Annotated in this window: 50 protein-coding genes (2 of these 50 only partly in view); 17 read left to right on the forward strand and 33 right to left on the reverse strand. The window is 71.3% G+C overall.

The genetic code is table 11. The annotated features are described in order from the left end of the window. From ACZ5L9_RS01910 to ACZ5L9_RS01925, 4 genes are all read right to left on the reverse strand, one after another. On the reverse strand, positions 1–708 hold the 5' portion of the coding sequence (locus tag ACZ5L9_RS01910; protein ID WP_464533062.1) for an ABC transporter ATP-binding protein. It extends 864 nt beyond the left edge of the window; the window shows 708 of its 1,572 coding nt (coding positions 1–708); the start codon lies at positions 706–708; its stop codon lies off the left edge, out of view. Between the two features lie 122 nt (positions 709–830). Then, the gene (locus ACZ5L9_RS01915) at positions 831–1,904 is read right to left on the reverse strand and encodes a BMP family lipoprotein (RefSeq protein WP_464533065.1); all 1,074 of its coding nucleotides are present in this window, start codon (positions 1,902–1,904) and stop codon (positions 831–833) included. 149 nt (positions 1,905–2,053) lie between these two features. Next, complete coding sequence (gene meaB, locus ACZ5L9_RS01920) at positions 2,054–3,079, reverse strand: methylmalonyl Co-A mutase-associated GTPase MeaB (protein ID WP_464533068.1); 1,026 nt, start codon at positions 3,077–3,079, stop codon at positions 2,054–2,056. A 129-nt stretch (positions 3,080–3,208) separates the two neighbouring features. After that, positions 3,209–4,714, reverse strand: a complete 1,506-nt coding sequence (locus tag ACZ5L9_RS01925) for an MFS transporter (RefSeq protein WP_464533070.1) — start codon at positions 4,712–4,714, stop codon at positions 3,209–3,211. 102 nt (positions 4,715–4,816) lie between these two features. On the opposite strand from ACZ5L9_RS01925, the gene ACZ5L9_RS01930 reads away from it, so the two are divergent. Next, complete coding sequence (locus tag ACZ5L9_RS01930) at positions 4,817–5,440, forward strand: TetR/AcrR family transcriptional regulator (RefSeq protein WP_464533073.1); 624 nt, start codon at positions 4,817–4,819, stop codon at positions 5,438–5,440. Positions 5,441–5,573: 133 nt separating this feature from the next. On the opposite strand, the gene scpA is transcribed toward ACZ5L9_RS01930, so the two are convergent. Continuing rightward, positions 5,574–7,769 (reverse strand): methylmalonyl-CoA mutase, encoded by a 2,196-nt coding sequence (gene scpA / locus ACZ5L9_RS01935; protein WP_464533077.1) that lies wholly within the window; start codon positions 7,767–7,769, stop codon positions 5,574–5,576. Continuing rightward, positions 7,766–9,502: a methylmalonyl-CoA mutase family protein gene (locus tag ACZ5L9_RS01940; protein WP_464533079.1), complete on the reverse strand. Its 1,737-nt coding sequence runs from the start codon at positions 9,500–9,502 to the stop codon at positions 7,766–7,768. Before ACZ5L9_RS01940 ends, scpA begins: the two co-directional genes overlap by 4 nt. 384 nt (positions 9,503–9,886) lie before the next feature. On the opposite strand from ACZ5L9_RS01940, the gene ACZ5L9_RS01945 reads away from it, so the two are divergent. The 4 genes from ACZ5L9_RS01945 to ACZ5L9_RS01960 all read left to right on the forward strand — a co-directional run bounded on the left by ACZ5L9_RS01945 (position 9,887) and on the right by ACZ5L9_RS01960 (position 14,542). Further along, positions 9,887–10,927, forward strand: a complete 1,041-nt coding sequence (locus tag ACZ5L9_RS01945; protein ID WP_464533081.1) for a glycosyltransferase — start codon at positions 9,887–9,889, stop codon at positions 10,925–10,927. Between the two features lie 93 nt (positions 10,928–11,020). Beyond that, positions 11,021–11,728, forward strand: coding sequence for a succinate dehydrogenase cytochrome b subunit (locus ACZ5L9_RS01950; protein ID WP_464533084.1), 708 nt, complete (start codon positions 11,021–11,023; stop codon positions 11,726–11,728). Positions 11,729–11,768: 40 nt separating this feature from the next. After that, positions 11,769–13,802: a fumarate reductase/succinate dehydrogenase flavoprotein subunit gene (locus tag ACZ5L9_RS01955; RefSeq protein WP_464536788.1), complete on the forward strand. Its 2,034-nt coding sequence runs from the start codon at positions 11,769–11,771 to the stop codon at positions 13,800–13,802. Beyond that, positions 13,799–14,542, forward strand: a complete 744-nt coding sequence (locus tag ACZ5L9_RS01960) for a succinate dehydrogenase/fumarate reductase iron-sulfur subunit (protein ID WP_464533087.1) — start codon at positions 13,799–13,801, stop codon at positions 14,540–14,542. Before ACZ5L9_RS01955 ends, ACZ5L9_RS01960 begins: the two co-directional genes overlap by 4 nt. Before the next feature lie 190 nt (positions 14,543–14,732). Here the strand turns inward: ACZ5L9_RS01960 and ACZ5L9_RS01965 are convergent, their stop codons facing one another. The 16 genes from ACZ5L9_RS01965 to ACZ5L9_RS02040 form a co-directional block, all read right to left on the reverse strand. Then, positions 14,733–14,951 (reverse strand): SCO4848 family membrane protein, encoded by a 219-nt coding sequence (locus ACZ5L9_RS01965; protein WP_464533089.1) that lies wholly within the window; start codon positions 14,949–14,951, stop codon positions 14,733–14,735. A gap of 245 nt (positions 14,952–15,196) precedes the next feature. After that, on the reverse strand, positions 15,197–16,900 hold the full coding sequence (locus tag ACZ5L9_RS01970; protein WP_464533092.1) for an amylo-alpha-1,6-glucosidase: 1,704 nt from the start codon (positions 16,898–16,900) through the stop codon (positions 15,197–15,199). 7 nt (positions 16,901–16,907) lie between these two features. Beyond that, complete coding sequence (locus ACZ5L9_RS01975; RefSeq protein ID WP_464533095.1) at positions 16,908–18,803, reverse strand: glycoside hydrolase family 127 protein; 1,896 nt, start codon at positions 18,801–18,803, stop codon at positions 16,908–16,910. 6 nt (positions 18,804–18,809) lie between these two features. Beyond that, the gene (locus tag ACZ5L9_RS01980; protein WP_464533098.1) at positions 18,810–19,637 is read right to left on the reverse strand and encodes a carbohydrate ABC transporter permease; all 828 of its coding nucleotides are present in this window, start codon (positions 19,635–19,637) and stop codon (positions 18,810–18,812) included. Between the two features lies 1 nt (position 19,638). After that, a complete protein-coding gene (locus ACZ5L9_RS01985) occupies positions 19,639–20,592 on the reverse strand; it encodes a carbohydrate ABC transporter permease (protein ID WP_464533100.1) in 954 nt (317 codons plus the stop codon). An 86-nt stretch (positions 20,593–20,678) separates the two neighbouring features. After that, a complete protein-coding gene (locus ACZ5L9_RS01990; RefSeq protein WP_464533103.1) occupies positions 20,679–21,935 on the reverse strand; it encodes a sugar ABC transporter substrate-binding protein in 1,257 nt (418 codons plus the stop codon). A 195-nt stretch (positions 21,936–22,130) separates the two neighbouring features. Further along, positions 22,131–23,165 carry a LacI family DNA-binding transcriptional regulator gene (locus ACZ5L9_RS01995; protein WP_464533107.1) on the reverse strand — a complete coding sequence of 345 codons (1,035 nt, stop codon included), beginning with the start codon at positions 23,163–23,165 and terminating at the stop codon, positions 22,131–22,133. Positions 23,166–23,405: 240 nt separating this feature from the next. Further along, positions 23,406–24,917: an L-arabinose isomerase gene (gene araA / locus ACZ5L9_RS02000; protein ID WP_464533111.1), complete on the reverse strand. Its 1,512-nt coding sequence runs from the start codon at positions 24,915–24,917 to the stop codon at positions 23,406–23,408. A 65-nt stretch (positions 24,918–24,982) separates the two neighbouring features. Next, complete coding sequence (locus ACZ5L9_RS02005; RefSeq protein ID WP_464533115.1) at positions 24,983–25,678, reverse strand: L-ribulose-5-phosphate 4-epimerase; 696 nt, start codon at positions 25,676–25,678, stop codon at positions 24,983–24,985. Between the two features lie 29 nt (positions 25,679–25,707). Next, positions 25,708–27,300, reverse strand: coding sequence for a xylulokinase (locus tag ACZ5L9_RS02010; protein WP_464533118.1), 1,593 nt, complete (start codon positions 27,298–27,300; stop codon positions 25,708–25,710). 115 nt (positions 27,301–27,415) lie between these two features. Then, positions 27,416–28,426 (reverse strand): LacI family DNA-binding transcriptional regulator, encoded by a 1,011-nt coding sequence (locus tag ACZ5L9_RS02015; protein ID WP_464533121.1) that lies wholly within the window; start codon positions 28,424–28,426, stop codon positions 27,416–27,418. A gap of 140 nt (positions 28,427–28,566) precedes the next feature. After that, the gene (locus ACZ5L9_RS02020; RefSeq protein WP_464533124.1) at positions 28,567–29,619 is read right to left on the reverse strand and encodes a YihY/virulence factor BrkB family protein; all 1,053 of its coding nucleotides are present in this window, start codon (positions 29,617–29,619) and stop codon (positions 28,567–28,569) included. 39 nt (positions 29,620–29,658) lie between these two features. After that, the gene (locus tag ACZ5L9_RS02025; RefSeq protein ID WP_464533128.1) at positions 29,659–30,183 is read right to left on the reverse strand and encodes a 2'-5' RNA ligase family protein; all 525 of its coding nucleotides are present in this window, start codon (positions 30,181–30,183) and stop codon (positions 29,659–29,661) included. Between the two features lie 10 nt (positions 30,184–30,193). After that, entirely contained in the window at positions 30,194–31,222 is a 1,029-nt protein-coding gene (gene trpS, locus ACZ5L9_RS02030) for a tryptophan--tRNA ligase (protein WP_464533130.1), read from the reverse strand. A gap of 59 nt (positions 31,223–31,281) precedes the next feature. Next, positions 31,282–32,514: an MFS transporter gene (locus tag ACZ5L9_RS02035; RefSeq protein WP_464533133.1), complete on the reverse strand. Its 1,233-nt coding sequence runs from the start codon at positions 32,512–32,514 to the stop codon at positions 31,282–31,284. A 170-nt stretch (positions 32,515–32,684) separates the two neighbouring features. Then, a complete protein-coding gene (locus tag ACZ5L9_RS02040) occupies positions 32,685–36,188 on the reverse strand; it encodes an ATP-binding cassette domain-containing protein (protein ID WP_464533135.1) in 3,504 nt (1,167 codons plus the stop codon). 130 nt (positions 36,189–36,318) lie between these two features. Between ACZ5L9_RS02040 and ACZ5L9_RS02045 the strand changes: the two genes are divergently transcribed. Further along, on the forward strand, positions 36,319–37,227 hold the full coding sequence (locus tag ACZ5L9_RS02045; RefSeq protein ID WP_464533137.1) for an acyl-CoA thioesterase: 909 nt from the start codon (positions 36,319–36,321) through the stop codon (positions 37,225–37,227). 65 nt (positions 37,228–37,292) lie between these two features. On the opposite strand, the gene ACZ5L9_RS02050 is transcribed toward ACZ5L9_RS02045, so the two are convergent. The 4 genes from ACZ5L9_RS02050 to ACZ5L9_RS02065 all read right to left on the reverse strand — a co-directional run bounded on the left by ACZ5L9_RS02050 (position 37,293) and on the right by ACZ5L9_RS02065 (position 41,506). Further along, positions 37,293–38,810 (reverse strand): class I adenylate-forming enzyme family protein, encoded by a 1,518-nt coding sequence (locus tag ACZ5L9_RS02050; RefSeq protein ID WP_464533141.1) that lies wholly within the window; start codon positions 38,808–38,810, stop codon positions 37,293–37,295. Next, positions 38,807–39,793, reverse strand: coding sequence for an acyl-CoA dehydrogenase family protein (locus ACZ5L9_RS02055; RefSeq protein ID WP_464533145.1), 987 nt, complete (start codon positions 39,791–39,793; stop codon positions 38,807–38,809). Before ACZ5L9_RS02055 ends, ACZ5L9_RS02050 begins: the two co-directional genes overlap by 4 nt. Next, positions 39,790–40,998, reverse strand: coding sequence for an acyl-CoA dehydrogenase family protein (locus tag ACZ5L9_RS02060; protein ID WP_464533148.1), 1,209 nt, complete (start codon positions 40,996–40,998; stop codon positions 39,790–39,792). Before ACZ5L9_RS02060 ends, ACZ5L9_RS02055 begins: the two co-directional genes overlap by 4 nt. 136 nt (positions 40,999–41,134) lie before the next feature. Then, positions 41,135–41,506: a DUF4406 domain-containing protein gene (locus ACZ5L9_RS02065; RefSeq protein ID WP_464533150.1), complete on the reverse strand. Its 372-nt coding sequence runs from the start codon at positions 41,504–41,506 to the stop codon at positions 41,135–41,137. Positions 41,507–41,555: 49 nt separating this feature from the next. Between ACZ5L9_RS02065 and ACZ5L9_RS02070 the strand changes: the two genes are divergently transcribed. Beyond that, positions 41,556–42,311, forward strand: a complete 756-nt coding sequence (locus ACZ5L9_RS02070) for a DeoR/GlpR family DNA-binding transcription regulator (RefSeq protein ID WP_464533152.1) — start codon at positions 41,556–41,558, stop codon at positions 42,309–42,311. An 81-nt stretch (positions 42,312–42,392) separates the two neighbouring features. Here ACZ5L9_RS02070 and ACZ5L9_RS02075 read toward each other — a convergent pair whose 3' ends face one another. The 3 genes from ACZ5L9_RS02075 to ACZ5L9_RS02085 form a co-directional block, all read right to left on the reverse strand. Then, entirely contained in the window at positions 42,393–43,046 is a 654-nt protein-coding gene (locus ACZ5L9_RS02075; RefSeq protein ID WP_464533154.1) for a TetR/AcrR family transcriptional regulator, read from the reverse strand. A gap of 82 nt (positions 43,047–43,128) precedes the next feature. Continuing rightward, positions 43,129–44,739: a succinic semialdehyde dehydrogenase gene (locus tag ACZ5L9_RS02080; RefSeq protein ID WP_464533156.1), complete on the reverse strand. Its 1,611-nt coding sequence runs from the start codon at positions 44,737–44,739 to the stop codon at positions 43,129–43,131. A gap of 9 nt (positions 44,740–44,748) precedes the next feature. Beyond that, positions 44,749–46,161, reverse strand: a complete 1,413-nt coding sequence (locus ACZ5L9_RS02085; protein ID WP_464533158.1) for a cytochrome P450 — start codon at positions 46,159–46,161, stop codon at positions 44,749–44,751. Between the two features lie 125 nt (positions 46,162–46,286). Here ACZ5L9_RS02085 and ACZ5L9_RS02090 point away from each other — a divergent pair, with 125 nt between their 5' ends. The 7 genes from ACZ5L9_RS02090 (at position 46,287) to ACZ5L9_RS02120 (ending at position 50,695) form a co-directional block, all read left to right on the forward strand. Beyond that, positions 46,287–46,898: a TetR/AcrR family transcriptional regulator gene (locus tag ACZ5L9_RS02090; RefSeq protein ID WP_464533161.1), complete on the forward strand. Its 612-nt coding sequence runs from the start codon at positions 46,287–46,289 to the stop codon at positions 46,896–46,898. Between the two features lie 56 nt (positions 46,899–46,954). Next, the gene (locus ACZ5L9_RS02095) at positions 46,955–47,761 is read left to right on the forward strand and encodes an ABC transporter ATP-binding protein (RefSeq protein ID WP_464533163.1); all 807 of its coding nucleotides are present in this window, start codon (positions 46,955–46,957) and stop codon (positions 47,759–47,761) included. Beyond that, entirely contained in the window at positions 47,758–48,540 is a 783-nt protein-coding gene (locus tag ACZ5L9_RS02100; protein WP_464533165.1) for an ABC transporter permease, read from the forward strand. The genes ACZ5L9_RS02095 and ACZ5L9_RS02100 overlap by 4 nt, the downstream gene beginning before the upstream one ends. A 13-nt stretch (positions 48,541–48,553) precedes the next feature. Then, the gene (locus ACZ5L9_RS02105) at positions 48,554–49,318 is read left to right on the forward strand and encodes a helix-turn-helix domain-containing protein (protein ID WP_464533169.1); all 765 of its coding nucleotides are present in this window, start codon (positions 48,554–48,556) and stop codon (positions 49,316–49,318) included. Positions 49,319–49,391: 73 nt separating this feature from the next. Then, positions 49,392–49,862 carry an SRPBCC domain-containing protein gene (locus ACZ5L9_RS02110; protein WP_464533173.1) on the forward strand — a complete coding sequence of 157 codons (471 nt, stop codon included), beginning with the start codon at positions 49,392–49,394 and terminating at the stop codon, positions 49,860–49,862. Beyond that, on the forward strand, positions 49,859–50,203 hold the full coding sequence (locus ACZ5L9_RS02115) for an ArsR/SmtB family transcription factor (RefSeq protein WP_464533176.1): 345 nt from the start codon (positions 49,859–49,861) through the stop codon (positions 50,201–50,203). The genes ACZ5L9_RS02110 and ACZ5L9_RS02115 overlap by 4 nt, the downstream gene beginning before the upstream one ends. A 45-nt stretch (positions 50,204–50,248) precedes the next feature. Then, positions 50,249–50,695 carry an SRPBCC family protein gene (locus tag ACZ5L9_RS02120; protein WP_464533178.1) on the forward strand — a complete coding sequence of 149 codons (447 nt, stop codon included), beginning with the start codon at positions 50,249–50,251 and terminating at the stop codon, positions 50,693–50,695. On the opposite strand, the gene ACZ5L9_RS02125 is transcribed toward ACZ5L9_RS02120, so the two are convergent. The 3 genes from ACZ5L9_RS02125 to ACZ5L9_RS02135 form a co-directional block, all read right to left on the reverse strand. After that, entirely contained in the window at positions 50,683–51,699 is a 1,017-nt protein-coding gene (locus ACZ5L9_RS02125) for a sigma-70 family RNA polymerase sigma factor (RefSeq protein WP_464533179.1), read from the reverse strand. The genes ACZ5L9_RS02120 and ACZ5L9_RS02125 overlap by 13 nt on opposite strands. Positions 51,700–51,710: 11 nt before the next feature. Then, a complete protein-coding gene (locus tag ACZ5L9_RS02130) occupies positions 51,711–52,142 on the reverse strand; it encodes an SgcJ/EcaC family oxidoreductase (protein ID WP_464533180.1) in 432 nt (143 codons plus the stop codon). A 118-nt stretch (positions 52,143–52,260) separates the two neighbouring features. After that, positions 52,261–52,659, reverse strand: a complete 399-nt coding sequence (locus ACZ5L9_RS02135; protein ID WP_464533184.1) for a hypothetical protein — start codon at positions 52,657–52,659, stop codon at positions 52,261–52,263. A 72-nt stretch (positions 52,660–52,731) separates the two neighbouring features. Between ACZ5L9_RS02135 and ACZ5L9_RS02140 the strand changes: the two genes are divergently transcribed. Both ACZ5L9_RS02140 and ACZ5L9_RS02145 read left to right on the forward strand, forming a co-directional pair. Continuing rightward, positions 52,732–53,154: a MarR family winged helix-turn-helix transcriptional regulator gene (locus ACZ5L9_RS02140; RefSeq protein WP_464533188.1), complete on the forward strand. Its 423-nt coding sequence runs from the start codon at positions 52,732–52,734 to the stop codon at positions 53,152–53,154. A 79-nt stretch (positions 53,155–53,233) separates the two neighbouring features. Next, entirely contained in the window at positions 53,234–54,223 is a 990-nt protein-coding gene (locus ACZ5L9_RS02145; protein ID WP_464533190.1) for an NAD-dependent epimerase/dehydratase family protein, read from the forward strand. A gap of 168 nt (positions 54,224–54,391) precedes the next feature. On the opposite strand, the gene ACZ5L9_RS02150 is transcribed toward ACZ5L9_RS02145, so the two are convergent. Next, entirely contained in the window at positions 54,392–56,593 is a 2,202-nt protein-coding gene (locus ACZ5L9_RS02150; protein ID WP_464533193.1) for an NADP-dependent isocitrate dehydrogenase, read from the reverse strand. Between the two features lie 139 nt (positions 56,594–56,732). On the opposite strand from ACZ5L9_RS02150, the gene ACZ5L9_RS02155 reads away from it, so the two are divergent. Continuing rightward, positions 56,733–57,017 carry the start of an MIP/aquaporin family protein gene (locus ACZ5L9_RS02155; RefSeq protein ID WP_464533198.1) on the forward strand. It continues 819 nt past the right edge of the window, so the window shows 285 of its 1,104 coding nt (coding positions 1–285); the start codon lies at positions 56,733–56,735; the stop codon falls past the right edge of the window.

The following is a 57,017-nucleotide window of genomic DNA, read 5'->3' on the forward strand; positions in this document are numbered from 1 at the left end:
GGCCAGCTCGGCGGGAGTGGACTCCGGCGAGGCCGTGCCGACGACCTTGCCGCGACGGATCACGGTGATCTTGTCGGCGACGGCGCGGACCTCACGCAGCTTGTGGGTGATGAAGACGATCGCGGTGCCGCTCTCCTTGAGCGCGACCATGATCTTCATCAGGTCGTCGGTCTCCTGGGGCGTGAGCACGGCGGTCGGCTCATCGAGGATGAGGACCTTGGCGTCACGGACGAGCGCCTTGAGGATCTCGACGCGCTGCTGGACCCCGACGGGCAGGTCCTGGACGAGCGCGTCCACGGGCACGGCCAGGCCGTACCGCTCGGAGATCTCCTGCACCTCGCGGCGCGCGCGCCGACGGTCCAGACGGCCGAGGATCCGGGGCAACAGGCCGTGGACCCGCTCGTGGCCGAGCTCGATGTTCTCCGCGACGGTGAAGACCGGGATCAGCATGAAGTGCTGGTGCACCATGCCGATGCCGGCGGCCATCGCATCGCCGGGACCGGCGAACGCCACCGGCTCGCCGTCGAGGACGATCTCGCCGTCGTCGGGCTGGTAGAGCCCGTAGAGCACGTTCATCAGCGTGCTCTTGCCGGCGCCGTTCTCGCCCAGCAGCGCATGGATCTCGCCCGGCTCGACGACCAGATCGATGTGGTCGTTCGCGGTCAGAGATCCGAAGCGCTTGGTGATTCCTCGAAGCTCGAGCTTCACCGCACCTCCTTGGTCGGCCCCACCCTAGTGGGGATCAAACGCGTCGCGGGGGAGCCCGGCCGGACTCCCCCGCGACGTTACTCGCGCTGGTGGATCAGATCAGTGAGACAGCCAGTGAACCGTCACTGGGGCTGGCTCGGCGAGGTGATCTTGATGGCACCGGACTCGATGTCCGAGGTGATCTTGCTCAGGGCGTCCTTGACGTCCTGCGGCACCTTGGAGTCGAAGTCGTGGAACGGCGCCAGGCCGGTGCCACCGTTCTGCAGCGTGCCGACGTAGTTGCCGGTCGGGAACTTCCCGGCGGACGGGTCGACCTGCTTCATGTAGTCCTGCACGGACTGCGAGAGGCCCTTGGTGACCGAGGTGATGAAGTACTTGCCGTACTGGGCGGCGCTCTCGTAGCCGTCGGTGTCGACCCAGATCAGGTTCAGCTTGCCACCCGAGGCCTCGGCCGCGGCACCCGCGCCGAGACCCGAGCCGCCGGCGACCGGGAAGACGATGTCAGCGCCCTGCTGGACCATCGCCTGGGTGATCGACTTGCCCTTGTTCTGGTCGGTGAAGGAGCCGGAGAACGTACCGGCCTTCTGGTTCTTCTCGTCCCAGCCCAGGACCTTGACGTTCTTGTTCTCCTGCTGGTTGTAGTACTGGACGCCCTCCCAGAAGCCGTCCATGTAGATCGTCACCGGCGGGATGTTGAGGCCGCCCCAGGTGCCCACGACGCCGCTCTTCGACATCGCCGCGGCGAGGTAGCCACCGAGGAAGCCGCCCTGAGCGGTGTTGAACTCGAGGCCGTAGACGTTGGCCCCGCTCGACGGGGCGTCGATCTCGGCGTAGTGCTGGTTCGGGTTGGCTGCCGCGATCTTCTTGATGTTGTCGGCCATGAGCCCGCCGACGCCGATGATCGTGTCGCAGCCGTTGGCCGTCTGCGCGGTCAGGTTCGGGGTGTAGTCGTTGCTCGAGTTCGAGGCGACGTACGAGTCGGTGATGCTCGGGTTGGCAGCCTTCGCGGCCTCCAGGCCGTCCCACGACGACTGGTTGAACGACTTGTCGTCGACGCCGCCGGTGTCGAGCACCATGCACGCCTTGATCTTGGCGCCGGCAGCAGCGGAGCTCGGCGAACCGGCCGAGCCGTTGTCGGCGGCGTTGTCATCCGCCTTGCTGGAACAGCCGGCCGCGATGAGCGCAACGGCACCCATCGCTGCAAGGGTCTTGGCAATGTGACGCACGGGTCCTCCTCAGAGTGGCGGCCGCCCCGCCGGGGCCGCACAGATAAGCGTCAGAGTAGGGCGTTCGCCAGGCGTACGACACCGCATTGCGGATGCGAAACGTGTTCGTTATCGAGTGGTTACTCGCCGGTCACGGGCGAGGCGTCGTAGGCGGCCAGAAGACGGTCCGCGGCGACCGTCGCCGGGAGGTCGCCGGCCAGCACGCTCGTACGGATTTCCTCGCGGATCGCCTTCACCCCGGGGCTGTGGCGCAGGCGCTGGTCGAGCTCGTCACGGACCAGCGCCCAGGTGAACTCCAGCTGCTGCTCGGCCCGCTTGCTGCGCAGGCCGGCGTCGCCGAGATGGCTCCGGTGGGCGAGCACCTGCTCCCACACCCCGGAGACGTCGTGGCCGGTCAGGCCCGAGGCGGTGACGACCGGGGGCACCCACTCCCCCTTGCCGCGGACCAGCCGCAGCGCGCCGGAGAGCTCCCGGGCGGCGGCACGGGCCTGCTGCGCCCGACCCTCGTCCTCGGGATCGGCCTTGTTGACGGTGACCACGTCGGTGATCTCGAGGATGCCCTTCTTGATGCCCTGCAGCTGGTCGCCGGTGTTCGCGATGGTCAGGAATAGGAAGGTGTCGACCATCCCGGCGACCGTGACCTCGGACTGCCCGACGCCGACGGTCTCGACCAGGATGACGTCGTAGCCGGCCGCCTCCAGCACGGTCATCGCCTGTACGGTCGCACGGGCCACTCCGCCGAGCGTGCCGGCGCTCGGGCTGGGGCGGATGAAGGCACGGGGGTCGGTGCTGAGCTGGGCCATCCGGGTCTTGTCGCCGAGCACCGAGCCGCCCGTACGGACGCTGGAGGGGTCGACCGCGAGCACGCCGACCCGGTGGCCCTGGCCGGTCAGCAGGGTGCCGAGCGCCTCGATGAAGGTGGACTTGCCGACCCCGGGCACCCCGGAGATGCCGACCCGGACGGCGTCGAGGGGGCGCTCGTCGCGGGTCGAGTGGTCACTTTCCGCGAGTCGAGTCAGCAGCGAGCGCGCCAGGTCGCGGTGCGCCGGTTTCGTCGACTCGACGAGGGTGATCGCCCGGGCCACCGCGGCCCGCTTCCCCTCGCGGATGCCGGCAACGAGCTGGGTCACGAGGTCGTCAGGCACGCCGGCCACCCTAGCGGCGACGCGATCCGAGCTGCCGAGGAACGAGACGCGGAGAACGAGACGCGGAGAACGAGACGTGGAGGACGCGGCGCGGCCGGGCGATCGCCCGGCCGCGTCCCACCCCGCCGACTACGTGGCGGGAACCGCCTCGCGCTCCTCGTCCGTCGTGCCGCCCGCCGTCGCGACCGACTCGGCCTGGTCCGCGCCCGGACGGTGTCCGGCCAGGAGGGACAGCCCCGCCGCCGCGGCGAAGGCGATGGCGCCGAGCCCGAACGCGATCCGGTAGGCGTCCTCGGTGGCCAGGCTGACCGGGCCCACCGGGGTCGCGTGGACGGTGACCTCGCTGGTGAGGATGGTGACGACCAGGGCGCTGCCGATGGCACCGCCGACCGTACGCATGATCGAGTTGATCGAGTTGGCGATGCCGGTCTCGTGCGGGGCGACGTTGCTCACCAGCAGCGCGGGCATCGACGCGTACGCCATCGCGATGGCGGCGTTGGCGATGATCAGGGCGACGATCACCTCGGCCTGGTTGGCGTGCAGCACGGTGAGCAGCGACAGACCGACCACGCCGACGACGCTGGCGAGCAGGAGCACCGCGCGCGGCCCGAACCGGTGCACGAGGCGACCGGCGACCGGGCCCATCAGCATCGAGACGACGGCGCCCGGGAGCATGAAGACGACGCTGGTGCGCAGCACACTCGCGCCGAACCCGAAGCCGGCGAGCTGGTCGGGGGTCTGCACGAAGTAGGTCGCGCCGAGGAAGACGGCGAACATCGCGAAGCCGACGCAGAGGCTGGCCAGGTTGGTCGCGAGGACCGGGCGGTGCGCCAGGAGCCGGGTGGCGACCAGCGGCTCGGCCATCCGGTCCTGGAGCAGGATGAAGCCGACGAGCACGACCGCTGCCACCACGAAGAGCGTGATCACCCGAGCCGAGCCCCAGCCCCACTCGTGGCCCTGGGAGATCGGGAGGAGCAGGGCCACCAGGCCGACGGCGAGGACGCTCGCGCCGATGTAGTCGACCCGGCCGCCCTGGCCCGCCCGGCGCGGAAGGGCGAAGAGGGTCCCGACGAGGACGACGGCGGTGAGCGCGACGCAGAGCCAGAAGATCCGGCGGTAGTCGGCGTCACCGCGGGTGAGCAGACCGGTCGCGACCAGGGCGACGCCCGATCCCACGCCCAGCGCGGAGGCGGTGATGGCCATGGCGCCCATCAGGCGCTCGCGGGGCAGCTCGTGGCGGAGCACGCTGATGGCGAGCGGGAAGAGCCCGAAGCTGGCGCCCTGCAGCACCCGGGCGATGATCAGCCACTCGATCGAGTGCGTGGTGGCAGCGACCACGCTGCCCACCAGGGTGATCGCCAGCGCCGCGACGACGAGCGGCTTGTGGCCGTAGACGTCGCCGAGGCGGCCGACCAGCGGGGTGAGGGCCGACGCGGTCAGCATCGTGGCCGTCGTGACCCACCCGACCGCCGTCGCGGACGTGTTGAGCTGCTCCGCGATCTGCGGCAGCACCGGCACCACCAGGGTCTGGATCATCGAGAGCAGGAAGACGGCGGACGCCAGGGTGGCCAGCACCAGGGTCGGCGAGACGGAGCGCGTGTGGACCGTCGAGCGATGCGCTTGGGACGAGGACATGCCTCCAGCCTAGAACGATTCTCGACACTGTGTCGATTTTGATCGACGCTGTGTCAGTAACAATGATCGGGGGCGTGCAGAGGCAGCCCCTAGGGTGGTGACATGACGCAGACGGCCAGCGCTCCGCGGAGACGCACCGGGCGGAGCAAGGGCGACCAGCGCGAGCAGCAGATCCTCGACGCCGTCCGGGCCCTGCTCGCGGAGAAGTCGATGGCCGCCGTCACGATCGACGACATCACCACCGCGGCCGGCATCTCGCGTACGGCCTTCTACTTCTACTTCCCCTCGAAGCAGGCCGTGCTGGCCCGGCTGATGGAGGAGGTCGGCGAGCGCTTCACCGAGACGCACGGCTGGCTGGCGACCGACGGCCCCAGCCCCGATGCGCTGCGCGCCCAGCTGGCAGGGGCGGCCGCGATCTGGCGGGACAACGGCCCGATCCTGGCGTGCACCCTGCAGGGCGGGTACGCCGCCGGGTATGCGCCGTTGGAGGAGTTCATCGCCCTCACCCGCGAGCGGTTCGTGACCGGCCTGGCGAGCAAGGTGGCGCGCGACCAGGCCGCGGGTGTGGCTCCTGGGGGCGTTTCACCCGAGACACTCGCCGAGATGGTCGAGCTGGTGCGTGAGGGGCGGCTGTCGCAGCTCGCCTCCGCGTCCGGAGCCGAGATCGAGGCCGGCCTCGACCAGCTCGCCGAGACGATCCTGCGGATGGTCTACGGGCGGCTCTGAGGCCTCGCGTCGGGCCGTGGCCGAGGTGTCACGGTGATAGTTCGCGACACGAGTGACCGTTTCAACTGTCACTTCAGGCGCGAAGTGTCACGGTGACAGTTCCGAACTACCACCGTGACACTTTCGCAACGCCTCAGCCGTCGAGCTGGGCCCGCAGCCGCTGGAGCAGGTCGTGCGCCGATTCGGCGATGACCGTGCCGGGGAGGAAGACCTCCGCGGCGCCCATCTCCTTGAGGGTGGGAACGTCGTCGGGCGGGATGACGCCGCCGATGACGATCATGATGTCCGGCCGGCCCTGCTCCTCCAGCGCCTGCTTCAGCGCAGGCAGGAGGGTGAGGTGCCCGGCGGCGAGGGAGGAGACACCCACGATGTGGACGTCGGCGTCGACGGCCTGCAGGGCGACCTCCTCCGGGGTGGAGAACAGCGGACCCACGTCGACGTCGAAGCCGAGGTCGGCGAAGGCGGAGACGACGACCTTCTGGCCGCGGTCGTGGCCGTCCTGGCCCATCTTCGCCACGAGGATGCGCGGGCGCCGACCCTCGGCCTCCTCGAACTCCTCGGTCGCGGCGAGCACGGCCTGGACCCTGTTGTCGCCGCCGGACTCACGACTGGCTTCCTCGCGGTACACGCCGGAGATCGTACGGATGACCGCCTGGTGGCGGCCCCACACCTTCTCCATCGCGTCGCTGATCTCGCCGACGGTCGCCTTGGCACGCGCCGCGTTGACGGCCAGCTCCAGCAGGTTGCCGGTGCCCTTCTCGGCCGCGCCGCTGATGTCGGCGAGCGTGGCCTCGACCGCGCGCGGATCGCGCTCGGCGCGCAGCCGCTCGAGCTTGGCGATCTGCTGGCGGTAGACCGAGTCGTTGTCGACCTTGAGCACCTCGAGCGGGTCCTCGGCGGGCAGCCGGTACGTGTTGACGCCGATGACCTTCTGCTGGCCCGAGTCGATCCGGGCCTGGGTACGGGCGGCGGCCTCCTCGATGCGCATCTTCGGGATGCCCTGCTCGATCGCCTTGGCCATGCCACCGGCGGCCTCGGCCTCCTGGATGTGCGCCCAGGCCCGCTCGGCGAGGTCGTGGGTGAGCCGCTCCACGTAGTAGGAGCCGCCCCACGGGTCGATCGTGCCGGTGGTGCCCGATTCCTGCTGCAGCAGCAGCTGGGTGTTGCGAGCGATGCGCGCCGAGAAGTCGGTCGGCAGCGCGATCGCCTCGTCGAGGGCGTTGGTGTGCAGCGACTGGGTGTGGCCCTGCGTCGCCGCCATCGCCTCGATGGCCGTACGCCCGACGTTGTTGAAGACGTCCTGGGCCGTCAGGGACCAGCCCGAGGTCTGGGAGTGCGTCCGCAGCGAGAGCGACTTGGCGTTCTTCGGGTCGAACTCCCGCACCAGCCGCGACCACAGCGCGCGGGCCGCGCGCATCTTGGCGACCTCCATGAAGAAGTTCATGCCGATGGCCCAGAAGAACGACAGCCGCGGCGCGAAGGCGTCGATGTCCAGCCCGGCGGCCCGCCCGGCCCGGATGTACTCGACGCCGTCGGCGAGCGTGTAGGCGAGCTCGAGGTCCGCGGTCGCGCCGGCCTCCTGCATGTGATAGCCGGAGATCGAGATCGAGTTGAACCGGGGCATGTGCTGGGCGGTGTAGCCGAAGATGTCGGAGATGATCCGCATCGACCCGGCGGGCGGGTAGATGTAGGTGTTGCGGACCATGAACTCCTTGAGGATGTCGTTCTGGATCGTCCCCGCGAGCTGCTCGGGCTTCACCCCCTGCTCCTCGGCCGCCGCGATGTAGAGCGCCATCACCGGGAGCACGGCGCCGTTCATCGTCATCGATACCGACATCTCGTCGAGCGGGATGCCCTCGAAGAGGGTGCGGGTGTCGTAGATCGAGTCGATCGCCACCCCGGCCATGCCGACGTCGCCGCGAACGCGCGGGTGGTCGGAGTCGTAGCCGCGGTGGGTGGCCAGGTCGAAGGCGACCGACAGGCCCTTCTGACCGGCGGCGAGGTTGCGGCGGTAGAAGGCGTTGGACTCCTCGGCGGTGGAGAAGCCGGCGTACTGTCGGATGGTCCACGGCTGCGTGGTGTACATCGTCGGGTACGGGCCGCGCAGGAACGGGCTCAGGCCCGGCCAGGTGTCGAGGCCGTCGAGGCCCTCGAGGTCGGCCGGGGTGTAGAGCGGCTTGATGTCGATGCCCTCGGGGCTCTGCCACGCGTCCCGCGAGCCGTGCACGTCCCCCGAGCCTGTCGAGGGGCTGGGCGTCTCGACGAGCTCGGCGTCCGTGGTCGACGGGTCGCTCAGCGGGAGGTCGGCGAAGGACTCGGGGATGCTCATGCGAGTGCCTCTCGAGTGCGGGTGAGGAACGCGAGGGCATCGATGCCCATCGCGCAGTGGTCGTCGGTGTAGTCGGTGGCCTTGCCCGCGACGATCACGCGGGTGGCGCCCCCGGCGCGCAGGGCGTCGGCCGCGACCTGGCCCCACTCGGCGTAGGCCGCGTCGGTGCCGGCGAGGCAGACGACCTTCTGGCCGCGGTAGGCGGCGACGAGGTCCTCGGCGCTCGAGGTGGCGCCGGCGGGGTCGACCGCGACGCCGCCGGCGGCGAAGAGGTTGGTGGCGAAGGTCGCCCGGGCGGTGTGCTGGGCGATGGTGCCCATCGTCGCCAAGAAGACGGGTTCGCTCGCCGGGGCGTCGCGCAAGGCCTCGTACGAGGCGCCGTAGCGGCGAACCCGGTCGTTGAGCGGGTCGCTCGAGCGGACGGGCAGCTCCTCGGCGAGGTTCGGGAACTCCGAGACACCGGTGAGCGGGCGCTTGCGCTTGGCGATCTCGGTCTCGCGCTCGGCGACGACCTCGGCGATCCGCTCCTGGAACCCGCCCAGCCCGTCGCGCTCGATCTGCTGGAACTGCGCCCAGCCGGCGGCGGCCATGTCGGCGGTGAGCTGCTCGACCGCGTACGCCCCACCGGCCGGGTCGGCGACCGCGGCGACGTGGGACTCGTCGATCAGCAGGTGGTTCACGTTGCGAGCGATCCGGCGCCCGAACGCCTCCGGACGGCCGTTGGCGGAGTCGAACGGCAGCACGGTGACCGCGTCCGCTCCCCCGACGCCGGCGGCGAAGGCCGCGACCGTGCCACGCAGCATGTTCACGTACGGGTCGTACTTGCTGAGCATCGGACGCGACGTGGTCGCGTGGATCCGCACCGAGCCGGCGGTGGTCGAGCTCGTCGAGACCCCGGACAGCTCCAGCACCCGCGCCCACAGGATCCGCGCGGCGCGCAGCTTGGCGATGGTCGGGAACTGCTCGTCGGTCGCGGCGAGGCGCAGCTCGATCAGCGGCGCCGCCTCGTCAACCGTGAGCCCGTCGGCGACCAGCGCACGCAGGTAGGTGGTGGCCACGCGCAGGGCGTACCCGAGCTCCTGGGCGTCGCTCGCGCCGAGGTCGTGGACGGCGGTGCCGTCGGCGACGAGGGCCAGGACGCCGGCCTTGCGGGCCAGGGCGGCGATCTCGACGCACTCGGCGGAGTGGTCACGACGCTCCGCGAGGCCGCGCACGCCGGCACTCATCGGGTCGAAGCCGAGGTTGGTCGCCGGGTGCAGGTCGATCCCACGCTCGTCGGCGTAGGCGAGGAAGGCCTTGGCGACCTCGAGAGCCGCGCTGGGTGCGTCCAGCACGACCGGGGCGAGGTCGAGCAGCACCTTGTCGAGCGTCGTGGCGAGGTCGGTGTCGGCGTCGGCCGCAAGCCACAGGCTCGTCACCCCACCGTCGAGGTCGACCAGCGCGGACTCGTTGGCGCGCTTCGCGTCGGGGTCGGCGATGAGGGAGCGGATGTCCCAGGCGCCGGCGCGCGAGGGCCGTACGGAGGAGGTCTCACCACCCGACGCATCAGGGCAGACGCCGAGCGGCGTCACGCCGATTCCGTCGAGGGTGGTCCGGGTCAGCTTCGCCCAGACGGCGGAGTCGGGGTCGCCGTCGGCGATCCGGCCGCTCTTGCGCAGGACGCCTGCGGCCGCGTGCTCCCACTCCTCGCGGGTGTGCGCGTCCTCGGGCTGCGTGAGCTCGATGGAGGTCATGAGCCGCACCCTAGGGAGGCCACGTGGCGTGCGCCACAGGATGTGACCTTTCCTACCTCGGGGTAGGCGCGCGCCCCACTCCCTCGACGCCGTGGCGCGAAGACGCCCGGCCGTGACCTGGGTGATCGCCGACTCCGTCTCCCAGGACCCCGACGTCTGGTCAGCAAGTGCCTCGACACGCTCGAGGAGATGGTGAAGGACAACCAGGCGATCCCGGCCGGGTTCTCCTGCTGGCCGGGCGCCGGCAGCAACCTCGTGCTGCCGAGCGCCACCGGCGCCACGAAGTGACGATGCTGCCGCGGTGCCCGGTGCACCGCGGCAGAGTTCACGCGCCGTCCATCCAGGGCTAGCGCGGAGCACACCCGGCTGTCGCACGCTGAGCGCATGCGCATCGCCCTGGTGACCGACACGTTCTACCCCGCCACCGACGGCGCCACCACGACGCTCAAGGCGATCGCCGACCGGCTCATCGAGGGCGGTCACGAGGTGCGCTTCATCGCCCCGGGACCCGGTCTGCCGAGCTACAACCGCAGCCGTGTCGTCCGGGTCAACCCGCTCGCCAAGCCCGGCGGCCAGGTGCGCGACGCGCTCGCCGCCTTCGATCCCGACCTGGTCCAGGTGATCAACCCCGGCCGCCTCGGCCGCAAGGCGCTCAAGCACGCCCACGCACTCGGCATGCGCACCGTCGCGGTGCAGCAGTCGCCGGTCCCGGACGCCACCGCCGAGCTGTGGCGCACCCGTGTCGCCGATCGCGCCGAGCGTCTCGTCGTCACAGCCCGCTGGATGGTGGAGCGGCTCGCCGAGCTCGACGTCGAGGCCGAGCTCTGGCTGCCCGGCGTCGACAGCGCCGCCTTCGCCCCCACCCTGCGCGACCCCTGGCTGGCCGAGAAGTGGTCGCGCGCCCGCCGCCCGCAGGGCGCCCAGGTCGTCGTCGGTTACGTCGGCGCGCTCGCCAAGCGGCACGGCGTGCGTCAGCTCGCCGAGCTGCGCAATGTCCCGCACGTACGCCCGGTGATCATCGGCGAGGGCACTCAGCGCGGCTGGCTCGAGCAGCGCCTCCCCGATGCCCGCTTCACCGGCCCGCTCACCGCCGGCGACCTGGCCACCGCCATCGCCTCGCTCGACGTGCTGGTCCACCCCGGCACCGCCGAGACCTGCTCGCACTCGCTGCGTGAGGCCGGCGCGTCCGGGCTGCCGGTGATCGCGCCCCGTGCCGGCGGCGCCGTCGGCGTGGTCCACCACCTCGAGACCGGTCTGCTGTACGAGCCGGGCGACGAGCGCGGGCTGGGCGACGCGATCGCCTCGGTCGCCGCCGACCCGCAGCGTCGCCTTCTCGGGGGGCGCGGCCGCGAGTTGGCGCTCGCCCGTACCTGGCGCGACGCCGTGGACGAGCTGGTCGCCCCCTACGTTCCGAGCCGCGTCTGAGTTCCCGCCAGCAGGTGAGGGCTTCCTAACCGGGCGTATGTCACACCCACCCCGGCTGCTGGCACGGCTGTGATCGCGGTAACGTGCCCTTTCGTGGCAACGACCGAACTCGTCAAGGGAGTGCGCGCGACGCGCTCGACGATCGCGCTGAAGCTGGCCATGGCCACCAGTGGGATCATCTTCATCCTCTTCGTGCTCCTGCACATGTACGGCAACCTGAAGGCCTTCGCCGGCCACGATGCCTACAACACGTATGCGGAGCACCTGCGAACGCTGGGCACGCCGATGCTCCCCCACAGCGGTGCGCTGTGGATCATCCGCGTCGTCCTGATCGTCTCCCTGATCGTGCACGTGGCCTCGGCCACGGCGCTGTGGCGGCGCGCCAACCGCGCCCGCAGCACGAAGTACCAGGTGAAGAAGAACGTCGCGTCCTCGCTCTCCAGCCGCACGATGCGCTGGGGCGGCCTGACGATCCTCCTCTTCCTGATCTGGCACCTGGTCAACTTCACCATCGGCAAGGTCAACATCAGCGGCGGGGCGACCAACGACCCGTACAACCTGCTCGTCGACACGTTCAAGTCGCAGGGCGGCTGGATGACCGCGATCTACCTGATCGCGATGCTGGCGCTCGCCTTCCACCTGCACCACGGCGTCTTCAGCGCCTGCCAGACGCTCGGCCTGACCAACAACGCCGTGTCCCGCTCCCGTGCGCGCATCGCCGGCTGGGTGGTCGCGATCGTGATCGCCGGCGGCTTCTCGCTGGTTCCGCTGTTCGTCGTCTTCGGCGTCATCACCAAGTAAGGGATTCACCGTGGCTTCCTCCACCGCAGACCTCTCTGGCCTGGTCGCGCACAACGAGCCGTCGGTCCAGGTCTCCGACGACGCTGCCGGCTTCTACACGCTCGGCGACAAGCTCGTCGACCCGAAGGCCCCCACCGGTCCGATCGCGACCCGCTGGACCAACCGCAAGTTCGACAACCGCCTGGTCAACCCGGCCAACCGCCGCAAGCTCGACGTGATCATCGTCGGCACGGGTCTCGCCGGTGGCGCCGCCGCCGCGACGCTCGGCGAGGCCGGCTACAACGTCAAGTCGTTCTTCTACCAGGACTCCCCCCGCCGCGCGCACTCGATCGCGGCCCAGGGCGGCATCAACGCGGCGAAGAACTACAAGGAGGACGGCGACTCGGTCTACCGCCTCTTCTACGACACCGTGAAGGGCGGCGACTACCGCGCCCGCGAGTCGAACGTCTACCGCCTCGCCGAGGTCTCGGCGAACATCATCGACCAGTGCGTCGCCCAGGGCGTCCCGTTCGCCCGCGAGTACGGCGGCCTGCTCGACAACCGCTCCTTCGGCGGCGTCCAGGTCTCCCGTACGTTCTACGCGCGTGGCCAGACGGGCCAGCAGCTGCTGCTCGGCGCCTACCAGGCGCTCGAGCGCCAGGTGGCCGCCGGCACCGTGACCCCGTACTCGCGCCACGAGATGCTCGACGTGATCATCGTCGACGGCAAGGCGCGCGGCATCATCGCCCGCGACATGGTCACCGGCGAGATCGAGACCCACCTGGCCGACGTCGTGGTCCTGGCCACCGGTGGCTACGGCAACGTCTACTACCTCTCGACCAACGCGATGGGCTCCAACGTCACCGCCGCGTGGCGTGCGCACCGCAAGGGCGCCTTCATGGCGAACCCCTGCTACACGCAGATCCACCCGACCTGCATCCCGGTGACCGGCGCGCACCAGTCGAAGCTGACGCTGATGTCGGAGTCGCTGCGTAACGACGGCCGGATGTGGGTGCCGAAGAACGCCGCCGACTGCGCGAAGGACCCGCGGGACATCCCCGAGGAGGACCGCGACTACTTCCTGGAGCGGATCTACCCGTCCTTCGGCAACCTGGTCCCCCGCGACATCGCTTCGCGTGCCGCCAAGTACATGTGCGACGAGGGTCGCGGTGTCGGTCCCGAGGTCGACGAGAAGGACCAGGACGGCAACGACGTCAAGCGTCGCCGTGGCGTCTACCTCGACCTCGGCGCGGCCATCCAGCGCCTCGGCAAGGAGGCCATCGAGGAGAAGTACGACAACCTCCTCGACATGTACGAGCGCATCACCGGCGAGGACCCGTACCAGCTCCCGATGCGCATCTACCCCGCCGTGCACTACGTCATGGGCGGCCTGTGGGTCGGCTACGACCTGCAGACCAACATCGACGGCCTGTTCTGCGCCGGCGAGGCGAACTTCTCCGACCACGGCGCGAACCGCCTCGGTGCCTCGGCGCTGATGCAGGGTCTGTCCGACGGCTACTTCGTCCTCCCGAACACCATCCGCGACTACCTCGCCGACGGCCCGTTCGAGAAGATCGCCGAGGACCACCCCGCCGTGGTCGAGGCCCGTGCGGGCGTCGAGGCCCAGATCGAGCGGTTCATGTCGATCAACGGCACCCGCTCGGTCGAGTCCTTCCACAAGGAGCTCGGCCTGATCATGTGGGAGTACTGCGGCATGGAGCGGACGAAGGAGGGCCTCACCGAGGCCATCGCCAAGATCCGCGCCCTCAAGCAGGAGTTCTGGACCAACGTGAAGGTGCTCGGCTCGGCCGAGTCCCTCAACCAGGACCTCGAGAAGGCCGGTCGCGTCATCGACTTCATCGAGCTCGGCGAGCTCATGTGCATCGACGCGCTCAACCGTCGCGAGTCCTGCGGCGGTCACTTCCGCGCCGAGTCCCAGACCCCCGAGGGCGAGGCCCTGCGTCACGACGAGGAGTTCGCCTACGTCGCCGCCTGGGAGTGGGGTGGCGACTCGCTCGAGGGCCACGACCCGATCCTGCACAAGGAAGACCTGATCTACACCGCCATCGAGATGAAGCAGCGGAGCTACAAGTGAACCTCACCCTCAAGATCTGGCGGCAGGCCAACGCCACCGCTGCCGGTGCGATGCACACCTACACGCTCGATGGCGTGTCCTCGGACATGTCCTTCCTGGAGATGCTCGACCTCCTCAACGAGCAGCTGCTGCACAGCGGCGAGGAGCCGATCGCGTTCGACTCGGACTGTCGCGAGGGCATCTGCGGCATGTGCTCCCTGATGATCAACGGCCAGGCGCACGGCCCCGAGGTCACCACGACCTGCCAGCTGCACATGCGGTCCTTCAAGGACGGCGACACGATCACCATCGAGCCGTGGCGTGCCGACCCGTTCCCGGTCGTCAAGGACCTGATCGTCGACCGCTCCGCGTTCGACCGGATCATCTCCAACGGCGGCTACATCTCGGCCAACACCGGCTCGGCCCCGGAGGCCAACTCGGTGCCGGCTCCGCGTGACAAGGCGCAGCGCGCCTTCAACGTGGCGACCTGCATCGGCTGCGGCGCCTGCGTCGCTGCCTGCCCCAACGGCTCGGCCTCGCTGTTCCTCGGCGCCAAGATCACCCACCTGGGTGAGCTGCCGCAGGGCCAGCCGGAGCGCTACTCCCGCGTCGCCACCATGGTCGCCCAGCACGACCACGAGGGCTTCGGTGGCTGCACCAACATCGGCGAGTGCGCCGCGGCGTGCCCGAAGGAGATCCCGCTCGACGTGATCTCCCAGCTCAACAAGGACCTGCGCGACTCGATCAAGCAGGGTCACTGAGCATCTAGCAGGACGTACGAAGGGCCGCTCCCCTGGTGGGGAGCGGCCCTTCTGTCATCTCGGAGGGCGGGTCCGCCGGTTGACACACGGGCGGGGCACGATCGCCGCGCGTGTGGCGGAGTGACGGCGCCCGGTCCGGGGACCGGTGCGATCTCGCCGCACGTGTGGCGTGGTGGTCGCTGGGTCCCGCTCAGTCCTGCGAGGCGATCGCGCCGACTCCCTTGCCGATCAACAGGCCGCCGATCGCGGTGTTCGCGACGATGAGCCCGGCGTGCGCGAGGTAGTAGGCACGCGGGCGATCCTGCGTCGGGTCGGCGGCGGTCCTTCGCAGGTTGCGGGCGAAGTTGCCCCAGATGCCGATGTTCCAGACCCCGATGCCGAGCAGCAGGGCGCCGTCCTTCTTCGTCATGGCGTCAACCTACCGAGGCGATCCCAACGGCGGTCGTGGCGGTGGCAGGCCCGGTCAGGCGACCGTCGTGGTGCCGCCGCCGGGCAGGGGTAACACGGTGTTCGGCAGGGGTAACACGATGTTCGGCGGGGGTAACACGATGTTCGCCGGGGGTAGCAGCCGGTTGCAACAGGCTGCTACCCCCGTGGACATCGTGTTACCCCCACCCCGGGCCGCCACCAGGATGCCGACCGCCGCGGTCGGACCTACCCGGCCAGCGCCTCCCGGGCGAACAAGAGGTAGACCGCCGCGGTCCAGGTGTAGGCCCGGTCGCGCAGGCCCTCCCCCGTCATCGCGTCGAAGTTCTCCGCGAAGCCGGAGCGCTCGCACAGCTGCAGGAAGCGGGTACGGACCACGTCGGCGAGCTCGGCGAATCCGGAGGCCCGCAGGCCGTCCTCGATGATCGCGGTCGACGGGGCCCAGATCGGGCCGCGCCAGTAGCCGTCGTCCTCGTAGAGCGGCGAGTCGACCGGCTCGGTGGCCGGCCCCCACGCGGTGAGGTGCGCGTCGAGCCGGGTCCGCAGCGCCGAGCGGATCTCCGCCGGCAGTCGGTCGCCCAGGACGAGCGGCAGCAGGTTGAGCAGGCTGGTGGCGGTGCTGCGCTGCCCCGAGAGCGCGCCGACGGCGATCAGCTCGGTCCCGGTCCACAGCTCGCCGACCAGCGCGGTGAGCAGCTCGTCGCGGATCCGCTTCCACTCCCCCGTCTCGGCGGCCGGCCGGCCGAGCTCCTCGCCCAGCTCGCCAAGCACTTCGAGCTGGAGGACCAGGAAGGCGGCCAGGTCGGGGGCCTCGAGGACGCGGTCGCGATCGAAGGTCGTGGCGTTGTCCCAGCCGCTGTCGTTGCCGTGCTGGTAGTACGGCAGCGCGTGCCCGGGGCGGCGACGGTGGTCGAGCCAGAAGCGCGACCACCGGGCGAGCCGGTCGTACGTCTCCTCGAGCTCGCCGGCCGTGAGCGGGCGCGCGAGGGTCGCGCGCAGGCGCCGCAGGGCCCAGCCGTGGATCGGCGGCTTCACGTAGTTGCGCAGCACCTCGGAGTGGGTGATCGAGTCGGGCAGCGCCCCGGTCGCGTCCTGGTGGTCGAACGGTGCGAGGAACTGATCGATCGCCGTCTCCGGGCGCCCGGCGGCGAGCGCGAGCGCGTTGAAGCAGTGGTCCCAGCTCCAGAGCTTGTCCATCCAGTGCTTCGACATCAGCACCGACTCGCGGCCCATGAAGCCCTCGGCGTCGACGGTCGCGGACCACAACACATAGGCCGCCAGCGTGACGGCCGGGGTCTCCTCAGTACGCCACGGCGCGATCGCATCCACGTAGTCGGCGAACGCGGCAGCGGAGGAGGTGACCACCTCGTCGAAGGTGAGCGTCGAGACGTACGGAGGGGCGGCGGTGGTGATCTCCTCGAGGGCGGCCTCCCACCCTCCGCCGTCGGCGCCGAGCACGACGACCCGCTCGGCGACGCCGAGCGCCTCGGCCCCGATCAGCTCCATCGCACCGGCGAGCGAGGTGACGCGGTAGCGCTGGCCGGTCTCGTACGAGGTGAAGACGGCGGCGCCGTCGACCGGGTCGGTGACGAGGTAGGTGCCCGTCATGGGTGTCAGGCCGCCGGCCGCATCCACGAGGCGCAGGCCGAGGCCGGTGCCGCGCAGCCGTACGGTCGACGTGCCGTCGAATGCCGCCTCGACGACGCCGGCATCCGACGTCCACGCGAACCGGGCCGGCGAGGCCGCCCAGGTCGTGTCCTGCTCAGCGCCGGCGCGCACAGGCCGCAGCGCCAGTACGCCGTGCATCCCGGTCTTGTGCGAGACCAGGTGGACGGTGTCGGTGCGGTGGTGGAGCCCCACCACCGGGGAGAGGTTGATCCAGGCCCCACGGTGCGAGAACGGGATCTCACGGATGTCGAAGGTCTCGGTCACGATCGCCTCAGCTCCGCGGGAGCCAGACCCGCATCGCGGACGGACCGCGATTGGCCCAGCGCTGGTACGGGATCAGGGCCGCCTCGGCGGTGGCGGTGACGGGTGCGGCCGCCTCGGCGCCGTACGGCCAGCCGTCCGCTGACGCGTGCGCCTCGACGGTGATCGCGGCGCCGTCGTCGGTGATCCGCAGCGTCGACGGGTCGGCCGTGACGGTGTCGAACTCCCAGCCGGCCGGCAGGTCCACCGACTCCAGGGCGAGCACGAGCGGGCCACGCTCGACCGCGAACGTGCCTCGGACGGCGTCGATCCGCGGGTCCGGGTGGACGGCGCGCGCCTCGATCGGCAGGCCGACCGACACCTTCTCCCCGGGCGCGAAGACCCGGTCGATGGCCAGGTAGCCGTCGACGACGTCGGCCTGCTCGGCACCGGAGAGCTCGGCGGGGCCGGCCGCCCATGCGGGCAGCCGGAGGCTGATCGACACCGGCGAGGTCGGCGCCTCGAGGATCTCGACGTGCACGGTGCCGTGGTACGGGTAGCCGCTGGCGACCCGGACGTGCAGCGTGCCCCCGGCGACCTCCGTACGGACGTGGTAGTCGCCGTACTGGTGCAGCTGGATGCCTCGCTCGCCCGCGGTGGCGAAGTAGAGGTGGACGCTGGCCAGCGTCCGCGCGACGTTGGTCGGGCAGCAGGACACGTCGAACCAGGGCGAGCGCATGCCGCCACCCTCCACCCGATGACCGGCCAGCTCGTCGTCGCCGGCCTCGGCGCCCGGCACCCGCTGGTGCAGGGTGTTGGCGTAGAAGAACGCCCGGCCGTCCTCGCGCGGGGAGGTCAGCACGTTGTTGAGCAGCACCCGCTCCATCGCCGCGGCGTGACCGGCGGCGCCGGTGCTGAGCAGCAGGCGCCAGTTGAGCATCGCCGACGCGATGCCGGCGCAGGTCTCGGCGTAGGCGCGGTCCGGCGGCAGCTCGTGGTCGAGGCCGAAGGACTCGTCGCGCCGGTGCGAGCCGACGGCACCGGTGACGTACGTCCGGGCGGCGCGGGCGGCGGCCTCCTGGCGCCGGACGGCGGCGAGCAAATCGTCGTCGCCGGTCTCGACGGCGACGTCGGCGGCGCCGGCGGCGAGGTAGAGCGCGCGGACGGCGTGGCCGCTCAGCGTGGTCGCCTCCCGGACGGGGACGGTGTCCTGGAAGTAGGCGCGGCCGAAGTCGATCTGGCGCAGCGTCTTGTGGCCGCGGCGCTCGACGAAGAGGCCGGCGAGCTCGAGGTAGCGCTCCTCGCCGGTCGCCCGGCCGAGCTCGACCAGGGCCATCTCGATCTCCGGGTGGCCGCAGACGGCGGGACGACCGGTGGGCCCGAAGGCGTCGTACAGGTGGTCGGCGAGCCGTCGGGCGACGGCCGGCAGGACGTCGTCGTGACCGGTGCGCAGACGCGCCACGGCGGCCTGGATCAGGTGGCCGAAGCAGTAGAGCTCGTGGCCCCACTCGAGGTCGGAGTAGCGGGCGGGCTGACCCGGGCGGCCGAAGCTGGTGTGCAGATAGCCGTCGGCCTCCTGCGCCGCAGCGACCCGGTCGACCAGCGCCAGATACGTCCGCTCGAGCTCGGCGGAGGGCCGGCGGCCGAGCTCCCAGGCCATCGCCTCGAGGAGCTTGTAGGCCTCGGAGTCGACGAACTCGATCCCGGCGTGGTCACCGGCGATGGTGCCGGCGGCCGCGCGATCGAAGTTGCCGATCCAGCCGATCCGCTCCATCCACTGCCGGCAGTGCTCGAGGATGACGTCGGCGTTGAGCTGCTGCTTGTGCGCCCAGTAGCCGCCGTCGATCCAGATCTCGGTGCTCGAGAGCGGTCGCAGGGCAGAGCGGGAGGGACCGACCGGGCCGCCGGTCGGCTTGAGGGAGGTCATGGCGGTTCAGTCCTTCACAGCGCCGGCGGTCAGACCGGCGGCGACGTAGCGCTGGGCGATGACGAGCAGGAGCCCGGTGGGAATGGAGGCGAGCACGGCGGTCGCCATCAGCTCGCCCCACTGGAGGTTCTGCGAGCCGATGTAGTCGTAGAGGCCCATCGTGATCGGGCGCCGGTCGCCGCTGCGGTTGAGCGTGGAGGCGAACAGGAAGTCCGACCAGGCCCAGATGAACGCGAACAGGCCGACCGTGACAGCGGCGTTGCGCGACAGCGGCAGCACGATGCCGAGGAAGGTGCGCCCGTACGACGCGCCGTCGACGTGTGCGGCCTCGAGCAGCTCGCGCGGGATGCCGGCCATGAAGGCGGTGAAGAGCATCACCGCGAACGGCACCGCGATCGTGGAGTCGGCCAGGATCAGGCCGCCCACGGTGTCGAGCATGCCGAGGTCGTTGTAGACGCTGTAGAAGCCGAGCGCCATCACGACGGCGGGGATCATCTGGGCGACGATCAGCAGGAAGTTGATCAGGCGGCGACCGGGCACGAAGAGCTTCGACAGCGCGTAGCCCGCCGGCGCCGAGATGAGCAGGGTCAGCGCGACGGTGCCGAGACCGATCACGACGCTGGTCCCGAGGTAGGGCAGCTGGTCCTGGAGCACGGTGCGGTAGTGCTCGAAGGTGAACGCCTTCGGGTAGAGCGACCCGTCCCGGATCGCGCTGCGCTCGGTGAGCGAGACGTTGATCATCCAGTAGAGCGGGAAGAGCATCACCGCGGTGAAGGCGACGCCGAGGACCGTCTTCCACCAGACGCGACGGTCGTGCGTACGGACGGCGGGCATCTCAGGCCTCCTGCTTGCGCTGGACGAAGAGGTAGACGAAGCCCATCAGGAGGGCGACGAGCAGCAGGATCGAGCCGACGACCGAGGCCTCGGAGTACTTGATCACCGCCGAGGCGCCCTTGCCGAACGCCATCGAGTACGCCCAGGTGGCGAGGGTCTGCGATGTGCCTGTGCCCATCGTCATGATCCAGATGATGTCGACGACCTTGAGCGTGTAGACGAAGCCGAGGAGCAGGGTGATCGCACTGACCGGCTTGAGCAGCGGGAACGTGATGCTCCAGAACTGCCGCCAGGGGGTCGCGCCGTCGATCGCGGCGGCCTCGTAGAGGTCGGGCGAGATGTTCTGCAGCCCGGAGTAGAGGATCACCAGGTTGAACGGCACGCCGAGCCAGATGTTGGCGATGATCACCGCCCACAGCGAGTGGTCGCTGTTGAGCCACCAGACCGGGTCGATGCCGACGACGCCGAGCAGCCGGTTGATCACGCCGGAGTCGGCGTCCATCATCCACTGCCAGGTGGTCCCGGAGACGATGATCGGCAGCAGCCACGGCACCAGGAACAGGCCGCGCAGCAGGCCCGAGAGCGGGAAGTACCGCTGGAAGAAGACCGCCAGCGAGAGCCCGATCGTGTACTGGAAGACCAGCGAGACGAGAACGAAGGTCACGGTGTGCCAGACCGTCGGCCAGAACAGCGGCGAGGCGATCACCTCGCGATAGATCGCGGATCCCGCCCACGGCGCCTGGCCCGTCACGTACGTCGCCCGGGTGAACCGGTGCAGGCTCATCGAGACGTTCTCGTACAGGGGGTAGGCGTAGAAGAGCACCATGTAGGCGATCAACGGGGCGATGAAGCCGATGCCCGCGAGCACTCCGGGGCGGAGCCTGCGCCGGGTCGCGGTGGTCGTGTCGCCGACGCGCGCCCTGCGCGTGGTGGCTGACTTCTCGAGAAGGGTCATGCTCATCCGTCCAACTGGTCTGCTGCTTCCCCGGGTGGTGACGGCCGCGAGCGCGCGGCCGTCACCACCGAGGTCTTACCGGAGCCTTACTGGAGCGACGCGGCGGCGTCCTGGAACGCCTTCTTCACCGAGTCGGCGTCGCCGGCGGCGTTCAGCGCGGCCTGCTCGGCCGTGGAGAGCGCACCCGAGGTGGCGGTGTAGTCCGGACCCAGGTCGGTCGTACGGCCCTGCGCGCTGGTGATGGCGTTGGCCCACGGCGTCCAGATCGGGTCGGAGGCGATCTGCGTCTGGCGCTCGTCGGCGTTGGCAGCGAAGTAGCCGAGCTGGTCGTCGGTCTTGACCTGGTTGCCCTGCCCGACGAGGCAGTCGATGATCTGCTTGGCCGCGTCGTAGTGTGCCGAGGCGTTGTCCTTCTGCAGCGGCGCGACGGCGAACTCGCCACCGGTCGGGACCGGGGCGGCGCCGCCGTCCTTGCCCGGGATCGGGATCATGACGGCCTTGAACTTCTGCTCGCTGGCCGCCTTGGCGAACCACGAGCCGTTCTCGGCGAACGCGTACTTGCCGGTCAGGAACAGGTCCCACGAGGCCGACTGGTTGTCGGTCGCGGTCGACTTCGGGGCGTAGCCCTTGCCGATCCAGTCCGAGACCAGCTGGCCGGCCTCGACGGCGGCGTCGGAGCCCGGCTCCTGCAGCTTCGCGCCGGCGCCCCAGAACCACGGCAGGAACTGGAAGGTGCCCTCCTCGCCGGAGATGCCGGAGAAGGTGATGCCGCCGTCGCCGGCGGCCTTGACCTTGGCGAGCGCCGCGTTGAGCGAGGCCCAGTCCTTGACGCTGGCCGGGTCGACGCCGTCCTTCTTCAGGATGTCCTCGTTGTAGTAGAGGCCGAGGGTGTTGGCACCGATCGGGACGCCGTACGAGACGCCGTCGACCGTGCCGGGGCCGGCGAGGTTCGCGTCCGGGCCGGTGGTGTCGATGCCGGCGTCGCTGGCCGAGGCGAGCAGACCCGAGGCGGCGGCATCCGGGACGGCGGGGTTGTCGAGGAGCACGACGTCGGGCGCGGTGCCCTCCTTGACGGCCGTGGTGAGCTCGTTGAGGACGTCACCGTTCGGCACCGCGGTGCGCTTCAGGGTGGTGCCCGCCGGGGCGCACGCCTCGACGTACTTGGCCCAGTCGGAGGAGTCGTCGTACTGCGGGTAGGGATCCCAGTACGTCACCTCGGTGAGGGCCTTGTCGCTTCCCGAGGAGCCGGCGCTGTTGTCCGACGACCCGCTGCCGCAGGCAGCCAGGGTGACAACCGCGAGGGCTGCACAGGCCGCCGTGGCCAACGTGCGCTTGCTGTTCATCTCTTCCTCCTTGGTGGTGCCGACCCTCGGAGACCAGCGTCGAACCGGTTCGACACCGGATCAACGCCTCACGAGGGGCTGCGCGTGATGTGAGCCACACTCTTACGCCTGGGAGATGGGCTGTCAAGAAGCAATCGTCGAATCGGTTCGCTAAATCTGGGACTGTGACCATCCCGTGATCTTGTGACGGTGCTCTCAGGGCCGAGTGCCGCGACCGGCGGGCGCGCCGGTGCTTCCGTGGTCGACGATCTCCGGGGAGAGCAGCCGCACGACATGTGGCTCCTTGGCTGCGGTCGTGCTCTCGATCCGCCGCACCAGGTGGCGTACCGCCATCCGGCCGAGCCGGTCGGGCGCGCTCTCCACGAAGGAGTAGGGCAGCGAGAACGTGCGCGCGAACTCGTCGGAGTAGCGACCGATCACCGACAGGTCGCCCGGCGCGGTCAGCCCGCGCGACTGCAGGACCGAGGGCAGCGCCGCCACCGCCGCCTCGTTGTTCAGGATGAGCCCGGTCGCCGCCGGATGGGCGTCGAGCAGGGCCTCGAGCTCGCGGCCGATCTCGGGCTGGCGGGCCGAGCCGTACACGGTGTGCAGGGTGATCCCCCGCAGCGCGGCCTGCTCCGCGGCCGCGTCACGCAGGCGCCACACGTAGGCGCCACCGCGCTCCAGCACGTGCTCGGGCTGGGAGATTAGGATCAGCTCGCGGTGACCGAGCTTGTGGAGGTGCTCGACCATCATCCGGCCGGCCTCCTCGAAGTCGAGGTCGAACACGTCGACCCCGGAGCAGTCGTGGGGCAGCCCGACCAGGGCGGCGGGCTGGGCCGCCGCGCGCAGCACCGGAAGGCGGTCGTCGGTCTCGGCCACGTTGAGCAGGACCACGCCGTCGACCATCCGCGACTGGGTGATCCGCTCCAGGGCCTGGATCTGCTTCTCGTCGGTGACCAGCAGGATGTCGTAGCCCAGCTCGCGGGCGGTGTCCGAGACACCCATGATGTATTGCAGCATCGCCGGCGCGAACTCGTCGGGCAGGAACTGCGCGAGCAGCGCGAGCACCATCGTCTGCGAGGTCGCCAACGCTCGGGCGCCCGCGTTCGGCGTGTAGCCGAGGTCGCGGACCGCGTCCTCGACCCGCTGCCGGACCTCGTCGGAGATCGCCCGCTTGCCCGACAGGGCGTACGACGCTGTGCTGCGCGAGACGCCTGCCGCCTTGGCGACATCGCCGATCGTCGCCATGACTACCTCCCGCGACAGATTCGAATCGGTTCGACGCAGCGTAGCGGTCTCGGCGCGTGAACGCGCGAGGACAGGCGGACGATCAGCACGTTCTCCGCGGTCATGATCGGTGCCGGGCATCGAACGACGCAGAGCCGGCCGCGGCTCCTGCTCGGCTCCTGCTCCGCTGCGCCGGCCCGGCTCGAGCCGGGCCGGCACCTGGTCGATCGGTCGATCATCGCCGGACGACGTAGCGCGAGGTCACAGCCCCTGGGCGAGGCGGTGGTACGCGGCGTTCCAGCGGACCTGGTCGGCGAAGCCGCGCCGGGTGGTGGACTCGTCGATGACCAGCAGCTCGACGCGGGCGATCTCGGCGAAGACCTCGAACGCCTCGACGCCTGCGGCCGTCGAGAGCACGGTGTGGTGCGCTCCGCCGGCGGTCAGCCAGGCCTCGGCGCTCACGTCGAAGGAGGGGCGGGGCTTCCAGACCGCGCGCGCGACCGGCAGGTTCGGCAGGGGCGCGGTCGGCGGCACGATGTCGACGACGTTCGCGGTCAGCCGGAAGCGGTCGCGCATGTCGGCCAGGCTGACGACGACGGCACCCTCGACGGTGTCGGCGTCGAAGACCATCCGTACGGGGTCCTCCTTGCCGCCGATGCCCAGCGGGTGGATCTCCACCCGCGGCTTGGCGGTGGTCAGCGACGGGCAGATCTCGAGCATGTGCGCGCCGAGGATGACCTCCTCGCCCGGGGTGAGGTCGTAGGTGTAGTCCTCCATGAGCGAGGCGCCGCCGGGCAGGCCGGCGCCCATCACCTTCGCCGCGCGGACCAGCACGGCGGTCTTCCAGTCGCCCTCGGCGCCGAAGCCGTACCCCTTCGCCATCAGCCGCTGCACGGCCAGACCCGGCAGCTGACGTAGGTCGCCCAGGTCCTCGAAGTTCGTGGTGAACGCCTTGGCGCCGACAGCGGTGAGGAACTGCTCCAGGGCGATCTCCAGGCGGGCCGCGTAGCGCAGCGAGTCGTGCCGCTCCGCGCCCTTGCGGAGCTCGGGAACGACGTCGTACAGCTCCTCGTACTCCGCGACGAGCGTGTCGATGTCGGAGTCCGCGACGGCGTCCACGGCGGCGACCAGGTCGTTGACGCCCCAGGTGTTGACCGAGACGCCGAAGCGCAGCTCGGCCTCGGTCTTGTCGCCCTCGGTCACGGCGACGTTGCGCATGTTGTCGCCGAACCGGACCAGCTTCAGCTCGTGGGTGGCGGCCCAGCCGGCGGCGCCGCGGATCCAGGTCGCGACCCGGCGCTGCACGAGCGGGTTGGTCACGTGCCCGACCACGGTCGTGCGCGCCACGCCCAGTCGCGAGGCGATGTAGGCGTACTCGCGGTCGCCGTGCGCGGCCTGGTTGAGGTTCATGAAGTCGAAGTCGATGCTGTCCCAGGGCAGCTCGACGTTGGCCTGGGTGTGGAGGTGGAGCAGCGGCTTGCGCAGCGCGTCCAGGCCGGCGATCCACATCTTGGCCGGGCTGAAGGTGTGCATCCAGGTGATCACGCCGAGCACGTTGTCGTCGGCGTTGGCGTCGAGCATCGCGCGGCGGATCGAGGCGGAGTCCTTGAGGACCGGCTTCCAGACGATCCGGGCCGGCACGGCGTCGGCGGCGTCGAGGGTCGCCGCGACCTCCTGCGACTGCTGGGCGACCTGCTCGAGGGTCTCGGGACCGTAGAGGTCCTGGCTGCCGGTGAAGAACCAGATCTCGCGATCGGCGTAGGCCTTCGACATGTTGCTTCGTCTCCTGAGGGGATGGGTCGGGGATCGGGTCGTGCGGGGCTGTCGGGTCGCCGCGGTCAGCGGCCGTAGACGTTCTGGTAGCGGTCGTAGAGCGCATCGATCGCCGTCTGGGCGATGGGCAGCGGCTCGCCGAGCTGACGCGAGAAGTGCACCGCGCGGGCGACCTCCTCGAGCAGGACGGCGGCCTTCACCGCGGCCTTCGGGGTCGCCCCGATGGTGAACGGACCGTGGTTCTGCATCAGCACGGCGGGACTGCGGTGCCCGCTGAGCGTCTCGACGATCCCGCGACCGATCGAGTCGTCGCCGATGATCGCGAACGGCCCGACCGGGACCGGCCCGCCGAACTCGTCGGCCATCATCGTCAGCACGCACGGAATCTCCTCGCCACGCGCAGCCCACGCGGCGGCGTAGGTCGAGTGGGTGTGGACGACCCCGCCGACGTGCGCCATGTGCCGGTAGACGTACGCGTGGGCGGCGGTGTCCGACGACGGGTTGCGACTGCCCTCGACCAGGTTGCCGTCGAGGTCGCACACCACCATCGCGTCAGCGCCGAGCTCGTCGTACGAGACGCCGGAGGGCTTGATCACGAACAGGTCGGCGGACCCGTCCGGGGTGTCGTCGTCGCGTACGCGCTCGGAGACGTTGCCCGCGGTCCACACCACCAGCTCCCAACGGGGCAGCTCGGCGTGCAGGGCGGCGACGTTGGCCTTGGCCGCCTCGACGGCGGGACGCAGGCGCTCGGGGATGGGCATCGGGTTCTCCTGCATCGTGCTCTCCTGGCTCACTGGATGGCTCCGGCCGCGGCCTGCTCGGCGGGCAGGCCGGCGACGAAGCGGTCGAGGTAGGCGGCGAACCCGGCGACCTCGCCGGGCTTGGGGACGGCGACGCTGGTGGCGGCACCGGCGAAGACGGTCTCGGCGAGGTGCTGGGCCAGCGGCCTCGCAGCACCAGCGCCTCGATAGGCGGCAAGCACGGCGATGCCCCAGGCACCGCCCTCGGCGGCGGTCTCGCCGACGGTGACCGGGACGTCGAGCGCCGCGGCCAGGGCTCGCTGCGCGACGCCGGCCGTACGGAAGATGCCGCCGTGGGCGAACATCGCGTCGACCTCGACGCCCTCGGCGGCGAGGACCTTCATGCCGAGCGCGAGCGCCGCGAAGACGCCGTAGACCTGGGCGCGGGCGAAGTTGGCGAGGGTGAGCCGGCTGGTCGGGGTGCGGACCACCATCGGCCGGCCCTCGAGCAGCCCGGCGACCGGCTCGCCGGAGAGGAAGTTGTACGCCAGCAGGCCGCCGGCGTCCGGCTCTCCGTCCGCGGCCGCGCCGAGCAGGGCGGCGAAGACCTCGTCCTCGGTGCACTCGTCCCCGCGGGCGGCGGCGAACTGGCCGAAGACGTCGGCCCAGGCGCCGAGCTCGCTGGCGCCGTTGTTGCAGTGCACCATCGCGACCGGGTCGCCGGCGGGCGTGGTGACCACGTCGATCTCGTGGTGGACCTCACGCAGGGCGCGCTCCAGCACCACCATCGCGAAGGTGCTGGTGCCGGCGCTGACGTTGCCCGTACGCGGCGCGATCGAGTTGGTCGCGACCATGCCGGTGCCGGCGTCGCCCTCGGGCGGACAGCACGCGATGCCCGCGCCCAGCACGCCGGTCGGGTCGAGCCGCTGCGCCCCCGCCTCGGTCAGCGCGCCGGCGTCGGAGCCCGCGGGGAGGACCATGGGGAGCAGGTCGAGGATCGGCGCGGAGCCGCCGAGGCTGTCGAAGCGCGCCATCAGGTCCGCGTCATAGGCGCCGGTCGCGGGGTCGATCGGGAACATGCCGGAGGCGTCGCCCACCCCGAGCACCCGCTCGCCGGTGAGCTGCCAGTGGACGTACCCGGCGAGGGTGTTGAGGTGCGCGATCCGGGAGACGTGCGGCTCGGCGTCGAGGATCGCCTGGCGGTGGTGGGCGATCGACCAGCGCAACGGGATGTTCTGTCCGAACAGCTCGGTCAGCTCGGCGGCGGCCTTGCCGGTCGTGGTGTCGCGCCAGGTGCGGAACGGCGCCAGCAGCTCGCCGTCCTCGTCGAAGGCGAGGTAGCCGTGCATCATCGCCGAGACGCCGAGCGCACCGACGACGGGACGGGTGGCGTAGCGCTGCTCGACCTCGGCGAGGAGGTGGGCGACGGCCTCACGCAGGCCCTCCCAGACGGCGTCAAGGGAGTAGGTCCAGTGACCGTCGAGGAGCTGGTTCTCCCAGGCCGCGCTGCCGGTGGCCAGGACGGCGTGGTCCGCACCGATCAGGCACGCCTTGATCCGGGTCGAGCCGAGCTCGATGCCCAGCGCGGTGCGCCCTGCGGCGAGGTCCGCCCGGGCGGCCTCCGTCCTCTGCTGCTCCGACACGCGTCCGGCTCCGTTCGTGGTGGCTCGTGGTCGTCGGTGTGACGCCAGACACGAATGTTAGCGCTAACACTCGGCGGGGTGGCAAGCCCGCGCCGGCGACCGCGACGCGGCCGGCTCAGCGCGGTGCGGCCGTCGACTCCCGGACCTGGAGAGCGGCCGGGACGAGCTCGGCGCTCGGCCGCTCGCCGTGGTCGAGCACCCGGGAGAGCACCGCCATCACGCGTCGACCCAGCTCGGTGAAGTCTTGACGGACCGTGGTCAGCGCCGGCACGAAGTAGCGCGCCTCCGGCAGGTCGTCGAAGCCCACGATGCTCAGCGCCTGCGGCACCGGCCTGCCGGCCTCGTGCAGCGCCCGCATCACGCCGAGCGACATCTGATCGTTGGCCACGAAGAGCGCCGTCACCGCGCTCTCCCGGGCGACCGCCCGCCCGATCTCGTACCCGCTCTCCGCGCTCCAGTCCCCCGTCCAGCCCAACTCTGGGACGTCGATCCCCCAGGCGGCGAGCTCCGTGCGCCAGCCCTCGATCCGAGCGCGCGCGTCGGCCCAGCCGTCGGGGCCGGCGAGGTGGTGGACGGTGCGGTGGCCGAGCTCGAGGAGGTGCCGGGTGGCCAGCCGGGCACCCTCCACGTTGTCCATGCCGGCCGTGAGCGGCGTCCGTGCGAGGTCGCCCTCCACGACCAGGACCGGGATGTCGAGGGCGAGTGCCTGGGCCTCGGCGAAGACCGCCTCGTGCGGGACGATCACGACCAGTGCCTCGATCGCCCGCTCCTGCAGTTGCCGGACGGCCTGGTGGAAGGCGTCGGGTGAGATCGAGGCGAGGTTGACCAGCTCGAGACGGTACGCGGTGTCGCGGGCCGCCGCCTCGAGTCCGAGCAGCACCTGAGCGGGGCCGAACTGTGCGGTGCCCCATGCGATCACGCCGACCGACTGCGAGCGTGCTGAGGCGAGCATCCGGGCGGCCAGGTTGCGCCGGTAGCCGAGCTCGGCGATCGCCGACTCGACCCGGGCCCTGGTCTCCGGCCGGACGCCGGGCACACCGTTGAGCACGCGGGAGACCGTCTGGTGGGAGACGCCCGCGACGGCCGCGACGTCCTCCATGCGCGGGGGCCGGGCACGCTCTTGCATAGCGGGCAGGCTAACGGGTGGGCGTGGGGCGCAACTGTCACCGTGACACTTCGGAGCTGGAGTGACACTTTGAACTGTCACTCGAGGCGCCAACTGTCACCGTGACAGTTCGCAACTATCACCGTGACAGTTCGCAACTATCACCGTGACACTTTGGCGCCGCGGTCCCGCCGGCGCACCGCGAGCGCGGTGCCCGCCACACCGGCGGCGACGCCGATGGCGAAGGCGATGGGCCGCTCGGTCGCGTCCCGCACCGAGCCGCCGTGCTCACCCGGCGGGGGCGACTGCGGGCCCTGGACCGGGACGGCCTCCTCGACCACCTCGGGCACGGCGGTCACCGCGTAGGCGGCGGCGTACAGCGTGACGCGGGAGAAGTAGTTGATCCAGATCAGCAGGATCAGCGAGATCCCGAACGCCTGGGCCGCCGGCTGGCCTCGGGCGGCGCCCAGCAGCAGCGCCGAGAGCTGCTTGAGCACCTCGAACCCGACGGCGCCGAGCGCCGCGCCCTTCCACAGCGCCGCCGGGGGGAGGTCAGGTCGCGCGAGGAGCACGAACATCGCCCAGAACAGCAGCGCGTTGGCGCCCAGACCCACCACGATCGTGAGGATCGTCAGCAGCCAGCCCAGCTCGTCGCCGAGCCCCAGCCAGGAGAGCACGTCGCCGGAGAAGCCCTGCACGAAGCCCGTCGCCGCCACCGCGAGCAGCAGGACCGTGCCGAGCACGACCAGCGTGATCAGGTCACGGATCTTGCCCAGGACGAAGCTCGGCTGCTCGTACGCCGGCATCTCGAACACGACCATGAGCGCTCCGCGGAGCGAGGAGAGCCAGCCGAGGCCGGCGTAGATCACGCCGAGCAGGCCGAAGAGCCCGAGCGCGGCGGCGGCATCCTGGACCTGGGTCATGGAGAGCTGACCGTTGCCGTTCCCGATCAGCCCCGGCAGCACGTCGTTGATCGCCGTATGCAGGTTGTGCTTCGCATCCGGCCACACCCGGGAGATCCAGCCGACCGCGAAGAACGCGAGGGCCAGGATCGGGAAGAACGACAAGAACGCGTAGTAGGTGGCCGCGCCGGCCTGCTGGCCGGCCCCGACCTTGCCGTAGTGCTCCTGCATCCGCACGACGTGGTCCACCGACGGCCGCTCGGCCCGGACCTCCTCGATGCGTGCGCTGATCCGGTCCTTGAGCGAGGCCATCGATCGTCCCCCGATTGTCTCGGCGTGGCTGGTCGGTCCTCAGCGTGCGACGACGGATCGCAGGCCGAAGGTACGGCTCGGTACCCAGCCAGCCCTGTCGTCATGGACGTAGAGCGTGAACGATTCGACCAAGAAGCGGGCCTCGAAGTCGGCCAGGTCGTCGAAGGCCCGGTCCAGGACCGTCTCCTCGACCTCGTGGGCCACCGTCACATGCGGGTGGTACGGGTAGTTGAGGTCGACGCCGAGCAGGCCGCTTCGGACCTGCCGCTCGAGCTGCTCGCAGCCGGAGATGCCCTCGGCCAGAGCGATGAAGACCACCGGCGAGAGCGGGCGGAAGGACGCGGTGCCACGCAGGTGGACCTCGAACGGCTCCACCGCCTGGGCCGCGTCCGCGAGATGGCTGAGCACGTCGTCGGCCAGTGCCGACGCGAGGTCGACCGGCGGCACGAGGGTGATGTGCGGCGGGATATGACTCGCCATCGCATCACCGATCCCCTCCCGGAAGCGCTGGAGCTGCTCGCTCCAGGGCTCCGGGATCGGGATCGCCACGCCGATCGTCCGCATGCGGCCGACCCTATCGAGTCGCCGGTACGAGACCGACCCGCTCGTACGCATCGGCGAGCGTGCGCGAGGCGACCTCACGGGCGCGGGCCGCACCGGCTGCGAGGATCCGGTCGAGGTGGGCCTTGTCGTCGAGCAGCGCCAGGGTCTGGTCGCGGAACGGCGTCACGAACTCCACCATCACCTCGGCGAGGTCGCCCTTGAAGGCGCCGTAGCCTGCGCCGGCGTACTTCTGCTCGAGGGTCTCGACCGTCTCCCCGGTCAGGGCCGAGTAGATCATCAGCAGGTTGGAGACGCCCGGCTTCTCGGCCAGGTCGTAGCGGACCTCGGCCCCGGAGTCGGTGACGGCGGAGCGGATCTTCTTCGCCGTCACCTTGGGGTCGTCGAGCAGGTTGACCAGGCCGTTGGGCGAGGAGGCCGACTTCGACATCTTGATGGTCGGGTCCTGCAGGTCGTAGATCTTCGCCGTCTCCTTGAGGATGTACGGCTCCGGGATCCGGAAGGTCTTCTTGTAGCGGGTGTTGAACCGCTGCGCGAGGTCGCGGGCGAGCTCCAGGTGCTGGCGCTGGTCCTCGCCCACCGGCACGTACTGCGGGCGGTAGAGCAGGATGTCGGCGGCCATCAGCATCGGGTAGGCGAAGAGGCCGACCGAGGACGCGCCCTCGCCGCCCTTGGCGGACTTGTCCTTGAACTGCGTCATCCGGCGGGCCTCGCCGAAGCCGGTGATCGTCTGCATGATCCAGCCGAGCTCGGCGTGCTCAGGCAGGTGCGACTGCACGAAGATCGCGCTGCGGTCGGGGTCGACGCCCGCCGCGATCAGCTGCGCGACCGCGACGTACGTGCGCTGGCGCAGCACCTTCGGGTCCTGCTCGACGGTGAGCGCGTGCAGGTCGGCGATGAAGAAGAACGGCTCGAACTCGTCCTGCAACGCCACCCACTGCCGCACCGCTCCGAGGTAGTTACCCAGGGTGTACGAGTCAGCGGTCGGCTGGATCCCGGACAGGACCCGCGGCCGCGCGGTGGGAGCGGTGCTATCGGACATGGGTCCATTCTGACCTAGGCGACGGCTCCTCTCACACTGGGTTCCGGTGGGCCACCGCCTCAGGCGGTGGCGCGGGCCGCCGCCCGGGCGCGGCCGACGCCGCGGTGGAGCACCATGCTGACGCTCAGGATCGAGACGCCGACGATGGCCATGCCGGCACCGGCGAGGGCCGGGGCACGGTACGAGAAGCCGGCGTCGATCACGACCGCGCCGACCCACGCGCCCGCCGCGTTGGCGAGGTTGAGCGCCGCGTGCATCATCGCCGCACCGAGGGTGACGGCGTCCTCGGCGACGTCCATCAGACGCACCTGCATCACCGTCGCGACGATCGAGCCGACGAGCGCGACCAGGAATACCACCGGCCACAGCAGCAGCCCGTGCGGCGCGGCGAGCCAGAAGACGAGCATCATCACGACGCTGACGAAGCTGAAGTAGTAGAGCGTGCGGACCACCGACCAGCGCATCAGCTCACCGGCCAGCCAGGTGCCGACGACCATGCCGAGGCCGTAGCCGAGCACGTAGAACGGGGTCCAGCCGGAGTCGAGGTGGGCGACGGTGGTGACGGTCTTGGCGATGTAGGTGTAGGTGGCGAAGAGACCGCCGAAGCCGAGCGCGGCGGCGGCCATCGTCAGCCAGACCTGGGTGTTGGTGAAGAACGACTTCGCCTCGCGCTTGGCCGTCACGCCCTCGGCCGCCGGCATGTGCGGCACGAACCGCCAGATCATCAGCAGCGTGATGCTGGCCAACAGGGCCGAGACCGCGAACGGCGCCCGCCAGCCGGCCTGCTGGCCCAGCCAGGTGCTGAACGGGACGCCGACGACGTTGGCGATCGAGAGGCCGATCAGCACCCGGGCGATCGCACGCCCGCGGTTCTCCGGGTCGGCGAGCGAGGCGGCGACCAGCGAGGCGACGCCGAAGTAGGCGCCGTGCGGCAGGCCGTCGAGGAACCGGGCCCAGAAGAGCAGGCCGAAGCTCGGGGCGAGGGCGCTGAGAAGGTTGAAGAAGCCGTACGCGCCCATCAGGCCCAGCAGCAGGCCCTTGCGGGGCAGCCCCGCGCCGAAGATGCTCAGGATCGGGACGCCGACCACGACGCCGATCGCGTACGCCGAGATCAGCTCGCCGGCGTGCGGCACCGACACGTCCACGCCGTGCGCCACCTCGGGGAGGATCCCCATCGTCTGGAACTCGGTGGTGCCGATGGCGAAGCCGCCGATGGTTAGTGCCAGCACTGCCAGGGTCGCACTCCGGGTGGGCTGCGCGACCACCTCGGGGGCTGCTGCAGGGGCGCTCATCGGCTCGCTCTCTCTCGGGGGGATGCATACGGGCGTGCACGGGGTGCACCGGGGTGCACGCGGGGGAAACGCGCTCGTGGGTGAAGAGCGACGCCCCAGTCTCCAACCGGGCGAGGGGCGCCGCCTATTCCTAGGCACCCCTCGCCCGGTCCTCGCTCGCTCCGGTCGTCTCAGCCGGCGAGGTGCGACCACTCCGGGGCGAGCTCGCGCCACGGACCGGTCGCCGCGATCTCGCCGTCGACCAGCACGACCACCCGATCGGCCTGCGCCAGCGCTGCCCGCTTGGAGGTCGCGCCGATGACGGTGGTGTGCCGCTCGCGCAGCGCCTGCCACAGCTCGATCTCGGTGGCGGCGTCGAGGGCGCTCGAGACGTCGTCGGCCAACAGCAGGTCGGCGTCGGCGGCGAGGGCGCGGGCCAGCGCGAGACGCTGGACCTGCCCACCGGACAGACGTACGCCGCGGTGACCCACCAGGGCGTCCGGGCCGCCGGCCTCCTCGACGTCGGGGGTCAGGCGCGCGTCGGCGATCGGGTCGTCGACCTCGCGGTCGAAGCCGAGCGCGACGTTGTCGCGGAAGGTCCCGGACAGGACTCGCGGCACCTGGGCGACGTGGGCGACCTGTGCCGGGCGCAGGAAGGTCTCGGCGTCGACGACGTCCAGGTCGTTCCAGGTGATCGTGCCGCGGTGACTCAGCAGGCCGGCGAGCGCCGACAGCAGGCTGGACTTCCCGGAGCCGACCTGGCCGAGCAGCAGGACGAGCTCGCCGCGACCGACCGTCAGGTCGACGCCGCGCACCCCGATCGTGCCGTCGTCGTGCACGACGGTCAGATCCCGCAGGTGGAGCCCCTGGAGCGGCACCCGGTCGGGCGGTATCGGCGCGGGCGCCTCCCCGGCGATCAGGTCGACGCCGTCGGGCAGCCGCATCATGTCGCCGCCGCCGGCGAGCCGGCTGGTGGCACGCTGCCAGGCGGCGACCCCGGGCGCCTCGGTGACGACCGCGCCGGCGACCCGTCCGAACCAGTCGAACCCGCTGACCGCGTTGGCGACCAGCAGGGCCGTGGCGAGCCCCCACACGTCACCCAGATAGCACGCCCAGGCGGCCACCACGCCGGCCTGGACCAGCACGATCGGGATGCCGTCGAGCAGGGTCTGGATGCAGTGCTCGAAGACCGCTGCCTCGACCCGGCCGGAGTCGACGGCCTGCAGGTGGGCGTGCACCTCGGGCGTACGGCCGGCGAGCTTGACCGTGCGTGCCGACTCGACCGCCGAGACCACGGCCCGCCCGAAGCGCGCTCGCGCCGCCGACGAGCTCGCGGCGGAGCGACCGGCGATCGGTCGCCCGATCGAGGAGGCGAGCGCGCTCGCCGCCATCACGCCGATCAGGATGCCGCCGGCCAGCCAGGTGCCGCCGGCGAGCGTGGTGATGCCCGCGATCAGGATGCCGTTGACGAAGTCGACCCATCGGTCGGCGTAGCGAGCGAGCCGGTCGGCGTCCATCGAGCGCGCGACCACCTCACCGGGTGGGGTGCGCGGCAGGCGCTGCGGGCGGATCTGGCCCACCAGGACCGCCATCCGGACGCGCAGCATCACCTCGATCCACCAGCGCGGATACCGCCGGAACGCGTCGGCGAGGATCAGCGGCGCGACCAGCAGCATCGCGACCAGCACGGCGGTGAAGCCGGTCGGGGTCGACCCCGCGCCGAGGTCCTGGATGATGTGGCCCCACGCGAAGCCGGTCAGCGCCCCGAGCGGAGCCAGCACGGTCCCGCCGAGGAACTCCACGATGGAGAACAGCCCCCACCAGGGCTTGATGATCATCGCCTTCCAGGTGCCGCGGGCGAGCGAGAGCCCGGGCGCGACCGGCGGCCGCTGCGGGGGCACGCCGCTGCGGCGCATCCCGCCGACGGCGGTGCCCGTCGCGGCCGGAGCCTCGTCGGCGTAGGTCTCGGTGGCGCTCGCCTGGAGCAGCCGGCGGAACGGTCCCTCGACGGCGGCGAGGTCGTCGCGCATGCCCTGCTGGATGATCCGGCCGTGGTCGAGCACGGCGACCATCTCGGCCCGCTCGATGGTGGAGAGCCGGTGCGCGACCAGGATGCCCGTGCGGTGTGCGAGCAGCCGGTCGGCCGCCGCGACGACCCGGGACTCGGTGAGCGGGTCCATCCGGGCAGTGGCCTCGTCGAGGACGACCACCTGGACGTCGCGGACCAGCAGCCGGGCGAACGCGACCAGCTGCTCCTCCCCCGCGGAGAGGCTGGTCCCACCCGGGCCGAGCAGGGTGTCGAGGCCGTCGGGGAGACCGGCGACCCAGTCGGTCAGGCCGAGCTCGGCGACCGCCGCCTCGATCTCGGCGCGTGGGGTCGGTGCGAAGAGCGTGATGTTCTCGGCCAGGGTGCCGGCCAGGAGCTCGGTGCGCTGGGTGACGACGCCGACAGCGGCGCGCAGCGCGTGCAGGTCGAGCGTGGTGATGTCGGCGCCGCCGAGGAAGATCGTGTCCGCCGGCGGCTCGGCCGCCCGCGAGAGCAGCGAGGCCAGGGTCGACTTGCCGGAGCCCGTACGGCCGACGAGAGCGATGGTGTGCCCGGCGGCGACGCGCAGGTCGATGCCCCGCAGGCCGAAGGTGCCCTCGGCGTAGGAGAAGTCCAGGCCGCGGATCTCCAGGTCGAGCGCGCCCTCGGGGACCGGCTCGCCGCCGCGCGGCTCCTGCTCGACGGCCATCATCTGGCGCAGCCGGATCACGGCACCGACCCCGGCCTGGATGTCGGGCAGCTGGTGGGCGAGGTTGTTGATCTGACCGACGAAGGCGGTGGTGACCAGGAAGAGCGTCACGAGCCGGCCTACCTCGAGGTGGCCACCGGCGACCAGCGCGACGCCGCACACGGCGATCGCGATGAGCAGGCTGTTGAGCAGCAGACCGGCCCGGGTGGCCAGCCGCGCCTCGACCGAGACCACGTCCCAGAAGCGGGCGTGGACGGCCGCGGAGAGCTGAGCGAGGCGGCGCACGGCGAAGGACTGGCCGAGGCTGGTACGCAGGTCGTCGCGGCCGGCGATGCCCTCCTCCAGGACGGCGGCGTGGTCGGTCCAGGCGGCCTCCTCGACCACCTTCCGGCGGGAGATCTCGCGCAGGAACGGCCGGATGACCAACACGACCAGGCCGCTGACGGCCGGGAACAGCAGCCACGCGGGCCACCAGCTGAAGCCGGCCACGACCCACATCGGCAGGATGCCGAACGCGGTGCGCATCGCCAGCCACATCTGCAGCCGCAGCAGAGTGCCGACCTCGTGGGTGTCGTCGTCGACGCGGTCGAGGATCTCCCCGACCGCCTGCTCGCTCAGCTCGCCCAGCGGCTGGTGCAGGGCGGCGTCGAGCAGGTCACCCCGCAACCGACCCTCCGCGCGGTCGACGACCCCGGCCCAGGCGATCCGCCCGGCGGTGTCGAGGGTCGCCCCGCCGACGACGCAGAGCGCGAGCAGCCCGACCAGCCGGCCCGAAGGACCCTCTACGAGCTGGCCCGCGACCACCGTCCCGAGCGCCTGGCCGAGGGCCGCGATCGCCAGCGCGACCAGCGCCGTCGCCGCGACGGGGTGGCGCATCCGGCGCCAGTCGATGCGGCGGGACGGGTCGTCGTGCGGCAGGTCGGCGGCGCTCGTCGAACGGTCCGAGAGGGTGAGAGTCATGGCAAAGAAGAACCCTAGGCGCTGGCACCGACAGGGCGCTCCTGGTTATTGCCAGGTACCGCTGCCGGCCGCACTTGTCGGCACTTGCGCAGGGATTGACGGGCCGTGCCCATGCGGAGAGGGTTGCGCCATGACCCAGGCAGAGCCGCCCCTCGGCGTACCCCTCGACGAGCTGGTCGGGCTGCTCGACCTCGAGCGGCTGGGCGAGGACGAGTTTCGCGGCCGGCACACCGTGATGTCGACGCAGATCGACCACGTGTTCGGGGGCCTGGTGGCGGCGCAGGCCCTGGTCGCGGCCGGGCGCACGGTCGCCGTCGACCGGCTGCCGCACTCGCTCCACGCCTACTTCCTGCGGCGCGGCGATCACCGGCTGCCGCTGGAGATCCGGGTGACCCGCACGCGCGACGGCGGCTCGCTGAGCCATCGGCGGATCTCGGTCGAGCAGCAGGGCAGCGTGGTCGCCGAGCTCTCCGGCTCGTTCGCTCTGCCGAGCGCGGGGCCCGAGCACCAGATCGTGTCGCCCACGGCGCCGGCGGTGGAGACCCTGGCGGCCGATCACGAGGTGCTCGCCGGGCTGCCGGGCATGCACCCGGCAGCGGTCGCGGTCGACGCGTTCGAGCTGCGCACGGCCGGCCTCGCCGAGCGCGTCGCCGGGCAGGAGCCGCCGGCCGAGGTCGACGACCAGGGTGCGCACCGGCTCTGGCTGCGGGCGGCCTCATCGACGGGTGACCTGGGCGACGACCCGCTGCTGCACGCGGCGCTGCTGCTCTATGCGACCGACCTGCGGATCCTGCAGCCGGTGCTGCGTCCGCACGGCATCGTGCAGATGGCGACCACGGGCGCGGTCGTGCACCCGGCGACGATCGATCACACGGTCTGGTTCCACGCGCCCGTACGGGTCGACCAGTGGCTGCTCCTGGCGGCGGAGTCCCCCTGGGCGGCGCACGGACGCGGCCTGGCGCGCGCCGAGGTGTTCGCCCCCGGCGGCGAGCTGGTCGCCTCCGTCGCACAGGAGGCGATGGTCCGCTACGTGCGCTGAGCGCGGCGGGACGTCATCCACTCCGCACCGTCGATGGGCTCGGAGCGGATGACGTCCCGCACGGGTCAGTCCCGCACCAGCGCCCGGACGGCCTTGCGGTTGATCTTCCCGACGCTGGTCAACGGGACGGCCTCGACGATGAGCACCTCGCGCGGGTACTTGTACCGAGCCATCCGCTCCTTCGCGAACTCGATCAGCTCCTCGGACGTCGCGGTGTGGCCCGGGTGGAGCTGCACGACGGCGACCACCTCCTCGCCGCTCTCCGCGTCCGGCCGTCCGACGCAGGCCGCCGAGGCGACGGCCTCGTGCTCGATCAGGACGTCCTCGACGTCGCGCGGGTAGACGTTGAAGCCGCCGCGGATGATGAGGTCCTTGACCCGGTCGACGACGTAGAGGAACCCGTCGGCGTCGAGGCGACCGACGTCGCCGGTGTGCAGCCAGCCGTCGCGGATCGTCTCGGCGGTGAGGTCGGGCTCGTGCCAGTAGCCGAGCATGACGCCGAGACCGCGGACGCAGATCTCGCCCTCCTCCCCCGCACCGAGGAGCTCGCCGGTCGGCGACTGGATGGAGACCTCCGCGTGGGGCGCTGGCTTGCCGACGCTGCCCGGCCTGATGTCACCGACCACGGCGGCGGTGACGATCGCGGAGGTCTCGGTGCAGCCGTAGCCCTCCAGGATGGTGACCCCGAACGCACGCTCCACCTTCTCGCGCAGGTGCGGCAACAGCGGGGCGCCGCCCGAGCCGAAGGAGACCAGCGAGGACAGGTCGAAGTCGCCGTACGGCTGGTCGAGCAGCATCCCCATCATCGAGGGGACCACCGGGCTGGACTCGAGACGGTGGTCCTGGACCAGCTGGAGCCAGCCGGCCGGGTCGAACCAGCGCTGCATCACCGAGACGTGCTGCTTGCTGGCGTGCAGGCCGGCGATGAGCACGTTGAGCCCGAAGGCGTGCGAGAGCGGCAGCGGCAGCAACGACCGGGTGGTGCCCATCGCCTCCGAGACCTGCGCCATGCCGGCACCGGCCTCCCACAGGTTGCGGTGCGAGAGCATCACGCCCTTGGCCCGCCCGGTCGTGCCGCCGGTGTAGAGCAGCGCCGCCAGGTCGTCGTCCTCGCGGGACACGATCGCGCCGGGCGCCGCCTCCTCGAGCGCGGCGTACGGCACGGTGGCTGCGCTGCCGTCGTCCTCGCCGTCGATGACGATCGCGGTGATCCCGAGGCCCTCGGCCGAGCCCTGGAAGAGCGGCAGCAGCTCCGGGGTGAGGATCGCGGCCCTGGCGCCGGAGTCCTCCAGGATGTGCCGCAGCTCGGGCGGGGTCTGCAGGAAGATGACAGGCGTGACGACCGCGCCCGCGCGCCAGATCGCCTGGTAGGTCACGAACACCTCGGGGGTGTTCATCGTCAGCACGATCACCCGGTCGCCGGGCTCGACGCCCTGGGCCCGCAGACCCTCGGCGACCCGGGCCGCGCGGTCGTGGATCGAGCCGGAGGTGTGCCACCGGCCCTCGAAGAAGAGCTGGTCGTAGTCGCCGAGCCGCTCGAGGCTCTGCTCGGCCAGGACTGCGAGGTTGTGCTCACCGGTCATCGTGCGTCCTCCATGGCGATCCGTGCGACCTCGTCGAAGGCTGCCACGTCGTCCCCGAGAAGGAAACGGTCGACCTTCGCGCGCCGCCAGTACAGATGGGCGTCGTGCTCCCAGGTGAATCCGATGCCGCCGTGCACCTGGATGAGGGTCTCAGCGGCGTGCTCCAGCGTGGTCGCGGCGGCGGCCTTGGCGGCTGCCGCGGCGAGGGGCAGCTCGCTCGGGGCGTTGTCGGCGGCCCAGGCGGCCCACCACAGCAGCGAGCGGAGCTGCTCCACCTCGACGTAGACGTCGACGAGCATGTGCTTCACGGCCTGGTAGGAGCCGATGGCACGGCCGAAGGCCTGCCGCTCCTGGGCGTACGCGACGCCGAGCTCGAGGGCCCGCGCGGCGGCGCCGAGCCCCTCAGCGGCGAGGATGACCCGTCCGACCCGCTCCGCGCGCTGCCAGCGCTCGACTCCTCCCGGCACGACGACCGCGTCGGCCGCCACCGTGACGTCGGCCAGGCCGCGCGTCGGGTCGATCGGCTCACGCTCGGTGACCGTGCCCGCGCCGCAGACGATCTCACCGTCGCGCAGGGCGAGGAACGTCTCGGCGCCGATGGCGTCCAGCACCGGGGCCCCGTCGTCGGCGACGGCGATCGCGAGGCCACCGCCGGCCAGGGCCTCGAGCCGCCCGGGGGCCTGCGCGAGGAGCTCGGCGGCACGGGCGTACGTCACCAGCGAGGGGCCGGCCAGCACCCGGCCGGCCTGCTCGGCCACGACGGCGAGGTCGAGGACCGAGCCGCCGCCACCGCCGGCGGCCTCGGGGATGGTGATGGTGGCGAAGCCGCTCTTGACCAGCGTGTCGCGGCCCGGGGGCACGGTCGCGGACGGCGACCCGGTATCGAGGGCCTCGCGGGCGTTGCCCGGGCCGGCGGCGTCGGTCAGGAAGTCACGTGCGGCCGTGGCGAGGTCGCGCTGCTCGTCGTCGAGATCGAAGTTCATCCGAGGCTCTCCTTGAACGTGACGTTCTTGTCGGCCCGCGGCTCGGCCGGCAGGCCCAGCACCCGCTCGCCGATGATGTTGCGCAGTACCTCGTTGGTGCCCCCGGCGATCGCCATGCCGGGCAGCACAGCCTGGAGGCTCTGCCACAGGGCGGTGCCGTCGGCGGCGCTGGCGTAGGCCGCGTCGGCTCCCTGGACCCGGACGGCGAGGTCGGCGAGGGCGCGGGCGGTACGGGTGCCGGTGAGCTTGCCCGCCGAGGCCTCCGGTCCTGGGAACTCGCCCTTGCTGATCTTCGAGAGCTGGCGGTAGCCGGTGTAGCGCCCCCCGAGCGAGGCGACGTAGGAGCGGCCGAGCTCCTGGCGGACCAGCGCCTGCCGCTCCGCGGGGAGCGTGCCGATCCGCGAGCCGATGTGCCGGGCGGCGGCCTCGAAGCCGGGGCCGATCTCGGTGCCGCTGCCACCGAGGGAGAACCGCTCGCTCATCAGCGTGGTCAGTGCAACCCGCCAGCCCTCGCCGATCTCGCCGAGCCGCTCGGAGTCGGCGATGACGACGTCGTCGAAGAAGACCTCGTTGAAGTCGGAGCCGCCGCTCATCTGCTTCAGCGGACGGACGGTGACGCCCGGGGCCTTCATGTCCACCACGAACATGGTCAGGCCGCGATGCTTGGCGACGTCGGGGTCCGTACGCGTGAGCAGGATGCCGTAGTCGGACAGGTGCGCCAGCGTGGTCCAGACCTTCTGTCCGCTGATGTGCCAGGTGCCGTCGCCGTCCTGGACCGCCTTGGTCCGCAGCGCCGCCAGGTCCGAGCCGGAGGCCGGCTCGCTGAAGAGCTGGCACCAGAGGTCGTCGGCGCGCAGCAGGCGCTTGAGGTAGCGCTTCTTCTGGTCGTCGCTGCCGTGCACGATCACGGTCGGGCCGCACATGCCGATGCCGATCAGGTTGATCAGGCCCGGGAGGCCGAGCCTGGCCATCTCCTGGTCGATGATGGCCTGCTGCATCGGGGTGCCGCCGCGACCGCCGGCCTCGACCGGCCAGGTGACGCCGACGTAGCCGGCGTCGTACAGCAGGGCCTGGCGCTGCCGCGCGACGACGTCGTCGAAGGCACGCTGGCGGCCGTTCGCGCCGAGCTCGTCGCGGTGATCCTCGAGGAAGGCGCGCACCTCGGCGCGCCAGGCGGCCTCGTCGGGGGTGTCGTCGAAGTCCATGGGCATCCCTTCGCACGGGCCGCGGCCCGGGAGGCGAGCGGCGTGTGACCTGATGCACATCAGCCTGTGGTCAAACTTATCGGCAGTCAAGCACGGAAATGGACGAGCCCCTCCACAGCGTGCGGCGCACTCCGGGCTACGCGGCCACCCCCGGGATGTCGGCGAGGTCGTAGAAGACCGGGATGCCGTGCGCCTCGGCGATCGCGACGTCCTGATCGGCACCGCGGGACTCCCCCGGCAGCCGGAGCACGCCGTCGCAATGCTGGAGCAGGCGCTCGGCAGTGGGGTACATGACCTCGGCCGCGAGCGGGTCGCTCGGGCCGCTGGCGCCGGCGCTGGCGAGCACCGGCAGGGCGACCCACTCACCGATCATCGGCACGTGCCCGGCCCGGAAGATCGGCCAGGCCGCCTCCTCGAGCCGGCGCAGGTTCGCCGCCATCCGATCCGGGTCGCCGTCGGTGCCGGACGCGTACGGGCCGGCGATGAGGATCAACATAGGCTTCGTCATAACCGGCACGATACAGCAACAACGTGCAAGACCGTGAAAGAGTGAGGACATGCTGGCTGCTGCGCGCAAGGACCTGCTGCTCGAGCGACTCCGTCGCGACGGCCGGATCGTCGCCAAGGAGATCGCCGCCGAGCTCGGCCTCTCCGAGGACAGCATCCGCCGCGACCTGCGCGATCTGGACGCGGCCGGGCTCGCCGTCCGCGTCTACGGCGGCGCCCTGCCCGCCTCGCCGGCGGTGGCGGACTACGCCACCCGCACCTCGGTCGCGCCCGAGAGCAAGCGCCGGGTCGCCGCCGCCGCCGCCGCGCTCATCGAGCCGGGCTCGACGGTGATCCTCGACGGCGGCACCACCACGCTGGCGATGGTCGACGCGCTGCCGCGCACGCTCATGTGCACGATCGTGACGCACAGCCCCACCGTCGCCGCAGCCCTGCTGGACCACGCCGCGGACGTCTTCATGATCGGCGGCCAGCTCTTCAAGCACTCCGCCGTCGCCTGCGGCGCCGCCGCCGTCGAGGCCGCCGGCCGGATCAGCGCCGATCTCTTCTTCCTCGGCGTGACCGGCGTGCACCCGACCACCGGCCTCACCACCGGCGATCCGGACGAGGCCGCGATGAAGCGCGCACTCGCGGCGCGGGCCGCCGAGACGTACGTCCTGGCCAGCGACGAGAAGATCGGCACCGCCAGCCGCTTCGACGTCCTCCCCCTCCAGGCCGTCGCCGGCGTCGTCACCGACGCCGAGCCGAGCGACCCGATCATCCGCGACCTCACCGCCGCCGACATCCCGATCATCCACGCCCCCTGAGTCCAGCCGGCGACGCCTCCCGGAGGCGCGGACGACCGTCCGGCGCGAGCGCGGCCGAGCGAGCATGCGCCCGCCGCGGCTCTAGCGCGGAAGCCCCGCGAGGAGCTGATCCCGTGCCGGCGGCCACGCCCGGCGTACGGTCTGCTCGCTCGCCACCGCCCGCAGCATCCGCAGCCCCCGGATCGTGGCGATCGCGGTGGTCATCGCGTGGTGGAACTCCGGGCGGGCGGCGAGCGCGGGCGCGACCCGTACGCCGGCATCGCGCAGCGTCTCGACGACGGTGCCGTCGAACTGGATCAGGTGGCGGTGCAGCTCGGCGTCGGTCCGAGCCGCGACGAAGAGCTCGAGCTGGGCCTGCGAGACCGGGCCGCTGAAGATCTCCCAGAGCCGGTTGAGCAGCACCTCGTACTGCCCGACCGGATCGTCGGCGATGTCGAGCGGCTTGGCGACGAGCTCGGAGACGAGCTTGTCGGTGAGGTGGGCGAGCGCCTGCACCACGAGGTCGGCCTTGGTGGCGAAGTAGTGCGCCTGGGCACCGCGGGTCACGCCGGCGCGCTCGCAGACGATGGTGGTGGTGAGCCCGGCGTAGCCGTGGTCGACGAGGACGTCGATGGTGGCATCGAGCAGCGCACCCCGGGTGGTGGCGCGGCGCTCGGCCTGGGTCCGGCGGATGCGTGGCGGCGGCACGGCAGCAGCCGCTTCGCCGCCCTCCGCCGCCGTCGCGCTGCTGGTCACCCGCCCAACCTAGCGCTTCGTCCGCTCCGCGCACGGCGCTCCGCGCCGCGTCGGCCTCGCTCGCCAGGTCGCGCTCGCCGGCCTAGCGGACCCGCAGGCGGCGCAGCAGCACCAGCTGCTTGTTCGCCATCGCGATGAACTTCTCCACCGGCGTGCCCGGCGGTGGGCCGACCGGGCCGACCCTGGAGGTGGCGATGGTCTGGGCGTTGGTGAAGCGGGTGATGCCGTCGGAGCCGTGCCGCTTGCCGAGTCCGCTCTCCCCCATGCCGCCCATCCCGGCCTCGATCGAGCCGGCGGCCAGCGAGGCGCCGTCGTTGATGTTGACCGACCCCGCGCGGATCCGCGGCGCCATCGCCTCTGCGGCGGCGATGTCCCGGCTGAAGATGCTGGCCGACAGGCCCTGCCGGCCGCGGTTGGCCTGCGCGATGGCGTCCTCGTCGTCGGAGGCGCGGTAGAGCGAGATGACCGGTCCGAAGGTCTCGCCGAGGCAGAGCTCCATCTCGTCGGTGACGCCCTCCAGGATCGTCGGGGCGAAGACGTACGGGCCGAGGTCGGGTCGGGCGCTCCCGCCGGCGAGCACGGTCGCACCCTTCTCCACGGCGTCTGCGACGTGGCGCGACACCTTCTCCAGCTGCGCCGCGGAGGCCAGGGATCCGACCTGGACGGAGAGGTCGAAGGCCTGCCCGACCTTCTGGGCGGCGGTGACCGCGCGCAGGCGCGCCACGAACTCGTCGTAGACGTCCTGGTGCACGACGATCCGCTCGAGGTGGATGCACATCTGCCCGGTGTTGGCGAAGGACGCGTCGACCACGCCGCGGGCGGCGACGTCGAGGTCGGCGTCGGCGCGGACGATCGAGGGGTTCTTCCCGCCGAGCTCGAGCGATGCCCCGATCAGCCGGCCGGCGGCGCGCTGCGCGACGATGCGGCCGGTCGCGGTGGAGCCGGTGAAGCAGAGGTAGTCGACGTGGTCGATGAGCGCCTCGCCGAGCGTCGGACCGTCGCCGGCGACGACACCCCAGACGTGCTCGGGCAGCCCGGCCTCGGCCATCAGCGCCCGTGCCCACAGCATCGACAGCGGCGCCTGCGGGTCGGCCTTGCCGACGGCGGCGTTGCCGGCGAGCAGGGCCGGGATGAGGTCCCCGACGCCCATGTAGAGCGGGTAGTTCCACGGCGAGATGAAGCCGACGACGCCCTTGGGGACGCGCACCTCCTTGACCGAGGTCACGACCGGGACGGCGCCCCGGACCTTCTTCGTCTTGAGATAGGCCTCGCCGTGGCGGGCGTAGTGGCGCGCGAGGTTGGCGACCTGCAGCACCTCCTGCCAGGCGTGGAAGCGGGCCTTGCCCATCTCCCACTGGATGAGGTCCATGATCTCGTCCTGGCGCTGCACGAGCAGGTCGTGGAAGCCGAGCAGCACCTCGGCACGAGCGGCGTACGGCAGCGCGGCCCACGCCGCCTGGGCGTGCCGCGCGGCGTCGACCGCAGCAGCCACGTCCTCGACGGCGCTGTCCGGCACCTCGATCGTCGGCAGGGCGTCATACGGCGCCAGCGCGGCGCGCGACCCGGCGGCGCCGGTCCCTGCCGCACCGGTGCGGACCCAGCGCAGCCAGGAGGCGACGCGGGCGTCGGTGACCCAGGAGGGGCGCCAGGCACTGGTCGCCGCGGCGGACTCGGTCGGGAGGGTGGCGGTCATCGGGGCACCTCAGTTCCGGACGAGGGTGATGGGCTGGCCGTCCTTCGGGAACGGCAGCGAGTGGTTGTCCATCGGCGGCCGGTAGCCCGGCGGCACGGTCCAGTGGTAGGTCCGCAGCAGCCGGTGCATGATCGACTTCACCTCGAGCCCGGCGAAGTAGAGCCCGATGCACTTGTGCACGCCGCCGCCGAAGGGCTCCCACGCGAGCCGGTGCGACTTGTCCTCGCGGCGCTCCTCGGAGAACCGCTCGGGGTCGAAGACCATCGGGTTGGTCCAGTACTCCTCCATGAGGTGGGAGAGCTTCACCCCGAGGAAGACGTCGGTCTCGGCGGGGATCCGCACCCCCTGGACGACCGTCTCCTTCACCGTCCGGCGCGCGATCGCGGGCACGGGCGGGTTGAGGCGAAGCGACTCCTTCATCACCAGGTCGAGGGCGACCAGGCCCTCCAGCTCCTCCATCGAGGGAGCATCGCCCGCGCCGGCGGGGCCCAGCGCCATCGACTCCGCACGGCAGCGGTCCTGCCACTCCGGGTGCTGGCCCAGCAGCTGGAGCATCGTCGAGGTGGTGATGGTCGAGGTGTCGTGCGCGGCCATCATCAGGAAGATCATGTGGTCGATGACGGCCTGGTCGTCGAAGCGCTCGCCGTCCTCGTCCTCGACGTGGCACAGCACCGAGAAGAAGTCGTCGGTCGCTGTCGCGCGCTTGGCAGGCAGGTAGTGGCGCAGGAAGTCCTCGAGCACCCGGCGTCCTTTGTACGCCTTGCCCCATCGGGTGCCGGGCACGTCGCCGCGGACGATGCCCGCTGCGGCCTGGACGCAGGCGATGAACGCCTTGTTGACCCGGTCCATCTCGGCCTGGCTGGTGTCGGCGGCGCCGCCCATGAAGATGTCGGCGGCGATGTCGAGGGTGAGCTGCTTGAGCTTCCAGTACGACTTGATGTCGCCGCCGTCGCCCCAGGCCTCCAGGCCGGTGGCGATCGCGGGCTGCATCGCCCGGGTGTAGGCGTCGAGCCGCGGCCGGGTGAACGCCTCCTGCATGATCCGGCGATGCCCGCGGTGCTCCTCGAAGTCGATCAGCATCAGCCCGCGGTTGAAGAACGGGCCGACGATCTTCTCCCAGCCGTTCGCGAACGCCTTGTCCTTGTTCGCGAAGACCTCGGCGAGCGCCTCCGGACCCAGCACCATCGCGCCGGTCTCGCCGAGCGCGTTGAACGGCGAGACCGCTCCGTAGGTCTCCCACTGGTGCCGCATCAGGGCCACCGGATCCTTGGCGTAGTCCAGGGCCCGGCCGAGGAACGGCAGGCCCTTGTCGCTCGGGATCACCGGCGGCAGGTCGCGTACGTGGTCGGACGTCGCGCGGCGCTGACCTCCCTGACGCCTCTCGGGGCGCTCCTCGGTCGATCGGACGGCTTCCATCGTCATCGGCGGCACCTCGTGAGCAGCGGGCGGCGGCAGCGGGTCGTGTGACCCGCGTCATGCCCAGCGTGATTCAGGAAGGACGCCCTGTCAACCTTGTCTTTCCGGCAGATCGGCGCGAGGGTGGGGCCATGGCCGTGCAGTCCGGGATCTATCGCGGGAGGAGTGCCGCGGAGCGCTCCGCGGAGCGCCGCAAGCGCCTGCTGACAGCGACCCTCGCGGTCTGGGCCGACCCGCAGACGCGGACCACGATGACAGCGATCTGTGTCGAGGCCGGCCTGTCCGAGCGCTACTTCTACGAGAGCTTCTCCGGGCTCGACGAGGCGCTCACGGCGGTGCTCGACCAGGTCGCCACCGAGATCGAGACGGTCACCATGGCAGCGGTCGAGGCCGCCGGCGACGATCCGGCCGGGCGGGTCCACGCGTCCGTACGAGCCTTCGTCGAGCTCCTCGTGGACGATCCCCGCAAGGGCCGCGTCGCGATCATCGAGGCCGCCTCGATCCCCGGCCTGCGCCAGCGCCGCACCGAGCTGCTGCGCTACCTCGCCCACCGCTCGGCCGAGGAGGCGCGCACCCACCTCGGGCTGGTCACGCGGGGCGGACGCGACGACGAGCTCGCCGGCCTGCTCTTCATCGGCGGGATGGCCGAGCTGATCACCGCCTGGCTCGACGGCGCGCTGGAGGCGACGCCCGACGAGATCGTCGAGGCGGCCGCGCACGGGTTCCTCGGGGTCTATCGCTAGACCGGTGCGGATCGGGCCTTGACCTTGACGCAGCGTCAGGGTTGGAGGCTCATCCCATGACACTGCAACCCGCCCCGGGGCCGGCCATCGAGATCGCCGGGCTCACCAACTCCTTCGGCGATCACGCGGTGCTCGCCGGCGTCGACCTGAGCGTCCCCTCCGGCAGCATCTACGCCCTCCTCGGCTCCAACGGAGCCGGCAAGACCACCGCCGTACGGATCCTCGCGACCCTCCTGCGCGCCGACGGCGGCGACGCCCGCGTCGCCGGGCACGACGTCGCGACCGAGCCCGGCCGGGTGCGGGAGTCGATCAGCCTCACCGGGCAGTTCGCGGCCGTCGACGAGGTGCTCACCGGTCGCGAGAACCTCGTCCTCATCGCCCGGCTGCGCCACCTGAGCGACGCCGGAGCGATCGCCGACGACCTGCTCGACCGCTTCGACCTGGCCGAGGCGGGCGGCCGGCGGGTCGCCACCTACTCCGGTGGGATGCGCCGGCGCCTCGACATCGCGATGAGCCTCATCGGCGATCCGCCGGTGCTCTTCCTCGACGAGCCCACCACCGGGCTCGACCCGCAGGCGCGGATCGAGGTCTGGAAGACCGTGAAGGCGCTGGCCGGCCACGGCACGACCGTCCTGCTCACCACGCAGTACCTCGAGGAGGCCGAGCAGCTGGCCGACCGGATCGCGATCCTGCACGAGGGCCGGATCATCGCCGAGGGCACCCTCGCCGACCTCAAGGCGCTGCTGCCGCCGACCACCGTCGAGTACGTGGAGAAGCAGCCCACCCTCGAGCAGATCTTCCTCAGCATCATCGGCGCCGACGCCACGACCAGCACCATCACCACCACCGGGGAGCAGCAGTGAACACCATCGTCCGTCGCAGCCTGGGAGACGTCTCGGTCCTCACCCGGCGCTCGCTGCGCCACATCGTGCGCAGCCCCGACACGATCATCACCACGGCGATCACCCCTGTCGCGATGCTGCTCCTCTTCGTCTACGTCCTGGGCGGCGCGATCCAGATCGACGAAGCGGGCGGCGGCGAGAAGTACGTGGACTACCTGCTGCCCGGCATCCTGCTCATCACCGTCGCCTCCGGCATCTCCTACACCGGCTATCGACTCTTCCTCGACATGAGGTCGGGGATCGTCGAGCGCTTCCAGTCGATGCCCATCTCGCGCCCCGCGGTGCTGTGGGCGCACGTGCTCACCTCGCTGGTCGCCAACCTGATCTCGCTGGCCGTCGTCGTCGCGGTCGCGCTGGTGATGGGCTTCCGCACCGGTGCCGGAGTGCTCGCCTGGCTCGGCGTCGCCGGGATCCTCGTGCTCTTCACCCTCGCGCTGACCTGGCTGGCGGTCATCCCCGGCCTCACCGCCACGTCGGTCGACGGGGTCAGCGGCTTCTCGTACCCGCTCATCTTCCTGCCCTTCATCAGCTCCGCGTTCGTGCCGACCGCCGGGATGCCCGGACCGGTGCGGTGGTTCGCCGAACACCAGCCGGTCACCTCGATCGTGAACACCATCCGCGACCTCCTGGCCACCACTCCGGTCGGGCACGAGGGATGGCTCGCCGTGGCCTGGTGCCTGGGCATCCTGGCGATCGCGTACGCCTGGGCGATGCACATCTACCGCCGCCGGCTCGGGTGAGCATGATGTGCGCATGCTGACCATCAGCCAGCTCGCCTCGTACGCCGGCGTGAGCGTGCGCGCCGTGCGGCACTACCACGCGATCGGACTGCTGCCCGAGCCGCAGCGCGACGCCTCCGGCTACCGGCGCTACGACGCCGCGGCCGTCGTCGACCTGATCCGGATCCGGACACTCGCCGACGCCGGGGTGCCGCTCTCCCGGGTGGAGGAGCTGCTCGGCGCCGGCCAGGAGGAGTTCGCCGCCGCGACCGCGGAGATCGACCGGCGACTGCGCGCGGAGATCCGCGACCTGCAGCGCCACCGCGAGCGGATCGCCCAGCTCGCGGCCGGGGACAGCCTCGCGCTGCCGCCGGAGGCCGTCGAGTACCTCGAGGGCCTGCGCGCGATCGGCGTGCCCGAGCGGATGGTCGAGGCCGAGCGCGATGCCTGGATCCTGGTGGCGGCCCAGCTGCCCGAGCAGATGTCGTTCTTCATGGCGATGAAGCAGGCCCAGCTCGATGACGAGGGTGTGCGCGAGCTCTACCGCGATCTCGCCGACCTGATCACCTGGGCACCGGAGGACCCGCGCGTGATCGCCGTGGTCGACCGGCTGGTCGCACAGTTCGACCAGATCCCCGGCTCGGAGTGGGAGGAGGATCCCCTCCCCGACGACCTCGCCGCACTGCTGGACGGCGTCTTCCTCGACTCGGTCCCCGCGGCCCGCCGGATCCTGCGCCTGCTCGAGGACAGGGGCTGGACCGGCTGGACGAAGATCCGCCGCCTGAACCTCGCCGATTAGCAACCACTGGTTGCGCTTATCCGAACGGGCGCGTACCGTCTTATGCAACCAAGCGTTGCATGAAAGGATAGGCATGAAGAACCTGGACGACGCCGACGTCGGCACCATCGCGCGCGAGATCTACGTGGAGGCCGCCCCCGAGACGGTCTTCGACGTGATCAGCAGGCCGGAGCACGTGGCCAGCTGGTGGCCCGACACGGCGTCGTACGACGTCGAGGTCGGTGCCACCGGAGAGATCACCTTCGGCACCGGCGACGACGCGAAGGTCGTGACGCTGACGGTGATGGAGGTCGACCGCCCCCGGACGTTCTCGTTCCGGTGGGATCACGAGCGCGACATCGAGGCAGCGGACGGCAACTCGCTGTTCGTCACCTTCGCCCTCACCCCCTCGGGCACCGGCACGCTGGTGCGCTTCGCCGAGACCGGCTTCCGCGAGATGGGCTGGAGCGACGCCGTCGTGGCGACGACCTATGACGACCACGTCAGCGGCTGGAACCACTTCCTCGCGCGGCTCGCGCCGTACGCCGAACGGGTCGCGTCGTGAGCGGGACCGACGTCGATGCCGACCTCTGGTCGGCGATCGGCGACCCCACCCGGCGACAGCTGCTCGACCTCCTGCTGAGCGAGGGACCGAGCACGTCCACCGGGCTCAGCGCCCGCCTGCCCGTCACCCGGCAGGCGGTGGCCAAGCACCTCGCCGTCCTCGACCGTGCCGGGCTCGTGCACGGCGCCGAGGTGGGTCGCGAGCGCCGCTACCGGATCGAGGCGGAGCAGTTCTCCCGGGCCGTCGCGCAGGTGCGCGAGGTCGGCGAGCGATGGGACGCCCGCCTGGGCCGCCTCAAGCGCCTCGCCGAGCAGATCGAGCAGTCGAAGAAGACGACCTAGACGGAAGCTAGACAGAAGCTAGACAGAACAGAAGGAGCAGCAGCCATGGTGGACATCCTGCACAGGATCGCGGTCGAGCAGACCGCTCCGGGGAAGGTGTACGACGCGCTCACGACCCTCGAGGGCCTCAGCGGCTGGTGGACCGAGGACACCACCGGCGACCCGTCCGCCGGCGGCACCATCGCGTTCCGGTTCGGGCCTCCGGGCGGCTTCGACATGGCCGTGACCGAGGCGGTGCCCGGCACCAGCGTGACCTGGAAGGTCGTCGACGGGCCGCCGGAGTGGATCGACACGACCGTCCAGTGGCGGCTGCGTCGCGACGGAGACTGGACGATCGTGATGTTCAAGCACGAGGGCTGGGCCGAGCCGGTGGAGTTCATGCACCACTGCTCGACCAAGTGGGCGAGCTACCTGATGAGCCTCAAGGGGCTGGTCGAGACCGGCAGGGGTGCACCCGCCCCGCACGACGTACACATCGCCTATCCGGACTGAGCGGGTAGCCGGGATCCTTCCGGCGGCGGGCCTTCGGGCTCCGCGCCGCCCGAAACGGGCAGTCGCGGCGCGAGCCCGAAGGCCGCGAAGACCTCCTCGTCCAGGAAGACGGAGTTGCGGCTGATGCCCTCGCCGGACACGGCGAGGACCTGCAGGGTGTGGAGGCGGTAGCCCTCACCCGAGCGGACGTACGCCGCGAACCCCGGCTGGCCGTTGGCACCGACGGGCACCGCTCGCCAGTCCGTGCCGTTGGCGGTGTAGACCCACCCCATGAAGGCGGTGTAGCCCCCACGGCCGGTGAACCAGTTGAGCAGCGGCGGCATCTCCATCAGCACGTCCGCGGCCAGCAGCCGCTTCAGGCCCTCGACGTCGGCGGAGGTGAAGGCCCTCATGTAGCGCTCCACCACCGCCCACTGCTCCGCCTCCGGCACCGCATCGGCACCGTCGGCGGGAGCGCCGCTGGCGCTCATCGTCGCCCGGGCTCGCCGCAGGGCGCTGTTCACCGAGACCACCGTCGCGTCGATGACCTCAGCGGTCTCGGCGGCGGAGAAGTCCAGCACGTCACGCAGGATCAGCACCGCTCGCTGACGAGCGGAGAGGTGCTGCAGCGCCGCGACGAAGGCCAGTCGCAGGGTGCTGCGGTCGATCGCCGCACGGGCCGGGTCGCCCGACTCCAGCAGCGTGTCGGGCAGCGGCTGGAGCCAGGTGACCTCCCGTCCGGGGACGAACGGCGCGAGCGGCTCCGACGCCGTCACCAGGCCCGACGGCATCGGTCGCCGCGCGTCGCCCTCCCGCGCCGTGAGGCAGGCGTTGGTCGCGATCCGATACATCCAGGTGCGCAGCGAGGCCCGCGACGCGTCGTACCCGTCCCGCGCGCGCCACGCTCGCAGATAGGTCTCCTGGACCACGTCCTCGGCGTCGTGGATCGAGCCGAGCATCCGGTAGCAGTGCGCCGTCAGCTCGCGCCGGTACGGCTCGATCTGCTCGTCGAAGCCAACACTCACGGCGTCTCTCTTCAGGCGTGGGCCGGGACCTGGGCCGGGCTCTTGTGGTACGCGGCGACCGACCACTGGCCGGCGCGCCGCTCGAGGACCCAGGTCGCGTTGATCATCTGATCCTCAGGCACCTCGCCCACCCCGGCAAGCAGCACGCCGGTACGAGCGACGGCGACCGCGGCGTCCTCGCCGAGGAAGCGCAGGATCAGCGGCACGTCGACGGTCGAGCTGCCGCGCAGCGGTCCGGCGAAGGCGGCGGCCATCGAGTCGCGGATGACCTGGCGACTCCCCCGCAGCGAGCCCGGGAGGATCGCGGTGGCGTCCTCGTTGTAGTGCCGGACGAACGCGTCGGCGTCCCCGGCGCGCCAGGCCTCGTACATCTCGGCGAGCACCGCGAAGATCGCGGCCTCGTCGGCGGTGCGCGTGGTGAAGGTGGTGATGGTGTCGGTCATGGTGATCTCCTCGGGTGGGAGGCTCGGTCGAGCCCTCGGGAGTACGTACCGGCGGCGCACCCGAAACTCACCGGCCCGCGGCGGACGTCGTTCCCCGAGGCGACGCGCGGGTCGCGAGTCAGCAGCCGGCGAGCACCGAGCGCGCCCTCTCCAGCACGAGGCCGAGCACACGCTCGGTGGCCGCGACGTCCGCGGCGGGTAGTCCGTCCCAGATCGGCGCGGTGAGGTCGGCGACGCGATCGCCGAGACGCGCGAGCAGCGCCGCTCCGTCGGACGAGACCCGCTCCTCCGCCAGCAGCCCGCGCTCGGCGAGCGCCGCCACGAGCTCCGGGGCATCGGTGAAGTGGGCGCGCTCGCTCACCACGTCGGCCAGGGGCGCGCTCCCGTCGTGCTGCGCGGCGAGCCGCAGGCTCACCCACTCCGGCTCGGTCAGGCCGGCGTCCTCGATGACGACGCACAGGAGAGCGTTGAGGGTCTTCTCGGTCTCGCCGATGAGCTGGGGTCCGAAGGTGGGCATGGCATCCTCCTGATATTGATGGGTGGACCAACAATATGTGATCGTTGGTCCTCCCATCAATAGGATGCGTGCATGCCGCTCGATCGCGTGGGCCACCAGCCCACCTGGCTCCTCAGCCGTGCCAACGCCCGCGCCCAGACGATCCTGGGGACGGCGTTCGCCGAGGCCGGCGTGCGCGGCTACCACTATCGGCTGCTCGCCGCGCTCGCCCAGTACGGCGCGCTGAGCCAGGCCGAGCTGGGCCGCCGCACCGGCATCGACCGCAAGGACGTCGCCGTGGCGCTCATCGAGCTCGACGACGCCGGGGCCGTCGCGCGCACCGCCGACCCCGACGACGCCCGTCGCAAGGTCGTCGTCCTCACCTCGGCGGGCGAGCGCCGGCTGGTCGCGCTCGACGACGTGCTCGCCCGGGTCCAGGCCGAGGTGCTCGCCCCGCTGACCGAGGGCGAGCAGACGCAGCTGCGGGCCCTGCTGACCAAGCTCGGGCAGGGCTGACCGGCCCGTCACCCCTCCAGCCCCTCCCGCCGAGCGAACGCGCTTGCCTCTGACCGGTCGATGGGCGTGGACTCGGGGCATGCGCATCCTCGTCCTCGGCGGCACGGCCTGGCTCGGCGGCACCCTCGTCCGGCAGGCGCTCGACGCCGGCCACGACGTCACCTGCCTGGCGCGGGGCTCCTCGGTGCCGACCGGGGCCGAGCTGGTCCGGGCGGATCGCGACCGGCCCGGCGCGTACGACGGGCTCGCCGGTCGCACGTGGGACGGCGTCGTCGACGTCGCGCGCCAGCCGCGCCACGTCCGAGGCGCGGTGCGGGCGCTCGGCGGATCGACCCGGCGCTGGGCCTTCGTCTCGACCGGGAACGTGTACGCCTCCCACGACCGGGTCGGCGACGACGAGTCGGCGCAGCTTCTCGACCCGCTCGGGGGCGACATGGAGACCATGGAGGAGTACGGCGCCGCCAAGGTGGCCTGCGAGCAGGCCGTACTCGACGCGCTCGGCGATCGGGCGGTCATCGCCCGGGCGGGCCTGATCGGCGGTCCGGGCGACGAGAGCGGCCGCTCCACGTACTGGCCCTGGCGCTTCGCCCACCCCTCCGCGCCGACGGATGCGGTCCTGGTCCCCGACTCGTCGGTCGCGACCTCGCTCATCGACGTCCGCGACCTGGCCCGCTGGCTCGTGGAGGTCGCTTGCGGCGAGCACGGGACCGGGGCGTACGACGCGATCGCGAACCGCTGCTCCCTCGCCGAGCACCTGGACACCGCCCGCTCCGTGGCCGGCCACACCGGCCCGGTGGTCTCCGCATCCGACGGGTGGCTGGCCGAGCACGGCGTGAACGAGTGGGCGGGGCCTCGATCGCTCCCGCTGTGGCTGCACGACCCGGATTGGACCGGCTTCGGGGGCCGTCGCGGTGAGCGGATCGCGGCGGCCGGCCTGCGCCCACGGCCCCTCGCCGAGACCCTCGCGGACGCGCTGGCGTGGGAGCGCTCGCGCGGGGCCACCGGGCCGCACGGCGCCGGCCTCACCGACGACGAGGAGCGGGCGGTGCTCGACGGGCTGGGCGGGTAGGGCGTGTCGGTCCATCAAGGTATGCAGCCCAACCGGCACTTCCCACGGTGAGTTCCACACGGGAAGTGCCGGTTCGCCTGCATACCTCGACGAGCCGACACCCGCCGGAGACGACCGATGCCCCGGCCAACGGGCCGGGGCATCGGGCGAAGCGGTGGACCAGTCGACTCAGAGACCGTCGATGGCCGCGTTGAGGGTCGCCGAGGGGCGCATCACGGCCGCCGTCTGGGCGGCGTCCGGGAAGTAGTAGCCGCCGATGTCGGCCGGCTTGCCCTGCACGGCGAGGAGCTCCTCGACGATGGTCGCCTCGTTGGCCGACAGCGACTCGGCGAGCGGGCCGAACGTGGCCGCCAGGTCGGCGTCCTCGGTCTGCGCCGCGAGCTCCTGGGCCCAGTAGAGACCCAGGTAGAAGTGCGAGCCGCGGTTGTCGATCGTGCCGAGCTTGCGGCCCGGCGAGCGGTCCTCGTTGAGGAACGTGCCGGTGGCGCGGTCGAGGGTGGCGGCGAGCACCTTCGCGGCCGGGCGGCCGGCCTGCTCGGCGTACTTCTCCAGCGACGGGACGAGGGCGAAGAACTCACCCAGCGAGTCCCAGCGCAGGTAGTCCTCCTCGACGAGCTGCTGGACGTGCTTCGGGGCCGAGCCGCCGGCGCCCGTCTCGAAGAGGCCGCCACCGGCGATCAGCGGGACGATCGAGAGCATCTTCGCCGACGTGCCGACCTCGAGGATCGGGAACAGGTCGGTGTTGTAGTCGCGCAGCACGTTGCCGGTCACCGAGATGGTGTCCTCGCCGCGGCGCATCCGCTCGAGCGAGTACGCGGTCGCGAGCGACGGCGCCAGGATCTTGATGACCAGACCCTCGGTGTCGTGCTCGCTCAGGTAGACGGCAACCTTCTTGATCAGCTCGGCGTCGTGGGCACGGGTCTCGTCCAGCCAGAAGATGGCCGGGGTCTGCGAGGCGCGGGCGCGGTCGACGGCGAGCTTCACCCAGTCGCGGATCGGGACGTCCTTGGTCTGGCAGGCGCGCCAGATGTCGCCGGCCTCGACGTCGTGCTCGAGCAGCACGTCGCCGTTGGAGGCCAGCACGCGGACGGTGCCGGCGGCCGGGATCTCGAACGTCTTGTCGTGGCTGCCGTACTCCTCGGCGGCCTGGGCCATGAGGCCGACGTTCGGGACGGTGCCGATCGTGGCCGGGTCGAGCGGGCCGAACTGCTTCACGTCGTCGATGACGGTCTGGTAGACGCCGGCGTAGGACGAGTCCGGGATGACCGCGAGGGTGTCGGCCTCGCCGCCGTCGGCGCCCCACAGCTTGCCGCCGTTGCGGATCAGGGCCGGCATCGAGGCGTCGACGATGACGTCGGAGGGCACGTGCAGGTTGGTGATCCCCTTGTCGGAGTTCACGTACGACAGGCGCGGGCCCTCGGCGAGCGCCTTGTCGAAGGCCGCCTTGATCTCGGCGCCGTTGGGCAGCGCGTCGAGGCCGGCCAGGATCGCGCCGAGACCGTCGTTGGCCGAGAGGCCGGCGGCGGCCAGGTCGTCGCCGTACTGGCTGAAGACCGGCGCGAAGAAGGCCTTCACCACGTGACCGAAGACGATCGGGTCGGAGACCTTCATCATCGTGGCCTTGAGGTGCACCGAGAAGAGCACGTCCTCGGCCTTGGCCTTGGCGATGGCGTTGACCAGGAAGGCGTGCAGCTCGGCGACGGACATCTTGGTGCTGTCGACGATCTCGCCGGCCAGGACCTTGAGGCCCTCCTTGAGCACCTTGTTCTCGCCGGCCGCGGTCTCCAGCACGATCGAGAGGGTGTCGTCGGCGGCGATCGTCACCGACTTCTCGTTGGACTTGAAGTCGTGGGCGCCCATGGTGGCGACGTTGGTCTTCGAGTCGACGGCGAAGGCCTTGTTGCGGTGCGGGTGGGTCTTCGCGTAGTTCTTCACCGACAGCGGCGCGCGACGGTCCGAGTTGCCCTCGCGCAGCACCGGGTTGACCGCGGAGCCCTTGACCTTGTCGAACTTGGCGCGGATCTCCTGCGCCTCGGGGGTGGTCGCGGCGTCCGGGTAGTCGGGGATCGCGTAGCCCTTCTCCTGCAGCTCCTTGATCGCGGCCTTGAGCTGCGGGATGGAGGCGGAGATGTTGGGCAGCTTGATGATGTTGGCGGCCGGCGTCTTGGCCAGCTCGCCGAGCTCGCTCAGCGCGTCGTCGGCGAGGCCGAACTGCGCCAGGATGCGGGCGGCGACGGAGATGTCGCGGGTCTCGATCTCGACGCCCGCCTTGGCGGCGTAGGCCTCGACGATCGGGAGGAAGGAGTACGTCGCCAGCAGCGGCGCCTCGTCGGTGTAGGTGTAGATGATCTTGGCGTTGTCTTCGGCCATGGCTCCTGCTTCGACTCGGGACTCTTTCTTGACGTCAAGATACCTGACGCTCACTCGCCGACCACCTTCGCACCCTCGGGCGGCACCTCGTAAGGGCTAGAGTGCCAAAGACTCTGCAAACAGATGAGGGGGCTCGGATATGACCGCAGACACCGGCGCTGGGATCAGCACCGAAGCAGACGAGACCGCATCCGTGGTGATCCACGGGCCGGAGGAGACCACCGAGCCGACGCTGCAGCAGAAGCTCGCGGCCGAGGCCCTGGGCACCTTCATCCTGGTCCTCTTCGGCTGTGGCGCGGTGGTCTTCTCCAAGATCTTCGCCGCCCAGCGGCAGAGCCCCACCGACATCGCCTTCATCACCACCGTCGGCCTCAGCTTCGGGCTCGCGATCGTCGTCTCGGTCTACGCCTTCGGTCGGGTCTCC

This window comes from Nocardioides sp. JCM 18998, from assembly GCF_055391535.1.

Coding starts and splice junctions, on each gene's coding strand:
- ACZ5L9_RS01915 (WP_464533065.1), bottom strand. CDS start 1,904: ATGGGTGCCGTTGCGCTCATCGCGGCCGGCTGTTCCAGCAAGGCGGAT.
- ACZ5L9_RS01925 (WP_464533070.1), bottom strand. CDS start 4,714: ATGTCCTCGTCCCAAGCGCATCGCTCGACGGTCCACACGCGCTCCGTC.
- ACZ5L9_RS01930 (WP_464533073.1), top strand. CDS start 4,817: ATGACGCAGACGGCCAGCGCTCCGCGGAGACGCACCGGGCGGAGCAAG.
- scpA (WP_464533077.1), bottom strand. CDS start 7,769: ATGAGCATCCCCGAGTCCTTCGCCGACCTCCCGCTGAGCGACCCGTCG.
- ACZ5L9_RS01940 (WP_464533079.1), bottom strand. CDS start 9,502: ATGACCTCCATCGAGCTCACGCAGCCCGAGGACGCGCACACCCGCGAG.
- ACZ5L9_RS01945 (WP_464533081.1), top strand. CDS start 9,887: ATGCGCATCGCCCTGGTGACCGACACGTTCTACCCCGCCACCGACGGC.
- ACZ5L9_RS01965 (WP_464533089.1), bottom strand. CDS start 14,951: ATGACGAAGAAGGACGGCGCCCTGCTGCTCGGCATCGGGGTCTGGAAC.
- ACZ5L9_RS01975 (WP_464533095.1), bottom strand. CDS start 18,803: ATGACCTCCCTCAAGCCGACCGGCGGCCCGGTCGGTCCCTCCCGCTCT.
- ACZ5L9_RS01980 (WP_464533098.1), bottom strand. CDS start 19,637: ATGCCCGCCGTCCGTACGCACGACCGTCGCGTCTGGTGGAAGACGGTC.
- ACZ5L9_RS01985 (WP_464533100.1), bottom strand. CDS start 20,592: ATGACCCTTCTCGAGAAGTCAGCCACCACGCGCAGGGCGCGCGTCGGC.
- ACZ5L9_RS01990 (WP_464533103.1), bottom strand. CDS start 21,935: ATGAACAGCAAGCGCACGTTGGCCACGGCGGCCTGTGCAGCCCTCGCG.
- ACZ5L9_RS01995 (WP_464533107.1), bottom strand. CDS start 23,165: ATGGCGACGATCGGCGATGTCGCCAAGGCGGCAGGCGTCTCGCGCAGC.
- araA (WP_464533111.1), bottom strand. CDS start 24,917: ATGTCGAAGGCCTACGCCGATCGCGAGATCTGGTTCTTCACCGGCAGC.
- ACZ5L9_RS02005 (WP_464533115.1), bottom strand. CDS start 25,678: ATGCCCATCCCCGAGCGCCTGCGTCCCGCCGTCGAGGCGGCCAAGGCC.
- ACZ5L9_RS02015 (WP_464533121.1), bottom strand. CDS start 28,426: ATGCAAGAGCGTGCCCGGCCCCCGCGCATGGAGGACGTCGCGGCCGTC.
- ACZ5L9_RS02020 (WP_464533124.1), bottom strand. CDS start 29,619: ATGGCCTCGCTCAAGGACCGGATCAGCGCACGCATCGAGGAGGTCCGG.
- ACZ5L9_RS02025 (WP_464533128.1), bottom strand. CDS start 30,183: ATGCGGACGATCGGCGTGGCGATCCCGATCCCGGAGCCCTGGAGCGAG.
- trpS (WP_464533130.1), bottom strand. CDS start 31,222: ATGTCCGATAGCACCGCTCCCACCGCGCGGCCGCGGGTCCTGTCCGGG.
- ACZ5L9_RS02035 (WP_464533133.1), bottom strand. CDS start 32,514: ATGAGCGCCCCTGCAGCAGCCCCCGAGGTGGTCGCGCAGCCCACCCGG.
- ACZ5L9_RS02040 (WP_464533135.1), bottom strand. CDS start 36,188: ATGACTCTCACCCTCTCGGACCGTTCGACGAGCGCCGCCGACCTGCCG.
- ACZ5L9_RS02045 (WP_464533137.1), top strand. CDS start 36,319: ATGACCCAGGCAGAGCCGCCCCTCGGCGTACCCCTCGACGAGCTGGTC.
- ACZ5L9_RS02050 (WP_464533141.1), bottom strand. CDS start 38,810: ATGACCGGTGAGCACAACCTCGCAGTCCTGGCCGAGCAGAGCCTCGAG.
- ACZ5L9_RS02055 (WP_464533145.1), bottom strand. CDS start 39,793: ATGAACTTCGATCTCGACGACGAGCAGCGCGACCTCGCCACGGCCGCA.
- ACZ5L9_RS02060 (WP_464533148.1), bottom strand. CDS start 40,998: ATGGACTTCGACGACACCCCCGACGAGGCCGCCTGGCGCGCCGAGGTG.
- ACZ5L9_RS02065 (WP_464533150.1), bottom strand. CDS start 41,506: ATGACGAAGCCTATGTTGATCCTCATCGCCGGCCCGTACGCGTCCGGC.
- ACZ5L9_RS02070 (WP_464533152.1), top strand. CDS start 41,556: ATGCTGGCTGCTGCGCGCAAGGACCTGCTGCTCGAGCGACTCCGTCGC.
- ACZ5L9_RS02080 (WP_464533156.1), bottom strand. CDS start 44,739: ATGACCGCCACCCTCCCGACCGAGTCCGCCGCGGCGACCAGTGCCTGG.
- ACZ5L9_RS02085 (WP_464533158.1), bottom strand. CDS start 46,161: ATGACGATGGAAGCCGTCCGATCGACCGAGGAGCGCCCCGAGAGGCGT.
- ACZ5L9_RS02090 (WP_464533161.1), top strand. CDS start 46,287: ATGGCCGTGCAGTCCGGGATCTATCGCGGGAGGAGTGCCGCGGAGCGC.
- ACZ5L9_RS02095 (WP_464533163.1), top strand. CDS start 46,955: ATGACACTGCAACCCGCCCCGGGGCCGGCCATCGAGATCGCCGGGCTC.
- ACZ5L9_RS02105 (WP_464533169.1), top strand. CDS start 48,554: ATGCTGACCATCAGCCAGCTCGCCTCGTACGCCGGCGTGAGCGTGCGC.
- ACZ5L9_RS02110 (WP_464533173.1), top strand. CDS start 49,392: ATGAAGAACCTGGACGACGCCGACGTCGGCACCATCGCGCGCGAGATC.
- ACZ5L9_RS02120 (WP_464533178.1), top strand. CDS start 50,249: ATGGTGGACATCCTGCACAGGATCGCGGTCGAGCAGACCGCTCCGGGG.
- ACZ5L9_RS02130 (WP_464533180.1), bottom strand. CDS start 52,142: ATGACCGACACCATCACCACCTTCACCACGCGCACCGCCGACGAGGCC.
- ACZ5L9_RS02135 (WP_464533184.1), bottom strand. CDS start 52,659: ATGCCCACCTTCGGACCCCAGCTCATCGGCGAGACCGAGAAGACCCTC.
- ACZ5L9_RS02140 (WP_464533188.1), top strand. CDS start 52,732: ATGCCGCTCGATCGCGTGGGCCACCAGCCCACCTGGCTCCTCAGCCGT.
- ACZ5L9_RS02145 (WP_464533190.1), top strand. CDS start 53,234: ATGCGCATCCTCGTCCTCGGCGGCACGGCCTGGCTCGGCGGCACCCTC.
- ACZ5L9_RS02150 (WP_464533193.1), bottom strand. CDS start 56,593: ATGGCCGAAGACAACGCCAAGATCATCTACACCTACACCGACGAGGCG.